At 32.1% G+C, this 44,589-nt stretch carries 36 protein-coding genes; 27 read left to right on the forward strand and 9 right to left on the reverse strand.

Annotated elements, in window-relative coordinates; genetic code table 11:
- Positions 1-152: 152 nt before the first annotated feature.
- Entirely contained in the window at positions 153-1,274 is a 1,122-nt protein-coding gene (locus AC1RRU_RS09505) for an HAD family hydrolase (RefSeq protein ID WP_046464763.1), read from the forward strand.
- A 128-nt stretch (positions 1,275-1,402) separates the two neighbouring features.
- Here the strand turns inward: AC1RRU_RS09505 and serA are convergent, their stop codons facing one another.
- The 3 genes from serA to AC1RRU_RS09520 all read right to left on the reverse strand — a co-directional run bounded on the left by serA (position 1,403) and on the right by AC1RRU_RS09520 (position 4,707).
- Positions 1,403-3,001, reverse strand: a complete 1,599-nt coding sequence (gene serA / locus AC1RRU_RS09510; RefSeq protein ID WP_048667927.1) for a phosphoglycerate dehydrogenase — start codon at positions 2,999-3,001, stop codon at positions 1,403-1,405.
- Entirely contained in the window at positions 2,991-4,151 is a 1,161-nt protein-coding gene (locus AC1RRU_RS09515; RefSeq protein ID WP_053023171.1) for a pyridoxal-phosphate-dependent aminotransferase family protein, read from the reverse strand. The genes serA and AC1RRU_RS09515 overlap by 11 nt, the downstream gene beginning before the upstream one ends.
- Positions 4,152-4,266: 115 nt before the next feature.
- Positions 4,267-4,707: an OsmC family protein gene (locus tag AC1RRU_RS09520; RefSeq protein WP_011275502.1), complete on the reverse strand. Its 441-nt coding sequence runs from the start codon at positions 4,705-4,707 to the stop codon at positions 4,267-4,269.
- A 78-nt stretch (positions 4,708-4,785) separates the two neighbouring features.
- Between AC1RRU_RS09520 and AC1RRU_RS09525 the strand changes: the two genes are divergently transcribed.
- Positions 4,786-5,532, forward strand: coding sequence for a glycerophosphodiester phosphodiesterase (locus tag AC1RRU_RS09525; RefSeq protein ID WP_011275503.1), 747 nt, complete (start codon positions 4,786-4,788; stop codon positions 5,530-5,532).
- Between the two features lie 73 nt (positions 5,533-5,605).
- Here AC1RRU_RS09525 and rpsD read toward each other — a convergent pair whose 3' ends face one another.
- Both rpsD and AC1RRU_RS09535 read right to left on the reverse strand, forming a co-directional pair.
- The gene (rpsD, locus tag AC1RRU_RS09530) at positions 5,606-6,208 is read right to left on the reverse strand and encodes a 30S ribosomal protein S4 (protein WP_011275505.1); all 603 of its coding nucleotides are present in this window, start codon (positions 6,206-6,208) and stop codon (positions 5,606-5,608) included.
- Between the two features lie 224 nt (positions 6,209-6,432).
- A complete protein-coding gene (locus AC1RRU_RS09535) occupies positions 6,433-6,900 on the reverse strand; it encodes a GAF domain-containing protein (RefSeq protein ID WP_011275506.1) in 468 nt (155 codons plus the stop codon).
- 130 nt (positions 6,901-7,030) lie between these two features.
- Between AC1RRU_RS09535 and ezrA the strand changes: the two genes are divergently transcribed.
- The 7 genes from ezrA (at position 7,031) to AC1RRU_RS09570 (ending at position 15,222) form a co-directional block, all read left to right on the forward strand.
- A complete protein-coding gene (gene ezrA / locus AC1RRU_RS09540) occupies positions 7,031-8,725 on the forward strand; it encodes a septation ring formation regulator EzrA (RefSeq protein ID WP_011275507.1) in 1,695 nt (564 codons plus the stop codon).
- A 375-nt stretch (positions 8,726-9,100) separates the two neighbouring features.
- Positions 9,101-10,237, forward strand: coding sequence for a cysteine desulfurase family protein (locus AC1RRU_RS09545; protein WP_011275508.1), 1,137 nt, complete (start codon positions 9,101-9,103; stop codon positions 10,235-10,237).
- Complete coding sequence (thiI, locus tag AC1RRU_RS09550) at positions 10,238-11,461, forward strand: tRNA uracil 4-sulfurtransferase ThiI (RefSeq protein WP_011275509.1); 1,224 nt, start codon at positions 10,238-10,240, stop codon at positions 11,459-11,461. It abuts the gene before it with no gap.
- A 41-nt stretch (positions 11,462-11,502) separates the two neighbouring features.
- A complete protein-coding gene (locus tag AC1RRU_RS09555; protein ID WP_011275510.1) occupies positions 11,503-12,279 on the forward strand; it encodes a sulfite exporter TauE/SafE family protein in 777 nt (258 codons plus the stop codon).
- A 90-nt stretch (positions 12,280-12,369) separates the two neighbouring features.
- A complete protein-coding gene (gene tpx / locus AC1RRU_RS09560; protein WP_011275511.1) occupies positions 12,370-12,864 on the forward strand; it encodes a thiol peroxidase in 495 nt (164 codons plus the stop codon).
- 132 nt (positions 12,865-12,996) lie between these two features.
- Positions 12,997-13,944: a class I SAM-dependent methyltransferase gene (locus tag AC1RRU_RS09565; RefSeq protein WP_493196579.1), complete on the forward strand. Its 948-nt coding sequence runs from the start codon at positions 12,997-12,999 to the stop codon at positions 13,942-13,944.
- Positions 13,945-14,025: 81 nt separating this feature from the next.
- Entirely contained in the window at positions 14,026-15,222 is a 1,197-nt protein-coding gene (locus tag AC1RRU_RS09570; protein WP_011275513.1) for an acetate kinase, read from the forward strand.
- Between the two features lie 148 nt (positions 15,223-15,370).
- On the opposite strand, the gene AC1RRU_RS09575 is transcribed toward AC1RRU_RS09570, so the two are convergent.
- Entirely contained in the window at positions 15,371-15,868 is a 498-nt protein-coding gene (locus tag AC1RRU_RS09575) for a universal stress protein (RefSeq protein ID WP_011275514.1), read from the reverse strand.
- A gap of 143 nt (positions 15,869-16,011) precedes the next feature.
- Between AC1RRU_RS09575 and ald the strand changes: the two genes are divergently transcribed.
- Positions 16,012-17,133 carry an alanine dehydrogenase gene (ald, locus tag AC1RRU_RS09580; RefSeq protein WP_011275515.1) on the forward strand — a complete coding sequence of 374 codons (1,122 nt, stop codon included), beginning with the start codon at positions 16,012-16,014 and terminating at the stop codon, positions 17,131-17,133.
- 73 nt (positions 17,134-17,206) lie between these two features.
- On the opposite strand, the gene AC1RRU_RS09585 is transcribed toward ald, so the two are convergent.
- Positions 17,207-18,262 (reverse strand): M24 family metallopeptidase, encoded by a 1,056-nt coding sequence (locus AC1RRU_RS09585; protein ID WP_011275516.1) that lies wholly within the window; start codon positions 18,260-18,262, stop codon positions 17,207-17,209.
- A gap of 154 nt (positions 18,263-18,416) precedes the next feature.
- Here AC1RRU_RS09585 and AC1RRU_RS09590 point away from each other — a divergent pair, with 154 nt between their 5' ends.
- A complete protein-coding gene (locus tag AC1RRU_RS09590; RefSeq protein WP_011275517.1) occupies positions 18,417-19,106 on the forward strand; it encodes a metal-dependent hydrolase in 690 nt (229 codons plus the stop codon).
- A 123-nt stretch (positions 19,107-19,229) separates the two neighbouring features.
- Here the strand turns inward: AC1RRU_RS09590 and AC1RRU_RS09595 are convergent, their stop codons facing one another.
- Positions 19,230-19,643: a universal stress protein gene (locus AC1RRU_RS09595; RefSeq protein WP_011275518.1), complete on the reverse strand. Its 414-nt coding sequence runs from the start codon at positions 19,641-19,643 to the stop codon at positions 19,230-19,232.
- A 228-nt stretch (positions 19,644-19,871) separates the two neighbouring features.
- Between AC1RRU_RS09595 and AC1RRU_RS09600 the strand changes: the two genes are divergently transcribed.
- From AC1RRU_RS09600 to AC1RRU_RS09640, 9 genes are all read left to right on the forward strand, one after another.
- Positions 19,872-21,176 (forward strand): DRTGG domain-containing protein, encoded by a 1,305-nt coding sequence (locus tag AC1RRU_RS09600; RefSeq protein WP_016930827.1) that lies wholly within the window; start codon positions 19,872-19,874, stop codon positions 21,174-21,176.
- Positions 21,177-21,213: 37 nt separating this feature from the next.
- Positions 21,214-22,152, forward strand: a complete 939-nt coding sequence (locus tag AC1RRU_RS09605; RefSeq protein ID WP_053020149.1) for a DHH family phosphoesterase — start codon at positions 21,214-21,216, stop codon at positions 22,150-22,152.
- Positions 22,153-22,173: 21 nt separating this feature from the next.
- Positions 22,174-25,377 (forward strand): DNA polymerase III subunit alpha, encoded by a 3,204-nt coding sequence (locus AC1RRU_RS09610; RefSeq protein ID WP_011275521.1) that lies wholly within the window; start codon positions 22,174-22,176, stop codon positions 25,375-25,377.
- A gap of 156 nt (positions 25,378-25,533) precedes the next feature.
- Positions 25,534-26,763 carry an NADP-dependent malic enzyme gene (gene ystJ / locus AC1RRU_RS09615; protein ID WP_016930830.1) on the forward strand — a complete coding sequence of 410 codons (1,230 nt, stop codon included), beginning with the start codon at positions 25,534-25,536 and terminating at the stop codon, positions 26,761-26,763.
- Between the two features lie 126 nt (positions 26,764-26,889).
- A complete protein-coding gene (accD, locus tag AC1RRU_RS09620) occupies positions 26,890-27,756 on the forward strand; it encodes an acetyl-CoA carboxylase, carboxyltransferase subunit beta (protein ID WP_011275523.1) in 867 nt (288 codons plus the stop codon).
- Entirely contained in the window at positions 27,749-28,696 is a 948-nt protein-coding gene (locus AC1RRU_RS09625; RefSeq protein ID WP_011275524.1) for an acetyl-CoA carboxylase carboxyltransferase subunit alpha, read from the forward strand. Before accD ends, AC1RRU_RS09625 begins: the two co-directional genes overlap by 8 nt.
- A gap of 286 nt (positions 28,697-28,982) precedes the next feature.
- Positions 28,983-29,951, forward strand: coding sequence for a 6-phosphofructokinase (pfkA, locus tag AC1RRU_RS09630; protein ID WP_016930831.1), 969 nt, complete (start codon positions 28,983-28,985; stop codon positions 29,949-29,951).
- Positions 29,952-29,969: 18 nt separating this feature from the next.
- A complete protein-coding gene (gene pyk / locus AC1RRU_RS09635; protein WP_053023173.1) occupies positions 29,970-31,730 on the forward strand; it encodes a pyruvate kinase in 1,761 nt (586 codons plus the stop codon).
- A gap of 290 nt (positions 31,731-32,020) precedes the next feature.
- On the forward strand, positions 32,021-32,998 hold the full coding sequence (locus AC1RRU_RS09640; protein ID WP_011275527.1) for a tRNA dihydrouridine synthase: 978 nt from the start codon (positions 32,021-32,023) through the stop codon (positions 32,996-32,998).
- Between the two features lie 117 nt (positions 32,999-33,115).
- Here the strand turns inward: AC1RRU_RS09640 and AC1RRU_RS09645 are convergent, their stop codons facing one another.
- On the reverse strand, positions 33,116-34,474 hold the full coding sequence (locus tag AC1RRU_RS09645) for an amino acid permease (RefSeq protein WP_011275528.1): 1,359 nt from the start codon (positions 34,472-34,474) through the stop codon (positions 33,116-33,118).
- A 349-nt stretch (positions 34,475-34,823) separates the two neighbouring features.
- Between AC1RRU_RS09645 and AC1RRU_RS09650 the strand changes: the two genes are divergently transcribed.
- The 7 genes from AC1RRU_RS09650 to coaE all read left to right on the forward strand — a co-directional run bounded on the left by AC1RRU_RS09650 (position 34,824) and on the right by coaE (position 44,418).
- Positions 34,824-35,942, forward strand: a complete 1,119-nt coding sequence (locus AC1RRU_RS09650; protein WP_011275529.1) for a citrate synthase — start codon at positions 34,824-34,826, stop codon at positions 35,940-35,942.
- 43 nt (positions 35,943-35,985) lie between these two features.
- Entirely contained in the window at positions 35,986-37,254 is a 1,269-nt protein-coding gene (gene icd / locus AC1RRU_RS09655; protein WP_011275530.1) for an NADP-dependent isocitrate dehydrogenase, read from the forward strand.
- A 369-nt stretch (positions 37,255-37,623) separates the two neighbouring features.
- A complete protein-coding gene (locus AC1RRU_RS09660) occupies positions 37,624-38,334 on the forward strand; it encodes a response regulator transcription factor (RefSeq protein ID WP_011275531.1) in 711 nt (236 codons plus the stop codon).
- Positions 38,334-40,031: a two-component system histidine kinase PnpS gene (gene pnpS / locus AC1RRU_RS09665; RefSeq protein ID WP_011275532.1), complete on the forward strand. Its 1,698-nt coding sequence runs from the start codon at positions 38,334-38,336 to the stop codon at positions 40,029-40,031. The genes AC1RRU_RS09660 and pnpS overlap by 1 nt, the downstream gene beginning before the upstream one ends.
- A gap of 243 nt (positions 40,032-40,274) precedes the next feature.
- On the forward strand, positions 40,275-42,905 hold the full coding sequence (gene polA, locus AC1RRU_RS09670) for a DNA polymerase I (RefSeq protein ID WP_493196580.1): 2,631 nt from the start codon (positions 40,275-40,277) through the stop codon (positions 42,903-42,905).
- A gap of 15 nt (positions 42,906-42,920) precedes the next feature.
- On the forward strand, positions 42,921-43,793 hold the full coding sequence (gene mutM / locus AC1RRU_RS09675; RefSeq protein ID WP_033080127.1) for a bifunctional DNA-formamidopyrimidine glycosylase/DNA-(apurinic or apyrimidinic site) lyase: 873 nt from the start codon (positions 42,921-42,923) through the stop codon (positions 43,791-43,793).
- A 16-nt stretch (positions 43,794-43,809) separates the two neighbouring features.
- Entirely contained in the window at positions 43,810-44,418 is a 609-nt protein-coding gene (gene coaE / locus AC1RRU_RS09680) for a dephospho-CoA kinase (RefSeq protein WP_011275535.1), read from the forward strand.
- Positions 44,419-44,589: the final 171 nt, after the last annotated feature.

Raw genomic sequence — 44,589 nt, forward strand, 5'->3', positions numbered from 1 at the left:
CAAAAAAAGAGATTAAACAACTTAAAGTTGCTTAATCTCAATATTTGGACTCATCAGTCCGATTTGACGTAGAGCCTTTATTATTGACATTGAGATATAAGACGTTAAGATTATAAGTATCAGAATATTCAAAAATAATGGAGCGAAAAGTCATGAAATCAATTTTGTTTGATGTAGACGGTGTATTCTTAAGTGAGGAACGTTGTTTCGATACGTCAGCTTTAACTATAGAGACATTACTCAAAAGTGAACATTTTTTAGGTTTAGATAAATCATTTAAATTAAATGCGTTAAGTGACGAAACTATAAATGATATTCGCAGTAAAGTATTTAATGATGATATCATTCTTAATCGATTAAAATCAATGGGATTAAATTCAAATTGGGATATGTTATTTGTCGTTTTTTGCATACATTTTATCCATTTGATGAAAGAATTTACAGTTCAAGAGATTAAAGACATAATAACTGATAATCATTTTTCAGTAAAAAGTATTCAAGAAATTCAATCAATGATTAACAAAAATTTTAGAATTGATTATGAACTTCCTATGAATTTTATTAGTCAAAGTCAAGGTGGTAAAGATAATATTTATGCCGAGTTGCAACAATATGCTAGAGAAGAATTAAATGTTAATGATGCAAGCCTCTTTAAACTTAAAGGACCTCTATGGTTTGTTGCAAGAGATTTATACCAAGAATTATACTTAGGTTCTGAATTATTTAAGCAAGTTGAAGAAAAGCCATCTATTCTTGAGGGCATTAATGGTTTTATTTATCACGAAACTGTTCTTAGACCTGTTGAAGAGATTAAGTCCTTGCTTAGTACTTTAAAAGAAAGAGGCTATCATCTTGCAATAGCTACAGGTAGACCTAGAACTGAAACATTAGTTCCATTTGAATCTTTAGGTTTAAAAGCGTTCTTTTCAGATAATCACATTGTTACTGCAAGTGATGTTATGGAAGCTGAAAATGAATATCCTGACTTTACTCTAGGTAAGCCTAATCCTTTTTGCTATATTGCTACTCTATATGGAAATAACAAGGAGAATTATAAACAATTCATTAGCCAACAAGATCAAATTGTAAATAAAGAAGATGTAAACATTGTTGGTGACTCACTGGCTGATTTATTCTGTGCTAAACAAATAGGTGCTACTTTTATAGGAACATTAACAGGTTTAAAAGGGCAAGAGGCTCGTAAAGAATTGGAGCATCATGAAGCGGATTATATTGTTGATCATATAGGTTTGATTAAAAATATTTTATTGTAAGGTTAATTCACCATAAATTGATATTAAATCATTAGTATTAATACGCCCCTCAGTGATGAAGTAAAATCCATCATAGAGGGGCATAATTATTTCAAGTAGATATAGTCGTGATTCTTCAAAAAGATTAGTTATTTGACTGAGAGTGTAGTTCCATATATTTTATCGAAACCACCCACATCATATAGTTCATTGATAATATCCTCAGTAACAGGTTGATCAATTGATAATACCATCATCGCTTGGCCTCCTTGTATATTTCTGCCAAGTGACATTGATGCAATATTAATATTATGTCTACCTAGTAGCTGACCAGTTAAACCGACCATACCAGGCTTGTCACCATGATAAGAAACAAGTTGATAGGCATTAGGTTTAAAGTCAACAGAGTAATCATTAATACGTACAATACGAGCACCAAAGCCAGCTATTACCGTGGCACCAATTTTTACTTCTTCCGTATCACTTACTAAATGAACTTGAATATAATTACTAAAAGTACCTTGTGATGCTCTTTTTTCAACGTTACGTGTTACACCTTGTTCATTTAAAAGTGCAAAAGCATTAATGATATTAACACGATCTCCTAAATCCTGTTGTAAAATTTGTTTTACAATTGACCGTGTAATTAAGTCAGTTTCCTGTTTAGCGACATCACCATTAAAAGTCACCTTGATTTCTCTCGGTGCACCTTCAATTAATTGAATGGCTAATTCACCAGATAACTCACCTATTTCAATCCATTGTTGTGTTATTTCATCTATATCATTGAAACTAATTTTTGGCGCATTGACTGCGTGTGTTACATTACCTTTTTCCAGTATATCTATAATTTCTTCTGACACTGATACTGCAACTTTCTCCTGAGCCTCAATAGTTGATGCACCTAAGTGTGGTGTAACAATGATTTTATCATGCTCAATTAATGGTGAATCGGTAGGGGGTTCATGTTCAAATACGTCTAATGCAGCACGTGCAATCTGATTATTATTTAGTGCATTTAATAAATCATCTTCATTGATGATACCGCCTCTTGCGACGTTAATAATTTGCAATATTGGTTTTGCTTTTGAAAAGAAATCAGCATTCACAATACCTCTTGTTTTAGGTGTTAATGGCGTATGAACTGTTACAAAATCAGCTTGTCTAGCTATTTCATCTATGGTAGCAAGTTTAACGCCTAATTGCTGTGCTTTATCTTCAGTAAGATAAGGGTCATAAGCTAACACTTTCATACCGAAACTTTGAAGACGTTGTGCTACACCAATACCTATTCGTCCTGCACCTATGACACCTAATGTTTTCTGATAAAGTTCGACCCCCTTAAACGCTTTTCTATTCCATTCCTTATTTTTTAAAGATGCATGCGCTTGAGGAATATTTCTAGCCATCGCTAAAATCATAGCTACTGAATGTTCAGTTGCAGAAATAGTATTACCATCAGGTGCATTAATGACTAAAATACCTTGGAGAGTAGCAGCGTCAATATCAATATTGTCTACGCCAACGCCAGCACGGGCGATAACTTTCAAATTACTAGCCTTTTCAATGACTTGTTGAGTAACTTGCGTCTGACTACGAACAATTAAACCCTCGTAATCACCTATAATATCTAATAGTGATTGTTCATCTAAATCCGTTTTAATATCGACGTTAAAATCAGAATGGTTTAATAAACTTTGTAATCCATCTGTTGAAATAGGGTCTGACACTAGAATATTATGCTTCACTATGAATCACCTCTGAAAATTTTGTTAAGCCTCTACCAATATAATTCGTTTGACGGTAATCTGTAAGTATAATCTCTAAAGCACTTATCACTGAAAGCATATCGAAAGGTGAGACTTTACCCATATGTCCGATACGTAAAATCTTTCCTTTCAATTTACCTTGACCACCAGCAATTGTAATATTAAATCTTGTTTTTAAAGTTGATTTAATATGAGTTAATTCATCTTTGGATGTTGGTATAAATGATGTTACCGTAGGGGAAGCGAAATCATCTTCTACTAAAAGTTCCAAATCTAATGCATTTAAAGCTAATCTTAGACCGTCTCTAATAATATAGTGACGTTTAATGGTATTTTCAAATCCTTCAGAATGAATTAATTCAGCATAAGCGTTTACTGCTCTAAATAACCCGACATTTGGTGTAAAAGGAGTAGAATCTTGTTGAAGTGAGTCAAAGTATTTATTTAAATTTAAGTAAAAGCGTGGTGTAGTCACTTCTTTGAAACGTTTCAATGCACGATCATTATAAGCTACGAATGCTAGACCAGGTGGCAACATAATTGCTTTTTGACTCCCAGAAACTAACACATCTATGTAGTCACGCTCTAAATTAACATCTACAGCACCAATACAACTCACACCATCTACAACAAAGTAGATATCTTGATTGAATGTTTTCAATGCTTTACCAAGTTCACCTACAGGATGTAGGACAGCTGTTGACGTTTCGCAGAATTGAGTAAATACAGCACTGATTTGATGATTTAAATTGTTAAGATATGTTATGAATTCTTTAATATCAATGGATTGTCCCCATTCCACATTATATATGTGTACATTTTTATAGTATGTCTCAGCAATTTGTTTAAAGCGATTGCCAAATGCGCCTGACACTATAACGACAAAATGATCATCGGGATTAACTATATTTAACATACTTGCTTCTAAGACACTAGTGCCACTTGATGTTAAAATCATAACTTCATTTTCTGTACCAAAAATGGGTTTTAAATTGTTAAATGCTTTTTTAGCTATAGATTCAAAATCTGGTGAACGGTGACCAGCCATAGGTAAACCTAAAGCATGATTGATTTCCTTTGGAACTGGAGTAGGTCCTGGTGTTAATAAAAGTGGTTCATAATAATTCATTAAATTTCCTCCCACGGTATAAGATTTAATCATTTTACCAAATATTCTGATAATTTAAAAGAGTAATCACCATGTTTATATGAGATTCATGGTGAAACTAGCGCAATTTTAACAATTATTGAATTGACGCTTGAATTTTAATTTCTACATTATTACGTATAGAATTCGAAATCATACAATTATTATCAGCTATTTCTAATAATTTAGGAAGCCTTTTCTCAAGATTCTCTTTGTCTTCCGCAGTCACTGAAATTTTAGGATAATGTGTTATTGTTACCATTTTAAACTTACCATTCTCGAATAGGGCAGTACCTACTGAATTATTTATCAGATTGATGTCGGTAAATTTTGCTCTTTCTAACGTTGCTGCCAATGAGATGATATAACAAGACGATGCAGCTGAAACTAATAATTCATCGGGATTTGTACCTACTCCATTACCACCGAGCGGTGCAGGTATAGAAATTTGTTCAGAAATAATGTCTCCATTAACAGTTCCAACTTCTTCTCTTCCACCACGCCATTTTGTTTGTACTTTAAAATCATGCTTAACCATTTATGTTTAACCTCCACTTATAATATGGTATTTTAAGTGTAGTTTAAAGTGTGACATAATTAAAGAAAGGTGACTTTTATGAAAATTAATAAACCTAATCAAGCATTTCAAATAGTTGCTCATCGTGGTTTATCTAATCATTTTCCAGAAAATACTCTTGTTGGTTTTAAGGCGGCTTTAATGCAACATGTTGATATGTTAGAAATAGATGTACATTTCAGTAAAGACAATCATTTGGTTGTTATACATGATGACACTATTAATCGAACTTCGAATGGTGAAGGAAAAGTAAAAGACTATACACTTGAAGAATTGTTAAAATTTGATTTTGGAGTAAAACATGATAAATCCTTTCAAAATACTAAGATTTCGACATTTGAAGAGGTGTTATCCTTAATTAAAAATTTTTCAAAAAAGTTACTTATTGAGATTAAAGTTCCACATCAATATCCAGGAATTGAAGAAGCTGTATTGAATGCTTTAGAAATATATAAAGTTCCTAAATACAAAGCAATCATTCAATCTTTTGATGAAGATTGTGTGAAACGTTTAAACTCATTGGATAGTGAGTATCAATTAGGGCTGCTTATTAGTAGAAAGAAATATTGGTATAAATCTCCAAATTTTGAAGAAATATCTGATTATGCAAATTTTATTAATCCTAATTACAAATTAGTTAATTCTAGATTTATAAAAAATGCACATAGTCAATCATTGAAGGTTATTCCATATACTGTGAATAAACCGAAAGACGCTAAAAAACTTATCAACCTTGGCGTAGATGGCATTATTTCTGATTTACCAGAGGATATCTTTAGATTATAAAATCACTTAGATCATCTATGAATAAAAAAACCACCCATTCCATAAGGAAGGGTGGTTGTTCATTATCATGAACTTATCTTGAGTAGTACTCAACGATTAATTGTTCATTAATTTCAGCTGGTAATTCGCTACGTTCAGGGAAGCGTACGAAAGTACCTTTTAAGCTATCTGCATCAAAGTCTAAGTATTCTGGTACGAAATTATTAATTTCAACAGATTCTTTGATGATGTCTAAGTTTTGTGATTTTTCACGTACAGTGATAACTTGACCAGGTTTTAATGAATATGATGGAATATCAACACGACGACCATCAACTTCAACGTGACCGTGACCAACTAATTGACGTGCTTGACGACGAGTGCGAGCTAAACCTAATGAATAAACAACTGCGTCTAAACGACTAGCTAATAAAATCATGAAGTTTTCACCATGTACACCGTGTTGTTTACCAGCGATGTCAAATGTGTTACGGAATTGTCTTTCAGTCATTCCATATAAATAACGTAATTTTTGTTTTTCACGTAATTGTAAACCATATTCTGATAATTTTTTACGTTGGTTTGGACCGTGTTGTCCTGGTGCGTAAGGACGTTTTTCTAATTCTTTACCAGTACCGCTTAATGAGATACCTAAACGACGAGATTTTTTCCAGTTTGAACCTCTGAATCGAGCCATATTAAGACTCCTCCTTTTTCTTTTTTGTTGTTATGAATAAACAAAAAAGAGTGTTGCATGCCCAATAGGATATGTTGTTTTATGTGTCTTCACCTTATAGCGTCAGTTACGCGACACGTCCTCATCGGGAACAACATAGAGCTTATTGATATGCAACTGCTATTTTCGTTAATTCACACAAAGTTCATTGTAACAGTATTTTACAAAGTGTCAATACTTTTTAGTTATTTAGTTAGCTGTTTTTCAATAACTTTGACAATAACTTCTAAACCTTCCTTGTCTTCATTAGTAAATCGATCTGTGATAGGTGCATCAATATCTAGAACCCCAATTATTTCATCATTGACATGAATTGGAATAACTATTTCTGATTTACTATTTGCATCGCAAGCAATGTGGCCTGGGAACGCGTGTACATCTTTAACTAACTGAGTTTTATCTTCTGCAACTGCAGTACCACAGACACCTTTGCCAATTGCAATATGAACGCAAGCTGGATGACCTTGGAAGGGTCCAAGAATGAGTTCTTCATTTTCAATTAGATAAAAACCAACCCAATTAATTTGATCTAAATTATCATTTAATATAGCTGATGTATTGCTTAGAATTGCGATAAGGTTCTGTTCGTCTTCGATTAAACTTTGAAGCTGTTTCGTTAATAAATTATAATTTGTTTCTTTTATCAATGGCATATGCTTACCTCATTTTGTTATTTTTAATAAAAGTATAAATGGAAAAATTTATTCTATCAATTCATTCATTTACTATTTTAATGAAAGCGGTATTTGCGTTATAATAATGATAATATAGGAGGAGAATGAGATGGTTTTATACACAATATTAGCAATAATTATCATTGTTTTAATCATTGTAGGAATCATGTTTTATTTACGTTCTAATAAACGAAAAATTGTTGAAGAAGCTGAAGAACGTAAGTTAAAAGTTCAAAGATTACCTTTTGAAGAAAATTTAAAACAACTTTCTGAATTAAATTTAAAAGGTGAAACTAGAAAAAAATATGATGCCTTTAAGAGAGACACCTTAGACTATACAAATAACTATTTAGCACCTGTAGAGGAAAAAATCCACGATGCTGAAATTCAACTTGATAAGTTTCAATTTTCTGGAGCTCAAAGTGACATTGATGATGCACATGAATTAATGGATAAATATGAAGCTGGGTATCAACAACAAGTTGAAGACGTTAATGAAATTGTTTCTTTACATAAGGAAAATGAACAAGTTTATGAAAAGTGCAAGACTAATTATCGAGAAATGAAGCGTGATGTGTTAGCTAACAGACATCAGTTCGGCGATGCAGCTTCACCACTTGAAAAAAGAATTGAATCATTTGAGCCAGAACTTGAACAGTATGAAGAACTTAAAGAAGAAGGTAATTACGTTCAAGCACATAACCACATTATGGGTCTAAATGAATCTATGAATGAAGTCCAAAAGTATATGGATGAAATTCCAGAACTAATTAGAGAAGCCCAAAAAGAACTACCTGGACAATTTCAAGATTTGAAATATGGTTGTCGCGACTTAAAGATGAACGGTTATGATCTAGATCACGTTAAAATCGATGGTACGCTACAAAGCTTAAAGACAGAGTTGAATTTTGTAGAACCTATGATCAGTCGTCTTGAGTTAGATAATGCAAACGATAAACTTGAACAAATTAATGATAAGCTTGATGAAATGTATGATTTGATTGAGCATGAAGTTAAAGCTAAAAATGAAGTGGAAGAAACTAAAGAACAAATTACTGATGAATTGTTCAAAGCACGTGAGATGAATTACACATTACGTACAGAAATTGACTATATTCGTGAAAATTATTTCATAAATGAAAGTGATGTTCATAGCATTAGACAACATGAGAACGAAATTCAAAATTTAGTAGCTGTATATGATGAAATTCTTAAAGAAATGGCTAAATCTGCTGTACGTTACAGCGAAGTTAAAGACAACCTAGAATATTTAGACGATCACGTTAAAGTAATTAATGAGAACCAAGAAAAATTACAAAATCATCTTATTCAATTGAGAGAAGATGAAGCTGAGGCAGAAGATAATCTTTTAAGAATTCAATCTAAAAAAGAAGAAGTTTATCGTCGACTTTTAGCTTCAAATTTAACAAGTGTACCAGAAAGATTCATTATTATGAAAAATGAAATTGACCATGAAGTTCGTGAAACTAATGATCAATTTAGTGAACGTCCAATTCACGTTAAACAACTTAAAGATAAAGTTGCCAAAATTGTTATTCAAATGAATACTTTTGAAGATGAAGCAAATGATGTGTTGGTGAATGCCGTATACGCAGAACGTTTAATTCAATATGGTAACCGTTATCGCAAAGATCATAATAATGTAGATAAGAGTTTAAACGAAGCAGAACGCTTGTTTAAAAATAATCGTTACAAACGATCAATTGAAATTTCAGAACAAGCACTTGAAAGTGTAGAACCTGGAATTACTAAATATATTGAAGATGAGGTAGCCAAAGGTTAATTACGCTTGTCTTATTGACAATAAAAATTTATAACTTTGGTAAGTAATAAATGTTAGGTTAAAGCAAATAAATAGTAGTCTATTTTGAGGTGGGATAATGAATTCGTAATGAATTCTATCCCATCTTTTTTGATTTGTTTAAAGTTATAGTAAGTTATTGAATTCAAGGGGGAGTTACTTTAATTCAGAACGCTTAATAAATAATGCTAAATAAGTTTTCAACTCAAAATCATTTAATTTGAGTTCGACGCCTTTTATTTTTATTTAAAAATAGTATAATGCTTTAGTATCTATTTTTGAATAATATGTCTATAAAAGATAAATTTACTAAGGGTAAATAAATAATTTAATAGAGAATGAAAGAGAGTGTTTTAAGTGATCTATTTTGATAATGCAGCCACTACAAAGCCTCATAAAGATGTACTCGATTCATTTAATAAAGTAAATGAAACTGTTTATTTCAATCCAAATAGTCCTCACAAGTGGGGGTTGCAAGCGGAGAAGGTGCTTCTACAAGCAAAGGAACGTATATCATCAATGCTATCTATAGGACAAAAAACAGATGTTATTTTCACAAGTGGTGCCACTGAATCGAATAATATAGCTTTAAAAGGTATTGCTTATCGTAAAAAGCAATTTGCAAATGAAATTATTACTTCCGTTTTAGAACATCCATCTGTCTTAGAAGTTATGAGATATTTAGAAGAAGATGGGTTTGTATTAAAATATGTTGATGTTAATGCGGATGGCCGTGTTGATATTGAACATTTAGCTTCATTGATGAATGACAAGGTCGGTCTTGTTTCTTGTATGTATGTGAATAATATTATGGGTCAAATTCAACCTATTGATGAAATAGTGGACATATTAAAAGATTATCCTAAAGCACATTTACACGTTGATGCAGTTCAAGCTTTAGGAAAAGTAACAATGAACCTTGAAGGTGTTAATAGTGTAAGCTTTAGTGGTCATAAATTTAATGGACTAAAAGGACAGGGTCTCCTATTAATTGATAATAAAGATAAATTAGAACCTATTGTTCACGGCGGAGGACAAGAATACGGCGTAAGAAGTGGAACAGTGAACTTACCGATGAATGTGTCACTAGTTAAAGCAATAACTTTAGCAATAGATAATTTAAATGAACGTCATCAACGATTAAGTGATTACAACCATGAATTACGTGAATTTTTAAAAGAGTTTAGAGGTGTATATATCAATTCTCCTTTGGATTGTGCACCGCAAATATTAAATATTGCGTTTCCAGGTGTGAAGGGTGAGGTCTTAGTTAATGCATTTTCTAAATTGGATATCATGGTTTCAACTACAAGCGCTTGCTCATCTAAAAGAGGAAAACTAAATGAAGTTTTAATGTCAATGGGACTCCCGGATAATAAAATTGAAGGAAGTATTAGATTATCCTTAGGAGATATGACTACTCAAGAAGATATTGATCAATTTAAAGTGAAATTTGAAACGATATACAAAGAAATTAAGGAGTTGTTAAAGTAAATGGAGTTTGATCATTTATTAGTTAGATATGGTGAACTAACTTTAAAAGGAACAAATCGGAAAAAGTTTGTAAATGCTTTGAAAGATAACGTCATTAAGTCTTTACAAACTATAGAAGGAACGCATGTTAAAGGCAAGAGAGATAGAATGTATATCTCATTAACTGAAGAAGCAGATGCACAGGAGGTAATCAATCGTTTAACTAAAATATTTGGTATTAAATCTATTAGTCCTGTTCATAAAACCTCTCAAGAATTAGATGAAATAAAAAAATTATGTGTTGATTTAGCTCAAGATTTTAAACCGGGAGAGACATTCAAAATTGATGTTAAACGTGTAGATAAGTCATTTCCAATGGACACATATGCTTTACAACGTGAACTTGGAGGTGCGATTTTACAAGCAACTGAAGATATATCGGTTGATGTGAAACAACCCGATTATAACGTAAGAGTTGAAGTAAGAATGGATGGTGTGTATGTATTCACACAAATTTATGAAGGTGCTGGTGGTTTACCAGTTGGCACTGGCGGTAAAACACTCTTAATGTTGTCAGGAGGCATAGACTCTCCAGTAGCTGGGATGGAAATTATGAAACGTGGTGTTTATATAGAAGCGATTCATTTCCATAGTCCACCTTTTACTAGTGAAAAAGCTAAAGACAAAGTGATTGAACTTACACGTATCCTCTCTGAAAGAGTGGGACCAATAAAATTGCATATAGTGCCATTTACAGAATTACAAAAACAAATAAATAAAGTAGTTCATCCTAGATACACAATGACATCTACGCGTCGCATGATGTTACGTGTAGCGGATATTGTATTAGAAAAAGTTGGGGCTAATGCGATTGTTAACGGTGAAAATTTAGGACAAGTGGCAAGTCAAACATTAAAGAGTATGTACGCAATTAATGATGTGACTTCTACTCCGATTTTAAGACCACTTGTTTCGCTTGATAAGGAAGATATTGTCAAGAAAGCACGAGAGATTGGTACATTTGATGTTTCGATTCAACCTTATGAAGACTGTTGTACTATTTTCACTCCTAAAAATCCTGTAACTGAACCAGATTTTGATAAAGTAATTAAATATGAAAGTGTATTTAACTTCGATGAAATGGTTCAACGTGCAGCAGATAATATTGAAACATTAACTATTAATAAAGATTATAAGAGCGAAAAAGACCAAAACACTGATGCATTAATTGATGAGTTATTCTAAAATAGAATAATCAAGTATTAAGAACAAAGGGGATAAGCATCATGGAGATAACGCTAAATATTATATTAATTATTATAGCATTTGGATTTTTAGCTGCTTTTATCGATGCAGTAGTAGGTGGTGGGGGCCTAATTTCAACACCAGCTTTATTAGCTATAGGAATGCCACCTTCATTGGCGCTTGGTACTAACAAATTAGCCAGTTCATTTGGATCGCTTACAAGTGCAATTAAGTTTATACGTTCAGGCAAAGTAGATTTAAATATTGTACTTAAGTTATTTCCATTTGTGTTTATATTTGCAGCAGGCGGTGCTAGTTTAGCTACTATGTTGCCTGCACAAATTTTAAAGCCTTTAATTATCATTATATTGAGCCTTGTACTGATATATACAATTATGAAAAAAGATTGGGGAAATGTGCGCACATTTTCTAAGCTAACAATTGGTAAAGCTGTCATTTTTGTATCTTTAATGTTAATAATTGGCTTTTATGATGGTTTCTTAGGTGGAGGCACTGGCTCTTTTATGTTATTTGTTTTGCTTATGTTTGGATTTGATTTTTTGAGTGCAGCAGGTAATGCGAAAGTCTTAAATTTTGCTTCTAATTTAGGTGCATTAGTTCTTTTTATTATCTTAGGCCAGGTTGATTTTGTGTATGGCTTAATTATGGCTGTAAGTATGATTATAGGTTCATATGTAGGTGCACAATTTGCCATAAGCAAAGGTGTTGGTTATGTAAAGATACTTTTTATTATCGTTACAGCAGTTCTAATTTTGAAAAACACATATGACTACATTTTACAACTGCTTCAACATTAGATATGATTCAGTTTTAAATGATTGATTTAAGTTTTACCACTGTCGTATGATAACAATATAATGATAAAAATTATAGGAGGTCATTTCATCATGACACAAATTACTTTTAAAAATAATCCAATTCATTTAGCTGGTTCTGAAGTATCAGAAGGGCAACATGCTCCTGACTTTAAAGTATTAGATAACGATTTAAATGAAGTTAGTTTAGAAAATTATAAAGGTCAAAAGAAATTAATCAGCGTTGTACCTTCTATTGATACAGGTGTGTGTGACCAACAAACTCGTAAATTTAATGAAGAAGCGGCGCAAGAAGACGGTGTTGTTTTAACGATTTCTGCAGATTTACCATTTGCTCAAAAAAGATGGTGTGCATCAAATGGTTTAGATAACGTTATCACTTTAAGTGACCATAAAGACTTATCATTTGGTCAACAATATGGTGTCGTTATGGAAGAGTTAAGATTATTAGCTCGTTCTGTATTTGTATTAGATAGCAATGACAAAGTTGTATATAAAGAATTAGTTAGCGAAGGTACTGATTTCCCTAACTTTGATGCTGCATTAGAAGCATATCGCAACATTTAATATCAATTTTTAGATGATAGATATAACGTAAAAGTGTCCATATTTATTTCAAAAATGCTACTTTAAATTAGCGTTGATTATTTTTAAGAAATAAACCGAATGGACACTTTTTTAATGGAGAGGATTAAGTTTATGAGTGAAGAACAAACAATCATGGAAAAGCTTTTTAAAACATTAGATGAAAAAGCTAAAGTTTTAAATGAACAAAACGGTCAAAGTTTTATTGAGAATTTAGGATTAGCAATGGAAGATGTTTATAGTAATAAACGTGAATTACTAGAACAAGCCACATTACAAGATCGTAGAAAAGCATTTCAGTTCGCTTATTTAAGTTTAATGCAAGAAGAAACAATTCAAGCCAATCACCAAATAACACCCGATTCTATAGGTTTAATTCTCGGATTTTTAGTTCAAAAATTTACTGAAAACAACGAAGAATTACATGTTGTAGATATCGCTAGTGGTGCAGGCCATTTAAGTGCATCTGTTAATGAAGTGCTTAAGGATACTACAATAATGCATCATCTTATTGAAGTTGATCCGGTACTTTCAAGAGTTAGTGTACATTTAGCAAATTTCTTGGAGATACCGTTTGATGTTTATCCTCAGGATGCAATTATGCCGTTACCTTTAGAAGAAGCGGATATTGTTATTGGTGATTTACCGATAGGATATTATCCTCTAGATGAACGAAGTCATGAAATGCAATTAGGTTTTAAAGAAGGGAATAGCTATTCACATTATTTACTAATTGAACAAGCAATTACTGCCTTAAAACAATCTGGTTTCGCATTTTTAGTAGTTCCAAGTAATATTTTTGAGAATGACAATGTAAAACAGTTAGAAAATTTCATTGCTACAGAAACAGAAATGCAAGCATTTTTAAATTTACCTAAGACGTTATTTAAGAACGAAAATGCGCGTAAATCAATATTGATTTTACAAAAGAAAAAATCGAATGAGACTAAGCCAGTTGAAGTGTTATTAGCAAATATTCCTGATTTTAAAAATCCTAATCAATTCCAAGGATTTATTGGTGGATTAAATACTTGGATGAAAGACAATCATCCTCAAAAATAAACTGTGATATTCTTGAATTATGGCTGTATTAATGGTTAAATAAATATGGATATTAATTAATAAATTGGAGGACAATAATATATGTCTAGTTTAGTTTTAGCGATTAACGCTGGTAGTTCTTCTTTAAAATTCCAACTAATAAGAATGCCTGAAGAAACTCTAGTAACAAAAGGTTTAATCGAACGTATCGGTATTAAAGATTCAATCTTCACAATTGAAGTGAATGGTGAAAAAATTAAAGATGTTAAAGATATCAAGGATCATGAAGAAGCTATTAACATCATGTTAGACAGTTTCAAACAACATGGCATCATTGATGACATTAATGATATTGCTGGTACAGGACATCGTGTCGTGCACGGTGGTGAGTTATTCCCAACGTCTGCATTAGTTACAGATAAAGTGGAAGAACAAATTGAATCATTAAGTGAATTAGCACCATTGCATAACCCTGCTAACTTAATGGGTATCCGTGCATTCAGAAAATTATTACCAAACATTCCTCATGTAGCAGTGTTTGATACTTCATTCCACCAATCAATGCCAGAACAATCATATTTATATAGCTTACCTTACCAATACTATAAAGATTATGGCATTCGTAAATATGGTTTCCACGGTACAAGTCACAAATATGTATCACAACGTGCTGCTGAAATCATGAATAAACCAATTGAAGAGTTACGCATTATCTCTTGTCATATTGGTAATGGTGCATCAATTGCTGCCATCGATGGTGGTGAATCAATCGATACATCAATGGGGTTCACTCCATTAGCGGGTGTAACAATGGGTACACGTTCAGGTAATATCGACCCTGCATTAATTCCATTCATTATGCAAAAGACTGGTCAAAACGCCGAAGAAGTTCTTAATGTATTAAACAAAGAATCAGGTCTACTTGGTATTTCAGGTACATCAAGTGACTTACGTGACCTTGAAAGTGATGCAGAAGAAGGAAAAGAACGTGCACAATTAGCACTAGACGTATTTGCTTCAAGAATTCATAAATATATTGGTTCTTATGCTACAAGAATGCATGGCGTGGATGTCATTGTATTTACAGCTGGTGTAGGAGAAAACTCTTCAACAGTTCGTGCTAAAGTATTAGAAGGCTTAGAATTCATGGGCATCTATTGGGATCCTAAGAAAAATGAAACAATCCGTGGTGAAGAAGGATTTATCAATTACCCACACTCACCAGTTAAAGTTATTGTTATTCCAACAAATGAAGAAGTTATGATTGCTAGAGATACAGTTAAATTTGGCGAATTATAATTTATTAATACTGACAACATGCATTGTAATTAGACAATGTATGTTGTCTTTTTTAAATAAAATTGTGACAAATAAATAATGACGATAAAGTCAAAGACCTTATCGCCATATTAAACTCACTTTGTAAATGAATAGTTAGATATAACTATTATGAATATTGTTTTCTAAATTCTGGAGTTGCAACTTCAGGTTGGAAATCTTCAGGAATTTCTTCTGTACGCACTACTAATACATCACATGGTGCGTGACGTACAATTGCTTCAGATACAGAACCGACAATAAATCTTTCAACGGCATTTAAACCTGAAGTACCACACATAATTAAATCTACACCTAATTCACTTGCTAATTTTTTAGGGATAATTGCTTTAGGAGAACCAAACTCTAAACGAGTTTCAACGTTAGTTACTCCAGCACGCGTTGCAACTTCTTGATAACCTTTTAATAATTCTTCAGAGAAACTTCTAGACTTCTCAGTGAATTGTGCATCGTATACTTCATAAGAAGAATACGTTCTTGAATCGATAATGTTCACTATAGTTAATTTAGCGTCATTACGTTTAGCTACGTCTACTGCTTTATTGAAAGCCCACTCAGCTTCGTGTGAACCATCAACTGCGATTAAAATGTTTTTGTATGTTAACATCTTAATAACCCCCTTAGCTTTTCTTACTTATATATTACCACAAATTTCAGAATTTTTACTCTTTATATTTTAACAATAATGTGTACTTTTTCTGATTGCGCTTTCATTGGTTTAGCGTTACGATAGTGATGGAGGTGGATGGAATGAAAATTGGTATTCCAAAAGAGATAAAAAATAACGAAAACAGAGTTGGTTTGTCACCAAGTGGTGTACATGCATTAGTTGAGCAAGGACATACAGTACTTGTTGAGAAAGATGCTGGTTTAGGTTCATTCTTTGAAGATAAAGATTACAAAGATGCAGGTGCTGACATTGTATCTGAACAGTCATCTGTATGGGATGTAGAAATGGTTATTAAAGTTAAAGAACCATTGGAAGAAGAGTATAAATATTTCAAAGAAGGACTCATCTTATTTACATACCTACATCTTGCTAATGAAGAAAAATTAACTCAAGCGTTAGTTGATAATAAAGTCGTAGGTATTGCCTATGAAACGGTTCAATTACCTGACCGTTCATTACCATTATTAACACCAATGAGTGAAGTTGCAGGACGTATGTCTGCTCAAGTTGGTTCACAATTCCTACAAAAATTTAACGGTGGAATGGGTATTTTACTTGGAGGCGTTCCTGGAGTACCAAAAGGTAAAGTATCTATCATCGGTGGCGGTCAAGCTGGTACAAATGCGGCTAAAATCGCACTAGGTTTAGGTGCTAATGTTACAATCTTAGATGTAAACCCTAAACGATTAGCTGAATTAGATGATTTATTTGATGGCCGTGTGAACACAATTATGTCTAACCCATTAAATATTGAAAATGCAGTAAAAGAAAGTGATTTAGTTATTGGTGCCGTATTAATCCCTGGTGCAAAAGCACCTAGCTTGGTAACTGAAGATATGATTAAACAAATGAAAGATGGTTCAGTGATTGTTGATATCGCTATTGACCAAGGTGGTATTTTTGAAACTACAGATAAAATTACGACACACGATGATCCAACATATGTAAAACATGGTGTTGTTCACTATGCAGTTGCGAATATGCCAGGTGCAGTACCTCGTACATCTACAATTGCATTAAATAATGCAACATTACCTTATGCGCAATTATTAGCAAGTAAGGGTTACCGTGAAGCATTCAAAGCAAACCACGCATTATCTTTAGGTTTAAATACGTACAAAGGTCATGTAACTCATAAAGGTGTAGCTGAAGCGTTCGGTTTAGAATACACATCTGTTGAAGATGCATTAAAAGAAGATTAATAATTGATTTAATATAAATAATCCAGTTGAGTACATAGTTATTTTACTATTAACTCAACTGGATTTTTAATTTTTATTTATCATAGTGTGTTAGTATTTCATAACCATTTTCAGTTACTAAAATATCATCTTCAATACGTACGCCAGCAACATTAGGTACATATATACCAGGTTCTATCGTAATAACCATTCCCGCTTCAAGTAGGTTTGAATTTGTACTTGAAACATCTTGATATTCATGCTCTTCTAAACCAAGGCCATGTCCTAATCTGTGAGGGAAATAATCACCGTATCCAGCATCACTTATAATGTCTCTAGCGATTTTATCAATATCTTGTAAAGGGACGCCTGCTCTAATTGCCTCAATTGCATTGGTTTCTGCTTCTAAAACAATATTATAAATTGTTTGAGCTTCTTCAGAAGGGGTTCCGAATTTTACTGTACGTGTCATATCGCTACAATAATGATTATATATAACCCCTAAATCAAATAATACATATTCATCTTTAACTAGTTTTCTTTCTCCTGGTGTTCCGTGAGGTGATGCAGCGTGATCTCCAAATAATACCATTGTGTCAAAACTCATCTCACTAACACCAAATTTTTTGATTTCATTTTCAATATGATTGACTACTTCACGTTCTGTTACACCGACTTTAAGGAATTCGGTACCAATTTCGATGCATTTGTCAGCGAGCTTTGCCGCTTCGCGAATATTTTCAATTTCGGATTCGTTTTTAATATTACGTAATTCTTTAATTGTTTGATCAATATCGCCATAGTGCTGAACACCAAAGTTTTGAGTTAACTCGCGTTGACGTTTTACTGTTAAGTGTTCACTTTCAATCAATAACTTATTAAAAGATAACGGATCAATTTCAAAAGGATTCTCAGTATCTAAGTAACCAATGATTTTTCCTTCAAATGGAGAATTCTTAACTTCTTCAACTTCCATCTTTGGACAATATAAGGTTTGATCTCCATTTGCTGTAATTAATAGTGCAAATAGTCTCTCGTGAGGTTCGCTTCTATACCCAGTGAAGTAGAATACATTGAGAGGAGTTGTTATCCATGCAGCGTCAGCTTGTTCATGTTGTAATTGTTTAGTTATTTTTTCGATTTTACTCATTCAATCATCTCCATTAAGTATTTATGTTAATTTTACGTCTAATCAGCTTAGAATTCAAAATTATTTAATATAATAAGCGATTATTTTAGTTTCATGTTATATCTTTAATAGCTAGGGTATAATTATAATAATCAAGCAATAGGAGGCTATAATTATGAAACTTTCTTTTCATGGGCAATCAACGATTTATTTTGAAGGTAATGGTAAAAAAGTAATTGTAGATCCATTTATTTCGGGTAATGACAAATGTGATTTAGATGAACAAACATTAGATGTAGACTATATAATTTTAACTCATGGTCATGCTGATCACTTTGGCGATGTAGTTGAATTAGCAAATCGTAATCACGCAACGGTTATAGGTTCTGCTGAATTACAAGGGTATTTAAGTACTTATCATGGTGTAGAAGATGTTCATGGTATGAATATCGGTGGCAAAGCTAAATTTGATTTCGGTAGCGTTAAATATGTTCAAGCTTTCCATAGTTCAAGTTTCACACATGAAGATGGTATCCCTGTTTACTTAGGAATGCCAATGGGACTTATATTAGAAGTTGAAGGTAAAACGATTTATCACATGGGTGATACAGGATTGTTTAGTGATATGAAGTTAATTGCTGAAAGACACCCTGTAGATGTATGTTTTGTCCCAATTGGTGATAACTTTACTATGGGTATTGATGATGCAAGTTATGCAATTAATGAATTTGTTAAACCTAAGATTTCAGTTCCAGTTCATTACAATACTTTCCCATTAATTGAACAAGATCCACAACAATTTAAGGATGCAGTACATGAAGGTGAAGTACAAATATTAGAACCTGGTGAGTCTGTATCATTTTAATAGATTTTAAATAAATATGAAGTGATTAATTAGTTAAATGAAATTAATAAGCACAAAGGTGATTTATACATGAACAATCATCTTTGTGCTATTATTTTGACGCATCTTTTGAAATTTTACTAACTATTTTACAATCAGTACAGGGATGGTAGCACGTTTTGCTACTTTATGACTTACACTACCTAATACGAATTTTTTCTGAGATTCAGCTTTACGGTTACTTAATACGACGATTTCATATTTACCACTATTAGCGTGTTTCACTAATTCGTCCTTAGGGTTACCACGTACGATGATTTGATCATAATCAATGCCATAGTCTTCTAAAGTAGTTCGTGTTTTTTCTAGCAATTGACTACGTTTTTCAGTCAATTCATTAATATGCGTACCAGCTTTAATTGATGCTTGTGCATCCTGTTCGCCAATCGCATTTAAAATAGTTACTACGGTATCTGGACCTGCTAATTTTGATACTTCCTTCAACGCTTTCTCATTTTTTAATTGAGTATCTACACCTAATAAAATATTTTTATACATAGGTCATCCCTCCTCATAAACAATTATATATAAAATGTTTTAATTTTACCAATGTATATAATTAAAATAATTAAAGATTTAATTAACATAACTTGATTTATTAATTAATAAAAAATCAAACTGATGAAGCGTTTCTAAAACTAATTAATTTACATTTTCTAAATCGATTTTTTATGATTAAAAAGTTATAATAAATAAAACACTGTACATTATAAAGAGGTATTATCAATGACTAAACATGAACAAATCATAGCATACATAGAATCGTTAAATGTTGGCCAAAAAATTTCTGTCAGGAAAGTTGCCAAAGTAATGAAAGTATCTGAGGGAACGGCATATAGAGCTATAAAAGATGCCGGACAACTTGGGTTAGTAACTACCATTGATAGAGTAGGTACAGTACGTATTGATAAAAAGAATCGTGAGGAGATTGAGAACCTTACGTTTAATGAAATTTTAAATATCATTGATGGAGATATCATTGGTGGCAAAAATGGATTAAAAAAAAGTGTTTCAAAATTTGCGATAGGTGCAATGGAACTTAAAGATGTGGTTAAATATTTAAGTCATCATACATTGTTAATCGTAGGTAATAGGCCGGATGTTCAGTTAGAAGCGTTAAAAAGAGGTAGTGGCGTACTTATTACTGGAGGTTTTAAAACGACACAAAAAATTATTGATTATGCTAATAATCATGATTTACCAATCCTGTCTTCAAATTATGATACATTTCTTGTAGCGAATATTATCAATAGAGCAATGTATAATCAAATGATTAGAAAAGAAATTTTAATAGTTGAAGATATAGTGAAACCAATTAACGATATGACGGTAATTTTTGATGAAATGGGTATTGAAGATTATAAATCACGTGCCAAAGTTACAGGTCATTCAAGGTTTCCAGTTGTAGATAAAGATTGGCGATTAGTTGGTATCGTTACGAGTAAGGAAGTCATCCAAATGAACTCGGATGATACCATTGCTAAAGTAATGACGAAACGTCCTATTAATGTTGAATTAAATACTACGGTAGCGAGTTGTGCTCACATTATGATTTGGGAAGGGATTGAGATATTACCCGTAACTCAGAATAAAAGAGCAATAGGTGTAATAACGAGAGATGACGTATTAAAAGCGATGCAACTTATTGGCAGACAACCTCAAATAGGTGAGACGATTAATGATCAAATAGCGAAACATATTACGATTTCACAAAGTGACATTTCGGTTGAGGTTTCTCCGTTATTAACCAATCAATATGGAACATTAAGTAAGGCTGTATTTGTCGCTATTATTGAAGAAACAATAAAGCATGAATTGCGAAAATATAAAAAGGTAGATGTTATGATTGAAAGTTTAAATATCATCTATATTAAAACTGTGCCAATTGAAGCATCAATTAGAGTACAATATGACATGCTCGATGTTGGAAGGAACTTTGCAAAATTGGAAGTCGCGATGGTAAGTGGTAATGAAAAAGTCGCAAATGCAATGATAATTTGTCAGATGTTTGAAGATATGCAAAGTATTTAATTTTAAAGTAATAAATCTAATTTAAGGAGATATAACAATGGTAGAAATTTTTAATGAAATCATGCAAAGAGTTAAAGAGGCAGAAACAATTATTATTCATAGACATGTGAGACCTGATCCAGACGCTTATGGCTCACAACTTGGATTAAAGTTATATCTTGAACGAAAATTCCCTGAAAAAAATATCTATGCTACAGGTGAAGCTGAACCATCATTATCATTTATAGGAGACTTAGATGAAATTGATGACAGTGTATATAGTGATGCACTTGTAATTGTATGTGATACTGCAAATGCACCACGTATTGATGATCAAAGATATTTAAATGGACAGTCATTAATTAAAATAGATCATCATCCTGCTACTGATCAATATGGTGATGTAAATTTTGTTAATACTGAAGCATCTTCTACAAGTGAAATTATATTTGATTTCATCTCACATTTTAATGATCTAAGTATAATTGATGAACATGTAGCTCGAGTATTGTATTTAGGTGTTGTTGGAGACACAGGGCGATTCTTATTTAGTAATACATCACCTCATACAATGGAAGTTGCTAGTCAATTATTGGCATATCCATTCAATCACAATGCTGAATTAAATAAAATGTCCGAAAAAGATCCTAAGTTAATGCCTTTCCAAGGATATGTTTTACAAAATTTTGAACTATCAGATTCACATGAATATTGTCAAATTAAAATAACTAATGATGTTTTAAAGCAGTTTGACATTCAGCCTAATGAAGCTTCTCAATTTGTAAATACAGTTGCGGATATTAGCGGTTTAAAAATATGGATGTTTGGTGTAGATGAGGGAGATCAAATTAGATGTCGTATTCGATCTAAAGGGATCACTATTAATGATGTCGCTAATCAATTTGGTGGGGGAGGCCACCCAAATGCATCAGGTGTGTCAGTCTATAGTTGGGATGAATTTGAAGAATTAGCACAAGCTTTACGTCAGAAATTATAAATTTAAGAAAGGAAGTCATTCATGGTTGCTCATTTAAATCTTCATACAACATATGATTTATTAAATTCTAGTTTGAGAATCAATGATGTAGTTAAAAAAGCACAAAATAATCATTATGATACATTAGCGATTACTGATACTAATGTCTTATATGGCTTCCCAAAATTTTATGATGCTTGTATTAAAGCCAATATTAAACCAATTTTTGGAATGACAGTTAACGTTACGGATGGTTTGTATACAATTGAGACTGTGGTTTTAGCTATAAATAATGATGGATTAAGATCACTATTTCAACTCTCTTCTGCAATTAAAATGAAGCAAAAAGAGGTTATATCAGTTGAGTGGTTAAAAAAGTATTCAACAAATTTTGCAATCATATTTAAACAAGCAAATCAATCTCATTATTCTATAGTTGAACAATTTCAAAACCATCAAAATATATTTATAAATCATTCAAGCGACTTAGCATTTTATAATAATATAAGAGTAGTTTGGTTTAAAAATGCACGATACTTAAATCAAGAAGATGTTGAGACGATTCCAGCACTTGAAGCAATTAAAAATAATACTAAGATAGATCTGGTTAATGATACTGAAGATATTGGGGAACATTTTCCTAAACAAAATGAATTAGAAACATTAAATATAGATAGAGAGGTATGGAATAATACACTTGAACTAGCTAGTTTATGTAATGCAAGCTTAGAATATCATCAAAATTTACTACCTAAATTCGATGCACCATCAGGTAATTCTTCAAAAGAGTATTTATGGTCACAACTCCAATCAAGTTTAAAAAAGATGGAATTAAATCATGATGAACGCTATACAAAAAGATTAGAACATGAATATCGCGTTATAACTGAAATGGGTTTTGAAGACTACTTTTTAATTGTGAGTGATTTAATTCACTACGCTAAAACACATGATGTTATGGTTGGTCCTGGGCGGGGGTCCTCAGCTGGTTCATTAGTTAGCTTCCTGCTCGGCATTACTACAATAGATCCAATTAGATTTAATTTATTATTTGAACGTTTTTTAAATCCTGAACGTGTAACAATGCCTGATATAGATATTGATTTTGAAGACACGCGTAGGGAAAGAGTCATTCAATACGTTCAAGACAAATATGGAAAACATCGTGTTTCGGGTATTGTCACATTTGGACATTTATTGACTAGGGCTGTTGCAAGAGATGTAGGTCGCATAATTGGATTTAATGATAAAACTTTAAATGAAATTTCTAAGTTAATACCTCATCAACTTGGTATAACTTTAGATAAGGCATATGAGGATGAGCAATTTAAGCAATTTGTACATAGAAATCATCGACATGAAAAGTGGTTTGAATTAAGTAAGAAATTAGAAGGCTTACCTAGACATACTTCAACACATGCAGCAGGTATTATTATTAACGATCAACCTCTATATAATTATGCACCACTAACATTGGGCGATACTGGTTTATTGACGCAATGGACGATGACAGAAGCAGAGCGAATTGGTTTACTTAAGATTGACTTTTTGGGGTTAAGAAATTTATCTATCATACATCAAATTATCACTCAAGTAAAAAAAGATTTAAATATTTCTTTAGAGATTGAAGAGATACCGTTTAATGATGTAGACGTATTTAAGTTATTATCTAGAGGAGATACAACTGGAATCTTCCAACTTGAATCTGAAGGTGTAAGAAAAGTATTAAAACGACTTCAGCCTGAACATTTTGAAGATATCGTTGCGGTTACGTCTTTATATAGACCAGGACCTATGGAAGAAATTCCTACTTATATTTCACGACGACACAACGAAAGTGAAATTAAATACTTACACCCTGATTTAGAACCCATACTTAAAAATACGTATGGTGTAATAATCTATCAAGAACAAATTATGCAAATCGCTAGTCAATTTGCTAGCTTTAGTTATGGACAAGCAGATATTCTACGTCGTGCCATGAGTAAAAAGAATAGAGCAGTATTAGAAAGTGAAAGACAACATTTTGTTGAAGGTGCGATAAAAAATAAATATGATGAGAAGATAAGTAAACAAATATTTGATTTAATTCTTAAGTTTGCTGATTATGGATTTCCTAGAGCACATGCGGTAAGTTATTCAAAAATTGCATATATCATGGCATATTTGAAGGTTCACTATCCTAATTATTTTTATGCTAATATTTTAAGTAATGTCGTTGGTAATGAATCTAAAACAGCGGCCATAATTGATGAAGCTAAAAATCAAAAATTGAAAATTTTGCCTCCTAATATTAATGAAAGCCATTGGTATTATAGAGCAACTAAATCAAATATTTATCTATCCTTAGGTGCTATTAAAGGTGTTGGTTATCAGAGCGTTAAATCAATTGTTGATGAAAGGTATCAAAATGGTAAGTATAAAGATTTCTTTGATTTTACTAGACGAATACCAAATCGCATAAAGACTAGAAAATTACTTGAATCATTAATATTGGTAGGCGCTTTTGATACTTTTGGAAAAACACGTTCAACTTTATTAAGTTCTATTGATCAAGTTTTAGATGAAGTGTCAAATGTAGAACAAAACGATTTATTATTGGATATTTTAACACCTAAACAATCCTACGCTGATAAAGATGAATTTAGTGATCAAATGATTAGTAGTTACGAAATGGAATACTTGGGATTTTATGTTTCTAATCATCCAGTCGAAAAGCAATTTAATAAAAAGCAATATTTAGGTATCTATACACTAAGTAATGTTGTAAATCACAAACCTATTTTGGTTCAAGTAGATCAAATCAAACAAATAAGGACCAAGAATGGTCAAAATATGGCATTTTTAGTTCTAAATGATGGACGACATACGATGGATGCAGTTTTATTTCCAGATAAATTCAAACGTTATGAAACTCAATTAAATGAGAGAGAAATGTATGTTGTTTGGGGAAAATTTGAAAAGAGAAAACAACAATTGCAGCTCATTTTAAATCAAATGGATTCAGTTGAACATTTTGAAGTAACTAAAATAAATGAGGCATCTCAAATTATTTTAAGAAACATTCAAAACTTAGATGAAATTAAACAAATTCTTAATGATCATAAAAACAACCATATGATTAAAGTGAATATATATAATGAACAAACTGGAGAACTTGATTATTTGGGTAGTATGGATAAAACATCGAATGAAATTAAAAACTTTGTTGAGGCTTTTGATCCAAAAGATATAAGAATTTTATAACTTTTATGTATAAAAAAATTATGATATAGTAAACTGATGATTTATAAAATAAAGTCATCAGTTTATTTTATCTTAAAAAATTTTAAATGCAGAGAATATATATTCATTATACTGATGAACTTTCGATATTTTAGTAAATAAACAGGGGTTGATTTAATGTCTTTAAGAGATGATGCATTACAAATGCATAAAGAAAATCAAGGTAAGTTGGAAATTACACCTAATATCAAAGTTACTAATAAAGAAGAATTAAGTTTAGCTTATTCACCAGGCGTAGCAGAACCGTGTAAAGAAATACATGAAGATCCAAGAACTGTATATGATTACACGATTAAAAGAAATACTGTGGCTGTTGTTACTGATGGCACTGCAGTTTTAGGTTTAGGTAATATTGGTGCCTCAGCTAGTATTCCTGTTATGGAAGGTAAAGCTGTTCTTTTTAAAAGTTTTGCAGGTATAAACGGTGTACCTATCGCTTTAGATACTAAAGATACAGAAGAAATTATTAGAACAGTTAAATTAATTTCACCTAATTATGGAGGAATTAATCTAGAAGATATTTCAGCGCCAAGATGTTTTGAAATAGAAGATCGTCTTAAAAAAGAAACTAATATTCCAGTCTTCCATGATGATCAACATGGTACAGCGATTGTTACTATGGCTGGTTTAATCAATGCACTAAGAATTGTCGATAAAGATTTATCTGATATTAAAGTTGTGTTAAATGGTGCAGGTGCAGCAGGTATTGCAATTGTTAAATTATTAGATTCTTATGGTGTCAGAAATATGATAATGTGCGATTCAAGAGGTGCTATTTTTGAAGGTCGATCTTATGGTATGAATGACACTAAGGATTATGTAGCTAAATTCACTAACAAAGATAAAATTGAAGGTTCATTACAAGATGTAATTAAAAATGCTGATGTATTTATAGGTGTTTCAGTTGCTAGCTTACTATCACAAGACATGGTTAAATCAATGGCGGATGATGCAATCATCTTTGCAATGGCTAACCCAGATCCAGAAATCAAGCCCAATGATGCTAAAGAAGCAGGCGCTAAAGTTGTAGGAACAGGTCGTTCAGATTTTCCAAACCAAATTAATAATGTACTTGCGTTCCCAGGTATTTTTAGAGGTGCATTAGACACTGAATCAACACACATAAATGAAGATATGAAGAAAGCGGCGGTTGAAGCGATTGCTAATCTTATAGATGAAGATGAGTTGAATCCGGATTATTGTATTCCTGGTCCTTTCGATAAAAGGGTAGCTCCTTCAGTTGCACGTGAAGTTGCAAAAGCAGCAATGGAAACTGGCGTGGCAAGAATTGAAGTGGATCCTCAAAAAGTTTATGATAAAACAATGCAATTAACAGACTTGAAATAACCTAGAATTGCAACAATTTTAAAAAAACAAAGACATGTATTATTTCTAACTCATATTTTATGTTCGATCATATATTAAATTGAGATGTAATAAATTAAGGTTGTATGGTTAGGTGGAGGTTTACGAATGTTTAAAGACTTTTTTAATCGTAGTAGTAAAAAACGAAAATATTTAACAGTTCAAGATTCGAAACAAAATGAAGTACCAGCAGGTATTATGACTAAATGTCCAAAATGCAAAAAAATAATGTATACAAAAGAATTAAATGAGAATTTAAATGTATGTTTTAACTGTGATCACCATATTGCATTACCTGCATATAAGAGAATTGAAGCAATCACTGATGAAAATAGTTTCGTTGAATTTGATAAGGGAATGACATCAGCAAACCCTTTAGACTTTCCTGGTTATCAAGAAAAAATTGAAAAAGACCAACAAAAAACTGATTTAAGCGAAGCGGTTGTAACCGGTACTGCCAAACTAGATGGTGTTCAATTTGGTGTAGCTGTTATGGATGCTAGATTTAGAATGGGAAGTATGGGTTCAGTTGTTGGTGAGAAAATATGTCGAATTATTGATTATGCAACAGAACATAGACTACCATTCATATTATTTTCTGCAAGTGGTGGTGCTAGGATGCAAGAGGGTATTATTTCATTGATGCAAATGGGTAAAACCAGTGTTTCACTGAAACGTCACTCAGATGCCGGACTACTTTATATTTCTTATCTTACGCATCCAACAACTGGTGGTGTTTCTGCTAGTTTTGCTTCTGTTGGGGATATCAATTTAAGTGAACCTAAAGCCTTAATTGGATTTGCTGGTCGACGTGTTATTGAGCAAACTATTAATGAGAAACTTCCAGATGATTTCCAAACTGCAGAATTTCTTCTTGAGCATGGTCAACTTGATAAAGTTGTTCACCGTAAAGAGATGAAAGAAACACTTGCTCAATTATTAAAATTGCACCAAGAGGTGAAAAAAGATGCTTGATTTTGAAAAACCACTTTTTGAAATAAAAAATAAAATTGAATCTCTTAAGCAATCTCAAGAAAAAAATGATGTAGATTTACAAGATGAAATTGATTTACTTGAAGCATCACTTGAAAGAGAAACCAAAAAAATATATACCAATCTTAAGCCTTGGGATAGAGTGCAAATTGCACGTCTTCAAGAACGACCTACGACATTAGACTATATTCCATATATCTTCGATTCATTTATTGAATTACATGGAGATCGTAATTTTAGAGATGACCCTGCAATGATTGGTGGAATTGGGTATTTAAACGGTACCCCTGTTACAGTTATAGGCCAACAAAGAGGTAAAGATACTAAGGATAATATATATCGAAACTTTGGTATGGCGCATCCTGAAGGTTATCGTAAAGCGTTAAGATTAATGAAACAAGCCGAGAAATTTAATAGACCTATTTTTACTTTCATTGATACTAAAGGTGCTTATCCAGGTAAAGCTGCCGAAGAACGTGGACAAAGTGAATCTATTGCTAGAAACTTAGTTGAGATGGCATCTCTAAAAGTGCCAGTGATAGCTATCGTTATCGGTGAAGGTGGTAGTGGTGGTGCACTAGGAATTGGTATAGCCAATCGAATTATGATGCTTGAAAACAGTACTTATTCTGTTATTTCTCCAGAGGGAGCAGCGGCACTGTTATGGAAAGATAGCTCATTAGCAAAAATGGCTGCCGAAACTATGAAAATTACTGCAAAAGATTTACATCATTTAAACGTTATTGATAGTGTGATTGACGAACCTTTAGGTGGAGCACACAATAATATAGAACAACAAGCTATTGATATTAAGCAAGCATTCGTAGATCAATTAGAACAACTTCAACAACAAAGTGCAGATGAATTAGTTGAAGATAGATTTAATAAGTTTAGAAATATCGGTGCTTTTATTGAAAAATAGCTTGAATGTGACACATACAAATTAATATTTAAAACTACTTTGAAAAACACAGTTGCAAATTAAGTTGTGAAGGAACCTTTATTGTATTTTTCTAGCTGTAGTTTTCCTTATAGGGGTGAAACAATTGATTCTTGTTGAATATTGTTCACCCTTTTTTTATTTCGAAAAGAAATATTGATTATAAAACGTTTACATGAATTTTGTGCACCTATATTGATGGAACACTAAAAAAAATTGTGGTAATTTATTATTAAAGAGAAATCTAGTTAGGAAAGGGAATGTCGTCATGAAGAAAATTGCGGTTTTAACTAGTGGTGGAGATTCACCAGGCATGAATGCTGCTGTTAGAGCAGTTGTGCGTAAGGCGATTTATAACAACATTGAAGTTTATGGAATTTATCAAGGTTATCAAGGATTACTTGATGACAATATTCATAAACTTGAATTGGGTTCAGTAGGGGATACAATTCAACGTGGAGGAACTTTCCTTTACTCTGCAAGATGTCCACAATTCAAAGAGGCGAGTGTAAGACAAAAAGGTTTAGAGAATTTACACAAACGTGGTATTGAGGGACTAGTAGTAGTTGGGGGAGATGGTAGTTACCGAGGTGCCCAACGTATTAGTGAAGAAACGAAAGATATCAAAACAATAGGAATTCCAGGTACTATTGATAATGATATTAATGGTACTGACTTCACTATTGGGTTTGACACAGCGTTGAACACGATTATTGATAGTGTAGACAAGATTAGAGACACTGCTTCAAGTCATGCTAGAACTTTTATTGTAGAAGTTATGGGTCGTGATTGTGGTGATTTAGCACTTTGGGCTGGATTATCAGTAGGTGCTGAAACAATATTAGTTCCAGAAGCTAATACAGACATTAAAGATATCGCTGAAAAGATAGAAAGTGGTATCAAGCGTGGTAAGAAACACTCAATCGTGATGGTAGCTGAAGGAAGTATGAGTGGTCAAGAATGTGCGGATCAATTGATGAAATATATTAATGTTGATGCACGTGTATCTGTATTAGGTCACATTCAACGTGGCGGTAGCCCATCAGGTGCCGATAGAGTATTAGCATCACGTTTAGGTGGTTATGCTGTTGACCTATTAATGCAAGGTCGTTCTGGACAAGGTGTTGGTATCATGAATAATAAATTGACTGCTACACCATTTGATGAAATCTTCAATGGCAACGACCATAAATTTAATACAGATATTTATGAATTAGCGAAAGAGTTATCTATTTAATTTAGGAGGCTTTTTAAAATGAGAAAGACTAAAATTGTATGTACAATTGGACCTGCATCAGAGTCTGAAGAAATGTTAGAAAAATTAATGAAAGCTGGTATGAACGTAGCGCGTTTGAACTTCTCTCATGGTAGTCATGAAGAACATAAAGCACGTATTGATACGATTCGTAAAGTAGCAGACAGATTAGGTAAAACAATAGGTATCTTATTAGATACAAAAGGACCTGAAATTCGTACTCATGACATGAAAGATGGCTTAATTATGCTTGAAAAAGGCAAAGAAGTAATCGTAAGTATGTCACAAGTTGAAGGTACACCTGAAAAATTCTCAGTAACTTATGAAGACTTAATTAATGATGTGCAAGTAGGGTCATACATCTTACTTGATGATGGTTTAGTTGAATTACAAGTTAAAGACATCGATAAAACTAAAGGCGAAGTTAAATGTGATATCTTAAACACTGGTGAATTAAAAAATAAAAAAGGTGTTAACTTACCTGGCGTAAAAGTTAATTTACCTGGTATTACTGATAAAGATGCTGACGATATCTTATTTGGTATCAAAGAAGATGTTGATTATATCGCAGCAAGCTTTGTACGTCGTCCTAGTGATGTTTTAGATATTCGTGAAATTTTAGAAAGAGAAAATAATCATAACATTACTATTTTCCCTAAAATTGAAAACCAAGAAGGTATTGATAATATCGAAGAAATATTAGAAGTATCTGACGGTTTAATGGTAGCTCGTGGTGACATGGGAGTTGAAATACCACCTGAATCAGTACCAATCGTACAAAAAGATTTAATTAGAAAATGTAATAAATTAGGTAAACCAGTTATTACTGCAACACAAATGTTAGATTCAATGCAACGTAATCCACGTGCAACTAGAGCAGAAGCAAGTGACGTTGCCAATGCAATCTATGATGGTACTGACGCTGTGATGCTTTCAGGTGAAACCGCTGCAGGTTTATATCCTGAAGAAGCTGTTAAAACAATGAGAAATATTGCTGTTTCTGCTGAAGCTGCTCAAGATTACAAAAAATTATTATCAGACCGTACTAAATTAGTAGAAACTTCATTAGTTAACGCTATTGGTGTATCAGTTGCACATACTGCATTAAACTTAAATGTTAAAGCGATTGTTGCGGCAACTGAAAGTGGTTCTACAGCTGTAACGATTTCAAAATATCGTCCACATTCTGATATTATTGCGGTTACCCCTAGCGAGCACACTGCACGTCAACTTGCTTTAGTTTGGGGTGCCTATCCTGTAATTAAAAAAGGGCGTAAAACTACTGATGACCTATTAAATAATGCAGTTGCTACAGCAGTAGAAACTGGAAGAGTTACTATTGGTGATTTAATTATTATTACTGCCGGTGTACCTACTGGTGAAAAAGGTACAACTAATATGATGAAATTACATTTAGTTGGAGATGAAATTGCAAAAGGACAAGGTGTCGGTCGTGGATCAGTAGTTGGTAAAACTGTAGTAGCTAACAGTGCTAGTGATTTAGAAGGTGTAGACTTAAGTGAATCAGTTATTGTCACTAATTCTGTAGATGAGACATTAGTGCCTTATATTGAGCAAGCAGTTGGATTAATTACAGAAGAGAATGGTATCACATCACCAAGTGCGATTATTGGACTTGAAAAAAGTATTCCAACCATTATAGGTGTTGAAAATGCTACTAAAGAATTAAAAGATGGTATTTTAGTAACAGTAGATGCTGCCCAAGGTAAAATATTTGAAGGGTACGCTAACGTACTTTAATTCATTAAATTATTATTAAGAATGATGGCTAACTTAGTAAGAAAAGAGATCCAGAACAGATAATATTTCAAAACGATATTGCAAATTCGCAATAATTGATTAAACTGGGAATAAGCTCGTGAAGAGTTTTTCTCAGTTTTTTTCATTTCATTAGAAAGAAATTCATTAAATGAGAATTTCAAATAGGAAAGTTAATTGAGTTATAAAATTTCATTTTGAATAAGGTTATAATTTGTGGTAATATAACATGGATTAATTGAGATATACTATTATAAGAAGGTTTAATTATTATGAAAGAAAATTTTTGGAGTGAATTACCACGTCCTTTTTTTATTTTAGCACCTATGGAGGACGTTACTGATATCGTTTTTCGACATGTTGTAAGTGAGGCTGCTAGACCTGATGTTTTTTTCACTGAATTTACAAACACTGAGAGTTATTGCCATCCGGAAGGTATTCATAGCGTCCGTGGAAGATTAACATTCAGCGAAGATGAACAGCCTATGGTAGCACATATATGGGGCGATAAACCCGAGCAGTTTAGAGAAATGAGTTTTGGTTTAGCTGAAATGGGTTTTAAAGGTATAGATTTAAATATGGGATGTCCAGTAGCTAATGTTGCAAAAAAAGGTAAAGGTTCCGGTTTAATATTGAGACCTGAAACAGCTGCTGAGATTATTCAAGCTACTAAAGCTGGTGGATTACCTGTTAGTGTTAAAACCCGTTTAGGTTATTATGATATTGAAGAGTGGAGAGATTGGTTAAAACACGTTTTTAAACAAGATATCGCAAATTTATCTATACATCTTCGAACACGCAAAGAGATGAGTAAAGTAGATGCGCATTGGGAATTAATCGCAGCAATTAAACAATTAAGAGATGATATCGCACCTAATACATTACTAACGATTAATGGAGATATTCCAGATAGAAAAACTGGACATGAACTTGCGATGAAATATGGTGTTGACGGCGTGATGATAGGTAGAGGGATCTTTAATAATCCGTTTGCTTTTGAAAAAGAACCCCGTGAACATACTAGTAAAGAACTATTGAATTTGTTTAGATTGCATTTATCATTGTTTGAGAAATATTCAAGTGATGAAAGTCAACAATTCAAAAGATTAAGAAGGTTTTTTAAGATTTATGTGAAGGGGATTAAAGGAGCTAGTCAATTACGTCATCAATTAATGAGTACAGAATCGGTTGATGAAGCACGCGATTTATTAGATGAATTTGAGTCTAAAATTGAAGAGGATGTAAATTAATTTTCTAAAACATTAGATATAGTTATTAGATAATTGGTTTATTACAAAAACAAGCCAGTAAATGAATTTTTATGTTAATTCATTTACTGGCTATTATAATCTCGTAAGAATTTTAAATTATTTATTCTTAGCAACTTGTCTATATCTCAAATACATTAAACCTAGTAATATAAACCAAATTGGAGTTAAGAAAATAGCATTTCTAGTTGTTTCATTTACAAATAGTAAACAAAATACTAAGAAGAAGAATACTAATATTGCGTAACCCATATATTTACCACCAGGAAGTTTATAAGATACAGTTTTATGTAGCTCAGGATTTTTTCTGTGATAGTTAATATAAGCAATAATAATTAATGCCCATACGATAATAAATAATACAGTCGAGATTGTTGTTACATAAGTAAACACTAACGTAGCATCTGGGAAGATGTAGTTTAATAATGCTGTTACTAATAATAATGCAGATGAACCAATAATAGCAAAATGAGGAACACCATTTTTATTAGTACTTCTAAAGATAGGTGGTGCTTGATCTTGTTCTGATAAACCAAATAACATACGACTATTTGAGAATATACCACTATTACAAGATGATGCTGCAGCAGTTAATACTACAAAGTTGATCAATCCAGCAGCGAAAGGAATTCCAATTAATGAGAATAATCTAACAAATGGACTTTCACTAGGGTCAACTTTATCCCAAGGAATAATAGACATAATTACTGCTAATGCACCAACGTAGAATACTAAAATTCTTAACGGTACAGCATTGATAGCTTTTGGAATTGTTTTCTGAGGATCTTTAGTTTCTCCTGCAGTTACACCAATCATTTCAATACCAACAAATGAGAACAATGCCATTTGGAATGACATAAAGAACCCAGATGCACCGTGAGTAAAGATGCCATGTTTATATAAATTTGTAAAACTCGCATGTCCAAATTGTGTTTTATATGCCATTAAAATCATGACTAAACCTACAACGATTAAAGCGATGATAGTTATAATTTTAATAATAGCGAACCAGAATTCTAATTCACCAAATAATTTAGCACTAAGCAAATTAAATAGCATTAATATAAGCACACAGAATAGTGCACTAATCCAGTTTGGAATTGCAGGGAACCAGAAACTAACATATTTAGCAACGGCAGTTACTTCAGCCATACCGGTAATGATCCAACATAACCAATAAGTCCAACCAGTCACAAAACCAGCAAACGGTCCTATGTATTCATTTGTCACATCGGCGAAAGATTTGAAGCGAGTATTTTGAATTATAATCTCACCTAAGCCTCTCATAAACATGAACAACATGAAACCTATAATAATATAAGTCAATAGAATAGATGGACCAGTCATTGCTATTGTTTGACCTGCTCCCAAGAATAATCCGGTACCAATAGCGCCGCCAATAGCAATCAATTGCACATGACGATTACTCAATCCTCTTTGTAATTTTTCTTCAGCCATAAGACAACTCCCTTACATTTAATTAATATTATTATGCACTTATAAATTCAATTCGACAATTATTTTTCTAATATTTTCTAAAAATTCCTTTAAATTTTGATTAAATAATTGTAATCAAGCTTGATAATTAAATTGAAATTTTCAATATTTTCTCACTAATTACATAATTTGAATTGGATTAAAAGCTTATATAATGGCGTTTATTGGGTATTTAAGTATATATAAGTTTAAAAAATTAAATTTAATAAGCATTTATTAAGCGATATATAATCGTTCACAAAACTTATCTGATTGGCTATAATAGTATTTGGAAGCCATTACATTATCTATAAGAAAAGGGGAATTACTTATGGCAGAATTACAAAAAGGTTTAGAAGGGGTAATTGCAGCTGAAACTAAAATCAGTTCAATTATTGATAGTCAATTAACGTATGCGGGATACGATATTGATGATTTAGCAGAAAATGCTTTGTTCGAAGAAGTAGTGTTTTTATTATGGAATTATAGATTGCCTACTCAAGATGAACTAGATGCATTAAGAGAAAAATTTTATCATTATATGACTTTAAATCCAAGAGTTTATAAGCATTTTGAAGAATACGCAACTGATAATGTACACCCTATGACGGCACTACGTACATCTGTATCATATATTGCTCATTTTGATCCTGATGCTGAAAATGAAACAGAAGAAAATAGAAAAGAAAGAGCAATACGTATTCAAGCTAAAATTGCATCTTTAGTTACAGCATTTGCGCGTGTTCGTGAAGGTAAAGAACCAGTTAAACCTAATCCTGAATTAAGTTATGCAGCTAACTTCTTATATATGTTGAGAGGGGAATTACCTACAGATACTGAAGTTGAAGCATTTAATAAAGCATTAGTATTACATGCTGACCATGAACTTAATGCTTCTGCATTTACTGCACGTTGTGCCGTTTCTTCTTTATCTGATATGTACTCAGGTATTGTAGCTGCTGTAGGTTCATTAAAAGGACCATTACATGGTGGTGCAAATGAACAAGTAATGAGCATGCTTGCTGATGTTAAATCAGTGGATGAAGTTGATGCTTATTTAGATGAAAAATTCAAAAATAAAGAAAAAATCATGGGATTCGGTCATAGAGTATACAAAGACGGAGATCCAAGAGCCAAATATTTACGTGAGATGAGCCGAAAAATCACTTCTGAAACTGGTAGAAGTGAATTATATGATATTTCAATAGCTATTGAGAAACGTATGAAAGAAGAAAAAGGACTCATTCCTAATGTCGATTTCTTTAGTGCTACTGTATATCACAGTATGGATATTCCACACGATTTATTCACGCCAATTTTCGCGGTAAGTCGTACATCTGGTTGGACAGCACATATTCTAGAACAATATCGTGATAATAGAATAATGCGTCCTAGAGCTAATTACGTCGGTGAAACTAATCGTAAGTATTTACCAATTGAAGAAAGATAAATTTTAAACTTTAATAGATTTCACAATATTTGGAGGTAAAATTATGTCAGCTGAAAAAATTACTAGAATTAACGATGGATTAAATGTACCTAATGAACCAATTATTCCTTTTATTATTGGTGATGGTATTGGACCAGATATTTGGAAAGCAGCGAGTCGCGTTATTGATGCAGCTGTTGAAAAAGCATATAACGGCGAAAAACGTATTGAATGGAAAGAAGTACTAGCAGGTCAAAAAGCTTTTGATGAAACAGGTGAATGGTTACCTCAAGAAACGCTTGACACGATTAAAGAATATTTAATCGCTATTAAGGGACCATTAACTACACCAATTGGTGGTGGTATTCGTTCATTAAATGTTGCATTACGTCAAGAATTAGACCTATTTACATGTTTACGTCCAGTTCGTTGGTTCAAAGGTGTCCCTTCACCAGTTAAACGTCCACAAGATGTTGATATGGTCATCTTCCGTGAAAATACTGAAGATATTTATGCAGGTATCGAATTTAAAGAAGGTACTGATGAAGTTAAAAAAATTATTGATTTCTTACAAAATGAAATGGGTGCTACTAACATTCGCTTCCCAGAAACTTCAGGTATTGGTGTGAAACCAGTTTCTAAAGAAGGTACTGAACGTTTAGTTAGAGCTGCAATTCAGTATGCAATCGATAATAACCGTAAAACTGTTACGCTTGTTCACAAAGGTAATATTATGAAATTCACCGAAGGCGCATTTAAGCAATGGGGCTATGATGTAGCTCATAATGAATTTGCTGATAAGGTATTTACTTGGCAACAATATGATGAAATTGTTGAAAAAGATGGTAAAGATGCAGCAAATCAAGCTCAAGAAAAAGCTGAACAAGATGGAAAAATCATTATTAAAGATTCTATCGCTGACATTTTCTTACAACAAATTTTAACTCGTCCAGCAGAACATGATGTAGTTGCTACAATGAATCTAAATGGTGACTATATTTCAGATGCTTTAGCAGCTCAAGTGGGCGGAATTGGAATTGCACCTGGTGCAAACATTAACTATGAGTCAGGACACGCTATTTTCGAAGCAACACATGGTACTGCACCTAAATATGCTGGTTTAAACAAAGTTAACCCATCTTCTGAATTATTAAGTTCAGTTCTAATGTTAGAACATTTAGGTTGGCAAGAAGCCGCTGATAAGATTACTGATGCAATTGAAGCTACTATTGCTTCTAAAGTTGTAACTTATGATTTTGCTCGTTTAATGGATGATGCTACTGAAGTATCAACTTCAGAATTCGCTGATGAGTTAATTAAAAACTTAAAGTAATTTATTTACACATTAATATATTATAACTTTAAAGAATTAATAGATTGATGATGCATTGCACTAATGTATTAGTTAACACAATAGCGCAAGTTTTAAAGGATTCTCAATCAAAGCAATTTTTAACAAAAGTGGAACATTGAATTTATATTAAATTCTGTTCCGCTTTTTTATTATGAAGTAAAACAAATAACTTTATTTTGTTTATAATTTATTAATAATTTTTTAAAAATAATAAAATTAATACTCAATATGTGGAAAATAATCATATGATTGTTAAGATTATGTAAATTTAATATGTTGTATGTTATTTTTGTTTTAACTTCCGTTATAATGAAAATGAAATGTTATATTAATTCAGGGAGGCACATTATGTCACAAAAAGTATTAGTGGTTGACGATGAGCAATCAATTGTAACTTTACTTAAATATAATCTTGAAACGGCTGGTTACATCGTTGAGGTAGCTTACGATGGTGAAGAAGCTTTGGAAAAGGTGAATGAAATTCAACCAGAACTTGTCGTTTTAGATGTAATGTTACCTAAAAAAGATGGTATTGAAGTATGTAAAACAATACGTTCTGATAAAAATTTAGTACCTATTTTAATGTTAACTGCAAAAGATGATGAGTTTGATCGTGTATTAGGATTAGAATTAGGTGCCGATGATTATATGACAAAACCTTTTTCTCCTAGAGAAGTTGTGGCGAGAGTTAAAGCTATCTTGAGAAGATCTAAATTTGCTAGTGAAATTGAAAAAGCAGATGTTGATGATGAGGATATATTGATTGAAAATATTAGAATCAGACCTGAATTCTTTGAGGTATATAAAGATGATGAATTATTAGAACTCACTCCTAAAGAATTTGAACTATTGTTGTATCTAATAGAAAGACAAGGGCGAGTAATCACTCGAGAACACATGTTAAATTCTGTATGGAATTATGAATTCGCAGGCGATTCTCGAATTGTTGATGTTCATATAAGTCATTTAAGAGACAAACTCGAAGAGAATCCGAAACAACCTAAATTAATTAAAACTGTTCGTGGACTCGGTTATAAATTAGAGAGACCTAAAGCTTAATGCTTAAATTTCATCATAGATTATTATTGCTATTAAGCACAATTACTATAATCAGTTTTATTGGTTTAGGCGTCATTATTCATCATACAATTTATCAAATATTATCAACAGCTCAGGTTACAGAACTCAAACATGTATCTGAAAATTTTTTGAAATTAAACAAGCAAAATGAGAATAATGAAATTAAAAATATTTCAGCTAATCAAAATTTAATTGTTAGAATTTCTGAAAATGGTAAAGTGATATACCAAACTGGTAACCAAAATAAAATAAATGATAACATTGATAATGAAGCTAATCCATCAAATATCATTTATAAAAGAGAAAATGGTCAGGTTAGATATACATTTAAAACAACTGTCAATGACAAAACGATATACATAAGTGGGATGAATACTGAGATTCTTGAATTACAGAAGAGTATGTGGAAGTATTTATCTTTAATAGGAATTATTGTTCTTTTAGCGATTTATTTAGCTGTTAGAAGTATCAATCGTACATATATTAGACCGATTAATGAAGTGACTTATGCTACCTCGTTAATTGCTGATGGATACTATCATGTTAGAGTACCTGAAAGCAATGTTAAGGAGACAAAAGCGCTATTTGTCACGACTAACGATCTTGCAAGACGGTTACAAAAGCTTAATAATAAACAAAAAATGCAATCAAATCGATTAAAAACAACATTAGAAAATATACCAAGTTCAGTATTAATGATTGACAAACATGGTGAAATTGTTGTGGCCAATCATGCATACTATGAGTTGTTTAGGCCAAACGGTAAGGTTGAAAATAAAAACTATACATCATATTTAGATCCTAAAATTCAACAATTAATTCTAGAAAGTTTCAAAACTGAAAAGCCACTATATGATCAGATAGAAATTTTATTAAATAATGTTCATCATAAATATTTCGATTTGTCATGTGTTCCAATACTAAGTAAATCTAAGAAAAAGTTACAAGGTATGGTTGTAGTAATGCATGACATTACAAATTTGAAAAAATTGGAAAACTTGCGTCGGGAGTTTGTTGCAAATGTATCTCATGAGCTTAAAACACCTATTACATCTATTAAAGGCTTCGCTGAAACACTCATAGAAGGTGCGAAAAACGATGAAGAATCACTTGATATGTTCTTAAATATTATTTTAAAAGAATCTAATCGTATTGAGTCACTCGTTATGGATTTATTGGATTTATCACATATCGAACAACAAACAGAGATAGAAACAGCATTTATGAATTTATCAGAGCTTGCTTACACAACTATTGATAACTTACAAAACCAGGCAAGATATAAAGATATTAAAATAGTATCCGAAATAGAAAAAGATGTCATTATAGAAGCACATGAAAACAAAATTGCACAAGTCATTACTAATTTACTATCAAATGCAATTAATTATTCACTTGAGAATAATGAGGTTATTGTAAGAGTGTATAGAGAAGGACATGAAGTAAATTTAGAAATACAAGACTTTGGTATTGGAATAGATAAAAGTGATCAAAAGCATATTTTTGAAAGATTTTATCGGGTGGATAAAGCAAGAAGTAGAGATTCAGGTGGTACAGGTTTAGGTTTATCTATAACAAAACATATAGTGGAGGCACACCATGGAACGATTAATGTCGAAAGCAATATTGGTGAGGGCTCGCTATTTAAAGTTTCATTTTTAGATGAAAAAGAATGATATCGTTCAATAAAGAATGACTATAATATCGCGGTACAAGAACTTTTATTTTGATTAGTAATTAATACAATTATTTTAAGGCCTTTCGTATACTTGCACCAAAAATTTGGTTGAGGATATGAAAGCCCTTTTTTTATTTAAATAAGTAATGGAGAGTGTGAAAAGTTTTTGTATAAACCATACATTCGTTATGGTTCAGGTTATATGCTAAAATATAATAAAATCACTCTGGAGGTATACGCATTGAATAAATTAGTTTTAATTGATGGTAATAGTTTAAGTTTTAGAGCATTTTATGCATTACCACTACTTTCTAACAAAGCAGGAATACATACGAATGCAGTATACGGTTTTGCTATGTTATTGGAAAAGATTATGAGAGAAGAACAACCATCGCACTTTTTAGTTGCGTTTGACGCCGGCAAAACAACATTTAGACATTCAAAATATAGTGAATATAAAGGCGGAAGACAAAGTACACCACCTGAGTTAAGCGAACAGTTCCCATACATTCGACAATTATTAGATGCTTACCATATCAAACACTATGAGTTAGAAAATTATGAAGCTGACGATATTATAGGCACATTAAGTAAAGAAGCTAATGACCAAGGGTTTGAAACGATTATAGTTACTGGGGATCGAGATTTAACACAGTTAGCAACTGATAATGTTACTATTTATTACACAAAGAAAGGTGTAACAGATGTTGATCATTATACGCCAGAATTCATTGCTGAAAAATATGATGGACTTAATCCCAATCAAATTATAGATATGAAAGGACTAATGGGGGATGCATCTGATAACATCCCTGGCGTTGCTGGTGTAGGCGAAAAGACAGCTATCAAGCTATTGAAACAATTTAATACAGTTGAAGGTGTTTATGACAATATAGATTCAGTCTCTGGAAAAAAATTAAAAGAAAAACTCGAAAATAGTCGTGAAGACGCATTCATGAGTAAAGACTTAGCAACGATTAATAAAAATAGTCCAATTGAAGTAACATTACAAGACACTGTGTTAAAAAATCAAGATGATAATAAAGATAAAATTGAATTATTCAAAAAGTTAGAATTCAAACAATTATTATCTGATATAGATAGTAATAATACTGAAGAGAAACACGAAGATAAAGTCATTGAAGTGAGTAATGATTTTAACAACATAAATTTTAAAGAATTAAAAGAAGCTGTGATTCACATCGAAGTAGATGGTACCAATTACTTACAGGATACAATTTTAAAATTTGGATTTTATGATGGAGTGGACCATGTTGTAATAGATTCCGATCAACTAAAGGAATATCCTGAATTGATTAAATGGCTAGAGAATGAGACTACAGAAAAAATTGTTTATGATGCTAAAAAAACATACGTTGTTGCGCATAGATTAGATATAGATATAAAAAATATTGTATTTGATGTTATGTTAGCAAGTTATATTATCGATCCATCAAGAACGATAGATGATGTAAACTCTGTAGTAAGTAATTATAATCAAAATTTTGTCCAAGATGATATTTCAATTTATGGAAAAGGGAAAAAGAGACATGTCCCAGAAGACACAATATTAAATAAGCATATTGCTTCAATCACAGAGGCAATTTATGCCTGCAAACGTGAAATGGTTGCTGAATTAGAATCGCACCAACAAATTGATCTATTGTTGAATTTAGAACTTCCACTTGCACGTATCTTAAGTGAAATGGAAGAAACAGGAATTTATACGGATATTAATGACTTAAGACAAATGCAGTCAGAAATCCAAGGAAAATTAGATTTACTAATAAGTAATATTCACGAAGCGGCTGGGGAAGAATTTAACATTAACTCTCCTAAACAATTAGGTGTAGTATTATTTGAAACGCTAGAACTACCAGTCATTAAAAAAACAAAAACTGGATATTCTACTGCAGTTGATGTGTTGGAGCAATTACAAGGTCAACACCCAATAATTGACTATATACTTGAATATCGTCAATTATCAAAATTACAATCCACTTATGTAGAGGGATTACAAAAAGTCATAAGTAAAGATAACAGAATTCATACTCGCTTCAATCAAACATTAGCGCAAACTGGTCGTTTATCAAGTGTAGATCCTAATTTACAAAATATACCAGTCCGTCTTGAAGAAGGACGTAAGATTAGAAAAGCTTTTAAGCCTACTTCAAATGATAGTGTGATATTATCAGCTGACTACTCTCAAATTGAATTACGTGTACTCGCTCATATTACCCAAGATGAAAGTATGAAAGAAGCATTTATCAATGAAAAAGATGTTCATACTGCTACTGCGATGAAAGTATTTGATGTAGAAGCGAATGAAGTTAACGCTTTAATGCGAAGACAGGCTAAAGCTGTTAACTTTGGAATAGTGTATGGTATTAGTGATTATGGTTTGAGCCAGAGCTTAAACATTACTCGAAAAAAAGCAAAAGCATTTATAGATGATTATTTGGCAAGTTTTCCAGGTGTAAAACAATACATGTCTGATATTGTTAAAGATGCGAAAGCAGATGGATATGTTGAAACATTATTGCACCGTCGCAGATATATACCAGATATTAATAGTAGGAACTTTAATTTGAGAGGTTTTGCTGAACGTACGGCAATGAATACTCCAATACAGGGTAGTGCAGCAGATATTATTAAATTAGCAATGGTAGAATTTGATAGACAAATTAAACAAACGTCTTATCATGCTCAGTTATTACTACAAGTACATGATGAATTAATTTTCGAAGTACCTGCCAATGAAGTTGAAGATTTTAGTTTATTTGTTGAGGAAATTATGGAACACGCATTACAATTAGATGTGCCGTTAAAAGTAGATTCTAACTATGGATCTACATGGTATGATGCAAAATAGAAAGAGGAATTAGAAATGCCAGAATTACCAGAGGTTGAACACGTTAAAAGGGGTATAGAGCCTTATATATTGAATGCAATTATTAAAAGTGTGACATTTTCAAACAAAGTTATTGAGGGCAAACAACAAGGAAAAGAGACAATTATTAAAGGAATTAATTTGGATGGTTTCAGATTGAATAGTGAAAGTTTTAAAATAAAATCCATTGATAGAAGAAGTAAATATATTGTCTTCACTATTGAAAAAAATAACAACCAGCGTATTATATTAAGTCATTTAGGTATGGCAGGCGGATTTTTTATTGTCGATAAATTATCAGATATTAGTACACCTAATTATCGAAAACATTGGCATGTCGTGTTTCATTTAGATAATGGTAAACAACTCGTTTATTCTGATATTAGACGATTTGGTGAACTAAGAAATCTGGCTACTTATAATGATTATCCAGCTTTTCTTGAAATTGCGCCTGAACCGTTTGATGACAATGCATTAAACTATTTTTTAGACCGGATTAAACTTAAGAAATACCAAAACAAACCTATTAAACAAATGTTGCTTGATCATAAAATGATAGCAGGTTGTGGAAATATTTATGCATGTGAAGCGTTATTTAGAGCAGGCGTTTTACCTGAGAGGAAAGTAAAAGATGTATCTAATCAAGAACGACAAATGTTATTTTATTATGTTCAAGAAGTATTAAATGAGGGTATAAATAATGGCGGTACTAGCATTTCTGATTATCGTCATGCTGATGGCAAGACAGGAGAAATGCAATTACACTTAAATGTATATAAACAAAAGACATGTAAAATATGTGGTCATGACATTGAGCAAAAAGTCATTGCATCGCGAAATAGTCATTTTTGTCCACATTGTCAGAAATAAAGGTGAGTGAATATTTATGCCAAAAGTTATTGGATTAACAGGTGGTATTGCCACTGGAAAGTCAACGGTTTCTGAGTTATTAACAGCATTTGGTTTTAAAGTTGTAGATGCTGATATAGCTGCAAGAAAAGCTGTTGCAAAAGGAACTAAAGGTTTAGAACAAGTTAGAGCAGCTTTTGGTGATAGTGCTATCACTGAGGAAGGTGAAATGGATCGCAAATATGTAGGTGAAATTGTTTTTAATCACCCAGAGAAACGTTTAGAGTTAAATGATATTGTGCATCCTATAGTTAGAGAGATAATGGAAGAAGAAAAGCAATCATATCTTAATCAAGGTTATGATGTCATTATGGATATTCCACTTCTTTTTGAAAATGAATTACAAAATACAGTTGATGAAGTATGGTTAGTATACACGTCTGAAAGTATTCAAATTGAGAGGTTGATGGAGCGAAATCAATTGTCACTAGAGGATGCGAAAGCGCGCGTTTATAGTCAAATATCAATAGATAAAAAGAGTAGAATGGCAGACCATGTTATAGATAACTTAGGAGATAAGTTGGAACTGAAACAAAACTTAGAACAGCTATTGACTGATAAAGGTTTTATTAACAAAGAAAGATAAAATTTGCTTAAGCAATTATTTATGCTTCGGCTCTAATAGATGAATGATGTAAATGTTAAATTTTACATAGATAAGTCTATTAGAGCTTTTTTTGGGCTCTATGTCAAATCGGACTGATGAGTCCTAATATTGAGATTAAGCAACCTTAGGTTGTTTAATCTCTTTTTTTGT

Source organism: Staphylococcus sp. GW821-FHT11H10 (assembly GCF_058807855.1).

What these genes read in the sequence shown, in the direction of transcription:
- AC1RRU_RS09505 (WP_046464763.1), top strand. Translation starts at nt 153, where the DNA reads ATGAAATCAATTTTGTTTGATGTAGACGGTGTATTCTTAAGTGAGGAA.
- AC1RRU_RS09515 (WP_053023171.1), bottom strand. Translation starts at nt 4,151, where the DNA reads ATGAATTATTATGAACCACTTTTATTAACACCAGGACCTACTCCAGTT.
- AC1RRU_RS09520 (WP_011275502.1), bottom strand. Translation starts at nt 4,707, where the DNA reads ATGGTTAAGCATGATTTTAAAGTACAAACAAAATGGCGTGGTGGAAGA.
- AC1RRU_RS09525 (WP_011275503.1), top strand. Translation starts at nt 4,786, where the DNA reads ATGAAAATTAATAAACCTAATCAAGCATTTCAAATAGTTGCTCATCGT.
- rpsD (WP_011275505.1), bottom strand. Translation starts at nt 6,208, where the DNA reads ATGGCTCGATTCAGAGGTTCAAACTGGAAAAAATCTCGTCGTTTAGGT.
- AC1RRU_RS09535 (WP_011275506.1), bottom strand. Translation starts at nt 6,900, where the DNA reads ATGCCATTGATAAAAGAAACAAATTATAATTTATTAACGAAACAGCTT.
- ezrA (WP_011275507.1), top strand. Translation starts at nt 7,031, where the DNA reads ATGGTTTTATACACAATATTAGCAATAATTATCATTGTTTTAATCATT.
- thiI (WP_011275509.1), top strand. Translation starts at nt 10,238, where the DNA reads ATGGAGTTTGATCATTTATTAGTTAGATATGGTGAACTAACTTTAAAA.
- AC1RRU_RS09555 (WP_011275510.1), top strand. Translation starts at nt 11,503, where the DNA reads ATGGAGATAACGCTAAATATTATATTAATTATTATAGCATTTGGATTT.
- tpx (WP_011275511.1), top strand. Translation starts at nt 12,370, where the DNA reads ATGACACAAATTACTTTTAAAAATAATCCAATTCATTTAGCTGGTTCT.
- AC1RRU_RS09565 (WP_493196579.1), top strand. Translation starts at nt 12,997, where the DNA reads ATGAGTGAAGAACAAACAATCATGGAAAAGCTTTTTAAAACATTAGAT.
- AC1RRU_RS09570 (WP_011275513.1), top strand. Translation starts at nt 14,026, where the DNA reads ATGTCTAGTTTAGTTTTAGCGATTAACGCTGGTAGTTCTTCTTTAAAA.
- AC1RRU_RS09575 (WP_011275514.1), bottom strand. Translation starts at nt 15,868, where the DNA reads ATGTTAACATACAAAAACATTTTAATCGCAGTTGATGGTTCACACGAA.
- ald (WP_011275515.1), top strand. Translation starts at nt 16,012, where the DNA reads ATGAAAATTGGTATTCCAAAAGAGATAAAAAATAACGAAAACAGAGTT.
- AC1RRU_RS09585 (WP_011275516.1), bottom strand. Translation starts at nt 18,262, where the DNA reads ATGAGTAAAATCGAAAAAATAACTAAACAATTACAACATGAACAAGCT.
- AC1RRU_RS09590 (WP_011275517.1), top strand. Translation starts at nt 18,417, where the DNA reads ATGAAACTTTCTTTTCATGGGCAATCAACGATTTATTTTGAAGGTAAT.
- AC1RRU_RS09595 (WP_011275518.1), bottom strand. Translation starts at nt 19,643, where the DNA reads ATGTATAAAAATATTTTATTAGGTGTAGATACTCAATTAAAAAATGAG.
- AC1RRU_RS09600 (WP_016930827.1), top strand. Translation starts at nt 19,872, where the DNA reads ATGACTAAACATGAACAAATCATAGCATACATAGAATCGTTAAATGTT.
- AC1RRU_RS09605 (WP_053020149.1), top strand. Translation starts at nt 21,214, where the DNA reads ATGGTAGAAATTTTTAATGAAATCATGCAAAGAGTTAAAGAGGCAGAA.
- AC1RRU_RS09610 (WP_011275521.1), top strand. Translation starts at nt 22,174, where the DNA reads ATGGTTGCTCATTTAAATCTTCATACAACATATGATTTATTAAATTCT.
- ystJ (WP_016930830.1), top strand. Translation starts at nt 25,534, where the DNA reads ATGTCTTTAAGAGATGATGCATTACAAATGCATAAAGAAAATCAAGGT.
- accD (WP_011275523.1), top strand. Translation starts at nt 26,890, where the DNA reads ATGTTTAAAGACTTTTTTAATCGTAGTAGTAAAAAACGAAAATATTTA.
- AC1RRU_RS09625 (WP_011275524.1), top strand. Translation starts at nt 27,749, where the DNA reads ATGCTTGATTTTGAAAAACCACTTTTTGAAATAAAAAATAAAATTGAA.
- pfkA (WP_016930831.1), top strand. Translation starts at nt 28,983, where the DNA reads ATGAAGAAAATTGCGGTTTTAACTAGTGGTGGAGATTCACCAGGCATG.
- pyk (WP_053023173.1), top strand. Translation starts at nt 29,970, where the DNA reads ATGAGAAAGACTAAAATTGTATGTACAATTGGACCTGCATCAGAGTCT.
- AC1RRU_RS09640 (WP_011275527.1), top strand. Translation starts at nt 32,021, where the DNA reads ATGAAAGAAAATTTTTGGAGTGAATTACCACGTCCTTTTTTTATTTTA.
- AC1RRU_RS09645 (WP_011275528.1), bottom strand. Translation starts at nt 34,474, where the DNA reads ATGGCTGAAGAAAAATTACAAAGAGGATTGAGTAATCGTCATGTGCAA.
- AC1RRU_RS09650 (WP_011275529.1), top strand. Translation starts at nt 34,824, where the DNA reads ATGGCAGAATTACAAAAAGGTTTAGAAGGGGTAATTGCAGCTGAAACT.
- icd (WP_011275530.1), top strand. Translation starts at nt 35,986, where the DNA reads ATGTCAGCTGAAAAAATTACTAGAATTAACGATGGATTAAATGTACCT.
- AC1RRU_RS09660 (WP_011275531.1), top strand. Translation starts at nt 37,624, where the DNA reads ATGTCACAAAAAGTATTAGTGGTTGACGATGAGCAATCAATTGTAACT.
- pnpS (WP_011275532.1), top strand. Translation starts at nt 38,334, where the DNA reads ATGCTTAAATTTCATCATAGATTATTATTGCTATTAAGCACAATTACT.
- mutM (WP_033080127.1), top strand. Translation starts at nt 42,921, where the DNA reads ATGCCAGAATTACCAGAGGTTGAACACGTTAAAAGGGGTATAGAGCCT.
- coaE (WP_011275535.1), top strand. Translation starts at nt 43,810, where the DNA reads ATGCCAAAAGTTATTGGATTAACAGGTGGTATTGCCACTGGAAAGTCA.